The following is a 57671-nucleotide window of genomic DNA, read 5'->3' on the forward strand; positions in this document are numbered from 1 at the left end:
CGCGGCCGACATGGCCGCCACCGATATCACCATGAAGCAGAGCTTCCTGCTGACCAACATGACACCCCAGCTGCCAGCCCTCAACCAGAAGGCGTGGCGCATTCTGGAAGAGAAGGCACGCCAATGGGCTATCAGCCGCAAGGATGTGCAGGTCATCACCGGCCCCATCTTTACCGGCTCTGAAGAGTCCATCGGTCAGGGTGTGACGATCCCGAGCGCCTACTACAAGATCGTGATGGATCCGGCCAAACTGCAGGCCATCGCCTTTATCATGCCGCAACAGGATATTCCCGTTAGCAAGATCGCCGACTACCGGGTGTCGGTGCGTGAAGTGGAGGAGCAGACTCACCTCAACTTCTTCAGCGATATGCCCGAAGAGCAGCAGGAGACACTGGAAGCCCGTGTCTCCCCGATGTGGAACTAACTCAAAATTCGATAGATTGAGAACCAACCTATCCAAATAACAGATAGGTTGGGGAACCAATGCTGCCGATGGCAGGGGGGAAAACCGCTCCCCCTGCCCTTCTGGAAGAGCAGCCGGGAACGCGGCTCATCCCCCACGACTCGCTCCGACTCACAGTTTGACGCCCCGATAACTGCTATATTGCCCGCCTGTTTTGGTACTAACCGACTGAATTGACGCGACTTTGCTTGGCGCCGCCAACTGGCGACGCGCAGTGGCAATCAGCCCGACCGAGGAATCTTCGATGAAACAGACCCTTCTCGCCCTGACGCTGAGCGGCCTGCTGGCTCTCTCCCCCCTCGCCCTGCAGGCGACCGAAAGCTCGATGCAGATAGAGAGCGACCTCAATACCCTGGTGAGCAAGCGCCAGGTGGTGGACATGCTGCTGGCCGAAGCGCAGCAGATCTACAAATCGCCGGCCAAGATCTCCCACGCCGGCTTTACCGCCAAGATGCCGAGCAACATGGAGCTGGTCACCAACCGGCTGCTGGCGGCCTACAAACTCGAACCCTATCGCACCGACCTGCTCATCTCGGCGGCCAACGCCCAGATCTACAACGGCAATATCGACCGCGCCATCTCGCTGCTGGAGCAGGCGCAGGCTGTCGCCCCCGATGACCTCGACATCAACAGCTACCTCGCCATCTGGCAGCTGGTGAAAGGGAACAAGGAGGCGTCACGCACCGCCCTGGCCAAAGTGGCAGATCGCAACGGCGGGCGTGCCGCCGATCTGGACAAGATCATCGCAAGGGTACAGCGGGTCACCACCATGGCGCTGCAGACCGAGCTGACCGAGGATCAGCTCAAGGCAAGCAAAGAGGGTAAACGCGCCATCGTCACCCTGGGTTATGCCCTCAACCCCGATGGCACCATGGATCGGATCCTGCTGGGCAGGCTGCAAGCCACTCTCAAGCTCGCCAAGGCGGATCCCGATTCGCTCATCATCCTGACCGGCGGGGTGCCGCAAAATCACCAGACCGAGGGCAAGCTGATGGCCGACTGGCTGGCCAATCACGGCATCGACCGCAGCCGCCTCATCGAGGAGAACTACGCCACCAGTACGGTGGAAAATGGTCTCTACAGCGCCTATGCCCTCGCCCGCCACCAGATCAACTACGCGGTGCTGGTGAGCTCCGCCAGCCATGTCCGCCGCGGTCAGGCGGTGCTTGAAACCGCCTGCGACCAGACCGGCCCTGCCGGATTGCAGGTGGTGAGCGTCAGTTTCCCCGACAAACCACTCGAGGATCTGGCGAGCGTGAGCCAGAGCGAGCTGCTCGGCATCTACCGCGACGTGCTGCGTACCTACGGTATGTGGAGCTACCGCTCGGCCCCGCTGATTGAACGCTAACGAACCTGCAATCAGCCCAAGTCACAGAAACAGAGAGGGAGGCATCTTGCCTCCCTCTTTCGTTTGTACGTTTAGCCGCACCTGTCAGCTGGCGATAAAGCCCTGCGAGGGGCTCGCTTTGGGATCGTCACCGAAGCGGTTTGGCCCCTGCTGGCCGTTGCAGACCATAAAGTAGATAAGCACCAGGGTACCGATAACGGGGATAAGGCCGATCAGAAGCCACCAGCCGCTGCGGTCGGTGTCGTGCAGACGGCGTACCGCCACGGCGAGGGACGGGAGCAATACTGCCAGCGAGTAGATGGCGCTCAGGATCTCCTTGTCGCTGCCAATCAAGCGATCCACCATCCCCACCAGCAGCATGAATACGACGTTGCAGAGCACGAACATCCAGTATTCGGTGCGACGGGCCCGCCCGCTGAATACCGCATATTGCTTGAGTACCGAGATATACCAGTTCATTTCGCCTCCAGACTGTTTTCAAAAACAAGTAGTTGCAGATCCGAACCGAGCTTAGCGCGATCAGTGCCAGCCGTCGATGACCAGCAGCTCCAGATCCCGGCGGCTGATGCGCTTGCTGTCCACCTTGACATAGACAGAGCGCTCGGAAGCGGCCAGCAGCACGTCGCTCACCCCGTCGCAGGAGCGGATCTTCTGCTCCAGAGCCATATTGGCCTCCACCCCTTCCGGCAGCACGATGCGCAGACTGCTCACGTAAGGGGGCTCCTGCATGGTGAGGCTGACCCCGAGCCAGAGCAGCGCCAGTGCGGTGCAGCCGCCAAACACCAGCGAGGCGCCACCTAGGCTGTAGAGCAAACCACCGAGGCTGCCGCCGATGGCCACCCCGATAAACTGGCTGGTGGAGTAGATCCCCATGGCGGTGCCCTTGTAGCCGGGGGGCGACTCCTTGCTGATGAGGGATGGCAACAGCGCCTCCATCACGTTGAAACCGATGAAGAAGATCTGCAACCCGGCGAGCAGGCCCCACAGCTGCAGCCCGCTCTGCCAGAGCACCAGCTCGGCGACGAGCATCACCAGCACGCAGATCTGGAACACAAGCTTCATCTTTCTGTGCTTCTCGGCATAGATGATGAAGGGCACCACGCTGACGAAGGCGATCAGCATGGTGACCAGATAGGCTTGCCACTGGCTGTCGCGGGGCAAACCGGCGCGCTCCAGCAGCGGCGGCAACGCCACGAAGCTCGACATCAGCAGGGTATGCACGCAGAGAATGCCGAAGTTGAGCTTGAGCAGGCGCGGGTTGGTCAGCACGGTGCGCATCCCCCCCTTCACCATGCCGGACTCGCGATTGAGCAGGTGGTCGCTCGGGGTCGGCACCAGCCAGAGGGTGACGCCGATGCCCGCCAGCGCCAACAGGGCGATCAACCAGAACAGGCCGGAGAGCCCCAGCGCATGGGTGATGAGGGGGCCGGTCACCATGGCGATGGCGAAGGTGATGCCAAAGCTCACCCCGATAAAAGCCATCGCCTTGGTGCGGTTCTGCTCACGGGTGAGATCAGACAAGAGCGCCATCACGGCGGCGGAGATGGCGCCGCTCCCCTGCAGGGCGCGGCCGAGGATCACGCCCCAGATGGAGTGGGTCAGCGCCGCGATCACGCTGCCGAGGGCAAACATCAGCAGACCGCCGACGATGAGGGGCTTGCGGCCCACCTTGTCGGAGAGCAGGCCAAACGGGATCTGGAACAGCGCCTGGGTCATGCCGTAGATGCCGATGGCCAGGCCAATCAGCGCCTCGGAAGCCCCCGCAAGGGACATGCCGTAGGTGGTCAGCACCGGCAGCACCATAAACATGCCGAGCATGCGCAACGAGAAGACGGAGCCGAGCGCCCAGGTGGCACGGCGCTCGCCCCTCGTCATGGTGAAATCATTCATGATGGCCTCGATAGGTCAGGGAAAAGGAGGAGTAACGGGGTGACCGACAGCTGCCATGCCACACCCGATATACGGGAAAAGTGCCCGACGGGGCGGCCCCATAATAACAGAGCCGGGAAAGTTCCCGGCTCTGGATTTCATGCATTTAGGGGCACAACTCACACTATCAGGGCAGCATGCTCACCAGCACGGGAGCTGCTTCCGGTTGAAAATCCACCGACATCATCACGCTGAGACAAGTGATGGTGACGATGGAGAACATGAACAGCTTGCGGGCCCAGAGCGCATCATCCACCAGCTGCTTGTAGCCAGACAGCGCCATCCCAAGCCACCAGACGCTCACCGCGGTGGCCACCACCAGATACTTGTAGCCGGCATAACCACCGAGGAACAGCATCAGGGTCGGCACCATAAAGGCCAGGATGTAGAGGGTGATGTGGAGCTTGGCCACCGGGATCCCCTTCACCACCGGCAATACCGGGATGTTGGCCGCCTGATAATCCTTGAAGCGGAAGATGGCGATCGCATAGGAGTGCGGCATCTGCCACAGGCTGAAGATCGCCAGCAGGATCAGCGCCCCCGAGTCGAACTGACCGCTCACCGCACAGTAGCCGATGACCGGTGGCGCAGCGCCGGAGAGGCTGCCGACCAGGGTGCCGTAGACCGAGTGACGCTTCATGTAGAGGCTGTAGACCCCCACATAGACAATGAAGCCCAGCACTGCCAGCAAGGCGGCCAACGGATTGGCCGCAAAGTAGAGCAGTGCAATGCCTGCAATGCCGAGCGCCGTGGCGTACCAGAGCGATACGCCGGGGGCGATCAGACCCTTCACCAGAGCACGGTTCTTGGTGCGCTCCATGATGCAGTCGATATCCCGGTCGATGTAGTTGTTAAACACGCAACCGGAGGCGACCACCAGTGATACACCGGCCATGGTCAGAATGAACAGGGGCAAGTCCATGCTCCCCTTGGAGGCCAGCAGGAATCCCCCGATAACCGAGATGAGGTTACCGAAGATGATGCCCGGCTTGGTCACTTGCAGGTATTGCTTCATCATCATTGCCAGCCTGCTCAGTGGACCATCATGTTGATGTTGAGGTTGTACATGATCCACAGGGAGCCCACGATCACGATGGCGATGATGAGCACGGTAAAGACCAGTGCCACCAGATTCCAGCGCTCCTCGGACGAGGTGTTCATGTGCAGGAAGTAGACCAGATGGACGAAGATCTGCACCACCGCCATGCCGACCACGGTAGCCAGCACGGTTCCGTGGGAGGCGGAGCCATCCATCACCATCCAGAACGGGATCGCGGTCAGAATGACTGACAGCACGAAGCCGGTCATATAGCTCTTGGCGCTGCCGTGGCTGGCGCCGTGATTGTCAACGGAATGACTCATTTACATTGCCCCCATCAGATAGACCACGGTAAAGACGCAGATCCACACCACGTCGAGGAAGTGCCAGAACAGGCTCAGGCACATCAGGCGGGAGCGGTTGCGATCGGTCAGCCCCTTCTTGGCCACCAACACCATCATCACGATGATCCAGATAAGGCCGCTGGTCACGTGGATACCGTGGGTACCGACCAGAGTGAAGAAAGCGGAGAGGAAAGCGCTGCGATCCGGGCCGTAGCCCTCGGCGATCAGGTGATGGAATTCGTAGATCTCCATCGCGATAAAGCCGGCACCCAGCACGAAGGTCACCAACAACCAGCCGTTGACGGCGGATAGCTGGTTCTTGTTCATCGCCAGCATGGCAAAACCGAAGGTGATGCTGCTTAAGAGCAGCAACATGGTTTCGCCAAACACGAACGGCAGCTCGAAGATATCCTTGCCGCTCGGGCCGCCGGCGGTGCCGTTGACCAGGACTGCATAGGTTGCAAACAGGCATGCAAACAGGATGCAGTCACTCATCAGGTAGATCCAGAAACCGAATACCTTGTTGGCACCGGCATCGTGGTGCCCATGGTCATGGGCACCGTCGTGAGTGTTATGTAGAACGTCGGTCGCCATTGCTTCACGCCACCTTGTTGATATTTTCAAAATGCTGACGTTCGATCCGCTCGATCTCGTCAACCTGCACGTAGTAATCCACGTCGTCGTTGAAGCTGTGGATGATCCAGCTCGCAATCATGCCGATGAAGCCGGCGATGGCCATCCACCAGATGTGCCAGACCATGGCAAAACCAAACACGGTGGCAAAGCCTGCGATGATGACCCCTGCCCCGGTGTTCTTGGGCATATGGATCGGGTCGTAGTGCTCGGGCTGCTGATAGGCAGAACCGTCCTGCTTGGCATCCCAGAAGGCATCCAGTCCCTTGATCTTCGGCTCGATGGCGAAGTTGTAGAAGGGCGGCGGGGAAGAGGTTGCCCACTCCAGGGTGCGGCCACCCCAGGGGTCACCGGTCAGATCGCGGTTCTGCTCGCGGTCGCGGATGCTGACCACCAGCTGGATCACCTGACACAGCACACCCACGGCAATCAGCGCGGCACCACAGGCAGCCACTACCAGCCAGCCATGGAACTGGGGATCCAGATGCTGGCTGACGCGACGGGTCATGCCCATGAAGCCCAGCACGTAGAGCGGCATGAAGGCAACGAAGAAGCCGACAATCCAGAACCAGAAGGCGCGCTTGCCCCAGACATCGTTGAGCTTGAAGCCGAACGCTTTCGGGAACCAGTAGGTGATACCGGCGAAGCAGCCAAACACCACGCCGCCGATGATGACGTTGTGGAAGTGGGCGATCAGAAACAGGCTGTTGTGCAGTACGAAGTTGGCCGCCGGAACCGAGAGCAGTACCCCGGTCATGCCACCGATGCTGAAGGTGATGATGAAGCCGACGGTCCACAACATGGGCGAGGTGAACTCGATACGACCGCGGTACATGGTGAACAGCCAGTTGAAGATCTTCACCCCGGTCGGGATGGAGATGATCATGGTGGTGATGCCGAAGAAGGCATTCACGTTGGCGCCGGAACCCATGGTGAAGAAGTGGTGCAGCCAGACGATAAAGGAGAGCACGGTAATGGCGACGGTCGCCCACACCAGCGAGGTATAACCGAACAGCTTCTTCTTGCTGAAGGTGGCCACCACTTCGGAGAAGATCCCGAACACCGGCAGCACCAGAATGTACACCTCGGGGTGACCCCAGGCCCAGATCAGGTTGATGTACATCATCATGTTGCCACCCATGTCATTGGTAAAGAAATGGGTGCCGAGGTAACGGTCGGCGGTGAGCAGGGCCACCGTGACGGTCAGGATCGGGAAGGAGGCGATGATCAGGATGTTGGCGCACAGGGCCGTCCAGGTAAACACTGGCAGGCGCATCATGGTCATGCCCGGGGCGCGCATCTTGATGATGGTGGCGAAGAAGTTGACACCGGTCAGCAAAGTGCCCAGACCCGAGATCTGCAGACTCCAGATCCAGTAGTCGACCCCGACCCCCGGGCTGTACTCCAGCCCCGACAGCGGCGGATAGGCCAGCCAGCCGGTCTGGGCAAATTCACCAACCCCGAGGGAGATGTTGATCAGCACCACGGCGGCGGCGGTGAACCAGAAGCTCACGTTGTTGAGGAAGGGGAAGGCGACATCACGGGCGCCGATCTGCAGCGGCACCACAATGTTCATCAGACCGATCACCAGCGGCATCGCCACGAAGAAGATCATGATGACGCCGTGGGCAGTGAAGATCTGGTCGTAGTGATGCGGTGGCAGAATGCCATCGCTGCCGGCCGAAGCCATCACCTGCTGGGTCCGCATCATCACCGCATCGGCGAAGCCGCGCAGCAGCATGACCATGCCGAGGATGAGATACATGATCCCGAGGCGCTTGTGATCCACCGAGGTGAGCCACTCTTTCCACAGATATTGCCACTTGCCGAAATAGGTGATGAGACCGGCGATGGCCAGCCCCCCCAGGATGATTCCGGCCACCGTCACCATGATGATGGGTTCATGGTACGGAATGGCGTCGAGCGTTAATTTTCCAAACATCGTTATTCCTCGGATCCCGCTTTCACAGAGTTGTCATCCATTGCCATCTTCATATGGCCGGCATGATCCATGTGTTCGTCTTGCGCCATGTCGCCATGGTTCATCTGTGAGTGATCCATCCCCTGATGGGTCATGGCCTCCCCCTGCGCCATGGGCATCTCGTGGGTCATCCCCTGATGCTGGCCGTGCTTCATGTCCCCCATGAACTTGTTGATCAGAGTGACAAACAGTTTCGGATCGGCACTGGAGAAGTACTCCACCGGATGGAACTCGCTCGGTTTGGCCAGCGCATTGAACTGATCCATGGTGATCAGCTGTTTTGGCGACGCCTTCACCTTGGCAACCCAGGCATCAAAACCGGCCTGATCCGGAGTAGCGATGGCATTGAACTTCATGCCCGAGAAACCGGCACCGCTGTAGCTGCTGGAGATGCCGTCATATTGGCCCGGCTCGTTGGCGATGAGGTGCAGCTTGGTCTGCATGCCCGCCATCGCATATATCTGGCCGCCCAGACGCGGAATGAAGAAGGAGTTCATCACGGTATCGGAGGTGACCCGGAAATTGACCGGCGTATTGACCGGGAAGGCCAATTCATTAACCGATGCAATACCCAGTTCTGGATAGACAAACAACCACTTCCAGTCGAGGGAAATAACATCGACCTGAATCGGTTTCACCGTGGAATCCAGCGGTTTGTAAGGATCCAGTTCGTGAGATGTTTTCCAGGTAATAGTGGCAAGAATAACGATAATAATGACGGGAACGGTCCAGACAACCGCTTCAATCTTGTTGGAGTGAGACCAGTCAGGGGTATATTTGGCGTCGGTATTAGAAGCTCTGTATTTACGAGAAAATACCACGGCCATAATAATTACAGGGATCACCACGATTAACATCAGGCCAAGGGCCGTCAGTATCAGTGATTTCTGTTCCAGACCAATCTGCCCTTTGGGGCTCATCAGAGCCATGTCACAGCCAGTCAGCATGCCGGCGGCCGCGAGCAACAGCAAAGCACCCAAACCCCTCTTTAATGCAAAAGGTTTCATGCAGCGTCCTTTATCTTCGCAAGGCTAAAGTTGTAAAAAAAACGCATCATTCTGAACAAAACCTGACTATGTGAACAACATGAAAAATTAATCTCGATGTTGTGCCCAGGTTGGCGTTTGCATGTAACAGTTGTTAACCCATGACCAATAACCGGCTGCATAAAACAAGCTGTTCATTAATTCATCGCACCCTGCTTTTATTTCAATCAATCTTGAGTTCAAGAGACAAAACCAGCGGCAATTAACCTTGTACTATTCATGGTCAAATAACGGTTTTTTGGCTATCTGCATAAAATACATGCACTATTTCCGCACGGTTTTTGTGCCCTCTGGAAATATGAAAAACGAAAAGGAACTCAATCAAAACCATAATTAATCAAACTGAATTGAAATTAATTCCATGGATTCGACAAGGTTTTGTCTCATAAATATGCAAAGTGGAGACATCTCCCCCTGTTTTGGCCATTACAAGCTTCATCATTTTGTTTAATAAGTTATTATCAAAGCCATGGACTCTACCGGGATATGACGGTAGGTTGCGTCCCCTTGCTGCTTGCCAGCTACCATTTCAGCTCTGTGCTTTTTTTCAACGCTTCAAACAACAGGGATTGCCATGAGCATCACACGCAGAGATTTTCTCAATGGCGTCGCCATCACCATCGCAGCAGGCATCGCCCCCATCAACCTGCTCAAGGCTGCCGAAGGCGGCAGCGCGCTGGCTGACAAGACGCTGGTCTACCCGCCCGCCCTCACCGGCCTGCGCGGCAACCACCCGGGCTCTTTCGAACCGGCCCACAGCATCGCCCGCGATGGCAAACAGTATGACTTTGCCAATGTTCCCCTTGAGGGAGAGTACGATCTGGTGATCGTCGGCGCCGGCATCAGCGGTCTGGCCGCCGCCTGCTTCTATCAGCAACTGCTCGGCGCGGATAAAAAGATCCTGCTGCTCGACAACCACGATGACTTCGGCGGCCATGCCAAGCGCAACGAGTTCACTACTCCCGATGGCCTGCGTTTGGGTTACGGCGGCAGTGAATCCCTGCAATCACCGCGTTCGGTCTACAGCCCGGTAGCGCTCGGCCTGCTCAAGGCGCTGGAGGTCAACATCGACGAGCTGGCCGCCGGTTTCCAGCAGACTTTCTATCCGGATCTGGGGCTCAGCCGTGGCGTCTATTTCGATGAGAAGCACTTTGGCGTCAACAAGATAGTGAACGGGGATCCGGGCCATAACGTGGCGGATGACATCCCGCGCGATCGCCTGAACGGCCGTCCGCTGGCGGAGTTTATCGGTGACTTCCCGCTCGATGATGCCGACAAGGCCGCCCTGCTGGCCCTGCACGAGGAGAAGACCGACTACCTGAGCGGCATGACCCGCGAGCAGCAGGATGAGTGGATCACCCGCAACAGCTACACCACCTTCCTGCGCGACAAGGTGGGCCTGAGCGAACGTGCCATCACCTACTTCCAGCAACGTACCAACGATTTTCAGGCCGTCGGCATCGATGCCACCGCCTGCGCCGACGCCCGCCTCTGTGCCCTGCCCGGCTTTGGCGGCCTCAACCTGACTCCGCTCGATGCCGAGGAGCAGGCCGAGCTGGACGATCCCTACATCTTCCACTTCCCGGATGGCAACGCCGGCCTCACCCGCCTGATGGTGCGCAAACTCATCCCGCAGGTGGCGCCGGGTCACACCATGCAGGATGTGGTGCTGGCCAAATTTGACTACAGCAAGCTCGACCTGCCGGAGCACAAGGTGCAACTGCGCCTTGGCAGTACCGCTCTGCAGGCGAAAAACGTGCGCCTCGCCGATGGCAAGCTGGCGGTGGACGTCACCTATATCAAAGAAGGGAAACTGCACCGGGTGCGCGCCAAGCAGTCGATCATGGCTGGCTACAACATGATGATCCCCTACATGGTGCCCGAGATGCCGGAGCCCCAGAAGGAGGCGCTGCGCCAGAACGTCAAGGCGCCGCTGGTCTACACCAAGGTGGTGATCAAGAACTGGCAAGCCTTCGTCAAGCTCGGGGTGCACGAGGTCTACTCCCCGGCAGCCCCTTACAGCCGGGTCAAGCTCGACTATCCGGTCAGCATGGGTGGCTATGAGCATCCCAAGAGCCCGGATCAGCCGATGTGCCTGCACATGGTCTATGTGCCGACCCTGCCGGGCAGCGGCCTGTCGGCCCGCGAACAGTCCCGCAAGGGGCGCGCCATGATCCTCGGCATGCCGTTCGAGCAGCATGAACAGATGATCCGCGAACAGCTGCAGGGGATGCTGGGCAGCGCCGGTTTCAACCATGAGCAGGATATCCTCGCCATCACGGTCAACCGCTGGTCCCACGGCTACTCCTATGTCACCAATACCCTGTTTGATGACGAGGAGCAGTGCGAGAAGTGGATCGAGCTTGGTCGCAAGCCGGTCGGCAACATCACTATCGCCAACTCGGATTCGGGCTGGAGCCCCTACGCCCACGCCGCCATCGACGAGGCGTGGCGCGCCGTCAACGAGCTGGTCGCCATGACCAAGGGAGGTGCCCAATGAGCCGCGCCCTGTCACTGACTGCCAGCGCCCTGCTGCTGGCGCTGCCCGCCCTTGCCGCCCACGCGGCTCCCGCCATGTCGGCCGGTGAGTATGTGGCCAAGCTGGGCGATTGCGCCGCTTGTCACACCAGCGAGGCAAGCAAACCGCTGGCTGGCGGCAAAGGGTTCCCGACCCCCATCGGCACCGTGTTTGCCACCAACATAACCCCCGACAAGAGTCACGGCATCGGCAACTACAGCCTGCCTGAGTTCATCAAGGTGATGCGCGAAGGGGTGGCCCGCGATGGGCATCGCCTCTATCCGGCCATGCCCTACACTGCCTACGCCAAGATGAGCGACGAGGATCTCACCGCCCTCTACCACTACCTGATGCAGGATGTGCAGCCGCTGGCGATAGCCAACAAGGAGAGCGACATCCCCTGGCCGCTCAATATGCGCTGGCCGCTGATGGGGTGGAACTGGGTCTATCACGACGACAGTCGCTTCACCCCGGTCGCTGGCAAGAGCGAAGAGTGGAACCGCGGCGCCTATCTGGTACAGGGTGCCGGTCACTGCGGCAGCTGCCACACCCCGCGCGGCCTCGGCATGCAGGAGAAAGCGCTGACCGAGGCGGATCCCGTCTACCTGAGCGGTGCCGCCCTCGACGGCTGGTATGCCCCCGACATTCGCGGCAGCCGCTACGACAAGCAGGCGCTGATCGACCTGCTGAAAACCGGCCGCAGCCAGCATCAGGCGGTCGCAGGCCCGATGGCGGAAGTGATCACTCACAGCAGCCAGTATTTCAGCGACGCCGATCTGGCCAGCATTGCCACCTACCTCACCGACCTGAAAGCGGAGCCGGCGGTAGCGAAAGGTGCCCGCGCCTATGCCAGTGCCGGCGGCAAGGCGGACTACGCCATGTACTGTTCCACCTGCCACGGGGTCGATGGCAAGGGCAACGACCACGTCATCCCCTCGCTGGTGAACAACCGCACCGTGCTGGCGGACGATCCGGCGAGCCTGCTCAACGTGCTGCTGCATGGTGCCGAGACGCCCATCACCCGCGGTCATATCGGCTACCATATGCCGGGTTACGGCTGGACCATGGATGACGAGCGGATCGCCGAGCTGGTCAATACGTTGCGCGCCTCCTGGGGCAACGAGGGGCAAGCCATCAAGGCTGCTGCCGTCAAAGCCCAGCGCGAGCTGCACGGCAAGGAGTAAGGGAAAGCCGCTCTCGCTTGATCAAGCGCCATAAAAAAACGGGCCTCCACTGGAGGCCCGTTTGCTATCTGATGCACTCTGCTTGCATTACCCTTTGCGCGGCTTGGCGCCCGGGGCGGCGACGTGACGATAGTCGCCATAGGGGAAAATATTGCGAAAACGCTGGGCCACCGGCTCGGGGATGGAGCGGGAGAAGACCAGCTTGACCCCGTCACCATCGCGATGTCCCACAATGCGCCCACGCACTGTTTCGTGGCGCAGGATCTGCTTGGCATGCTCAATAAAGGCGGGCGATACCTTGCCCTGCTTGACCACCACCTTGCCGGGTGCAAGGCGGATCTCGAACAGGGCACCACGCCCCAGTTTCATTAACCACCAGATCAGGGCTATCGCCACTATCAAGGAAATCCAGGCCATCCCAATCCCTCCTAACGTCTTGATATCAGGCAGTATAAGCGCCTGTGCGCCGCGATTGTTTGGCGGGGATCACAGCCGCAACGCAACACGCGCCACCACGAATCACCGCCGGTCCGTCGGGGGCGTTTAACGGCGCTTGCCCCAGGCCACCAGCGTCTTGCGATAGAGGGCGAGCAGCGCCTCATCACGCACTGCCACTCCGACCTGCTGCGGGCGAAACTCGGCCCAGCCATCGTGGGAGTGGCGCTTGCCATCGAACTTTTGCAGGGTATGACCGATGGCCGGGCCACTGTTGATCACCCGCACCGGCCCCTCACGCAGGGTAAAGAGAGTCGGGTCAATGACATAGGCGATGGCAGACGGGTCGTGGACATGGCAGCCGGAGAGCCCCAGTTTCTCTGAGTAGAAACGCAGGTAGAAGCGGCTGACATCCCACAGGAATTGGCCCGGCTCGCCCGCCTCGTCGCGCAGCGCATCGAGATAGTCGCCGCTGAAAAAGCTCTGCTGGGTCACATCCAGCCCGATGATCACCACCGGCCAGTCGGCAGTAAAGACCCGGTCGGCAGCATCGGGATCATCGTGGATATTGGCCTCGGCATAGGGGGTGACGTTGCCGCGATGACCATTGATACCAAAAGCGCCCCCCATCACCACCACCTGTTTCACCAGTGAAACAATCTCGGGCGCCTGCTGCAGCGCCAGCGCCAGATTGGTCAGGGGCCCGATGGTGACGAGGGTGATCTCCCCCGGCGCCGCTTTGACCGCCTCGACAATGTACTGCCACGCGGGACGGGGATCGGGCGCAATAGTGACCTCTCCCACCTCCAGGTCACCAAAGCCGCTCGGGCCGTGAACTATGGTGGTGGGGCCGACCGGCTCACGCAGCAGCGGCGCCGCTGCGCCTTTGGCCACATCCGCTTTCATGCCGTACTTCTGCTTGAGCCAGAGGGCGTTGCGGGTGCCATTGGCGATGGTGGCGTTGCCAAAAACGGTGGTGATGGCGAGCAGCTCGATGGCGGGGTGGGCCTCGGCAAAGAGGATGGCCATGGCATCGTCGATGCCCGGATCGGTGTCGAGAATAATCTTGTGAGTCTGGATCTTGTCAGTCATATGACCTCCCTGCAGCGACAAAAGGGGGAGTCTACCGGGCTCGCCGCCCTTTATCCCGGCAGGGGATCACACCCTGAACCTTTGCCCGCCCTTTCTGGCATCACATCCACAATCCCCGATACAAAAAATGGCGCGGCCACTTGGGGCCGCGCCATGACGATTCATTATCTTATTGTGCAGTAACCAGGTTCCCGCCGCTCAGCGTTTACGATGCCAACGCGGCGAGGTGGACTTCTCTCCCCAGGGGGTCACACAGGGGAGCAGAGCCCCTTCAATCACCGCATCGCAGCTGGCCAGCGCCTCGGCAATCTTCTGATGCAGCACCCGCAACACCTTGCCTTCGTGCTCGGCCAGCGAGTGGCCGGCGGCAAAGAACTCCGGCTGATACTGCAGCGCCAGCTTCTGGGCAAATTCGTAGGTGTTGAAGCAATCCGGCATCCGCTCAACCACATCTTCAAGCCGGGTCAACAAGCTGTTCAATTCCCTGGTCATAGTGCTCCCTCCGTGCATGTGAATAGCCAAAAACTACCTCTTATTGGATAAGCAACCAACGAGCAAACCACAAAAGTGTGGGGAGGAACACAGTTCTCTCTTGCGTCCAGCCGCCGGTGACAGGGGCAGATGATGCCAGCTTTACACTTGCGCAACAAACGACTAGATTTAGACCGACCAATCAGTCGGTTATTTTTCAGACGGAGAAGATCATGGGAGTCGCACCGCATCAGCACAGTCCGGAGGATATCCTCGCCATCAAGCTGGCCCTGCCCGAGCAGCTGGAGCGGCTCAAACGGGCGAGTCGGGAACATCCCATGCCGACGCTGGCCGAGCGGCGAACCCAGCTGACCAAACTCAAGCGGGCGCTGCTGGCTCACAAGGAGCAGCTCTGCACGGCGCTGGCACAGGATTATGGCCAGCGCAGCCACTACGACAGCCAGATCGCCGACATTCTCCCCTGCATCATGCAGATCAACTACACCCAGAAGCGGCTCAAGCGCTGGATGCAGCCCCATCGTCGCCATGCCGGTCTGCTGCTCGCCCCCGCCAAAGTGGAGGTACACTTCCAGCCGCTCGGGGTGGTCGGCATCATAGTGCCGTGGAACTTTCCGGTGATGCTGAGCCTCGGCCCCCTCATCACCGCCATCGCGGCAGGGAACCGGGCGATGCTGAAACTCTCCGAGTTCACTCCCCATACCAACGCCGTGCTGCGAGCCCTGCTCACCACCACCTTCAATGAGGACGAGATCGCCGTTATCGAGGGGGATGCCCAGATGGCGGCCGCGTTCAGCTCGCTCCCCTTCGATCACCTGCTGTTCACCGGTTCCACCATGGTTGGCAAGCTGGTGATGGCCGCCGCCGCGCCCCAGCTCACCCCGCTCACCCTTGAGCTGGGTGGCAAGAGCCCTTGCCTCATCGCCCCCGACATGCCGGTTGAGACAGCCATCGAGCGGATGATCTTCGGCAAGAGCCTCAACGCCGGCCAAATCTGCGTTGCCCCCGACTATGTGCTGCTGCCCCGCAGCGAGGTGGAGAACTTTATCGCCGCCTATCGCAACCACTTTGCCAAGCTCTACCCTGCCGGGCTCGCCAGCCCCGACTACGGCGCCATCATCAACGATCGCCAGTATCAGCGGCTGGTCAGCTGGCTCGATGAGGCCAAACAGGCGGGAGCCCAGCTCCACCCCTGCGCCACTCCGGCGCGGGATGATCAGCGCCGCCTTCTGGCCCCGCATCTGCTGACCGGGGTGCCGGGCCACTGTCAGGTGATACAGCAGGAGATCTTCGGCCCGCTGCTGCCGCTTATCCCCTACGACACCCTGGAGGAGGCGCTCACCTATATCGCCGAACGTCCCCGCCCTCTTGCTCTCTACCTGATGAGCTTCGATCCCGAGCTGCAGGCGCGGGTGACCCGGGAAACCCACTCCGGCGGCATGGCCATCAACGAGAGCCTGTTCCAGGTGGCAGCCGATGATGTGCCGTTTGGCGGCATCGGCGCCTCCGGCATGGGCCACTACCACGGGCACGAGGGCTTTCTCACCTTCTCCAAGGCGAAAACCGTGCTGACCCGCGGCAAGTTCACCACCGGCTCCCTGATCCATCCGCCCTACAACAGCTGGATCCAGAAGCTGATGATGGCTTTCTTCCTGCGCTGACGGAGCCCGCCATGACCGACAAGCGCCGCCAAATTCTGGATGCTGCCCTCGCCCTCTGCGCCGAAGATGGTCTGCAGGGGGCAGCTACCGCCCGCATTGCCAAGGCGGCCGGGGTCGCCAACGGCACCCTGTTCCACCACTTTCCGAGCAAGGAGGCACTGATCCTCCAGCTCTATCAGGATGTGAAGACCCGGATGGGCGCTGCCATCTGCGAAGCCGATCCTGAGCTGGCACTGCGCGAGCAGATCCACCACTACTGGCAGCAGGCGATGAGCTGGATGCTGGTCCACCCCAATGAGCTCAAATTTGTGCTGGGTTTCTTTCACTCTCCCCTGCTGGCCCGCCCGGCCCGCAGCCAGATCTTGAATGACACTCTGCGCTTTCTGCCCGCTCTGCTGGTAAAGGGGCAGGCCAGCGGCGAGCTGATGCAGGCCCCCGCGCCGCTGTTGCTGGAGGTGTGTCAGGGGCAGTTCCTCGCCTGCGCATCACTGTTTGTCGATCAACCCGAGCTTGGGCAGGATGCCCACTGGCAAGCCAGTGCCTTTGCCCTCTTCTGGTCAGCCATCTCAGGAGCCAACCCCTATGACAACTCCGACCGTTGAATCTCTGGCCGCACTGGGCCGCCGCCTCTGGATCACCACTCTGCTCTGGGTGGTGGGCCGTACTCTCTGCCGCGCCGCCCGTATCGACGAGGCGGTGCGCCGTGAACTGGCCCCCTTGCCGGATGGCCTGGCCATTCGCCTTGAGGTGGGGGGGCTTGATTACGCCATGAACATGCATAAAGAAGGAGGGCGCTGGTATCCCGGTGCGCCGGCTGCACCCCATGCCACCATCCATCCGCTGCGGGTGCGCTTCAAGCACCCCAATATCGCGTTTCGCGCCTTGAGCTTTCGGCTCGGGGTCAATCAGGCGTTCAGTGAAAACCGGCTGCTGGTGGAGGGGGATCTGACCACCGCCATGCATCTGGTGCGGGGGCTTGAGCAGTTGCAGTCCCTGATCCTGCCCGCCTTTATCGCGCGGCCGCTGCTGCGCCACTATCCGGCCCAGCACAACAAGCTTGGCCGTGCCTGCAATATCTATCTGGGTCTGGTAACCGGCTGAGCGCAAGGAGCCTTGATATGAGCCGCTATTACGATTTTTTCTGTCCGGTCAAACTGCTGGCCGGTGAACAGGCGCTGGAGCAGCTGGCCAGCGAGCTGGCAAGCCTTGGTGCTCGCCGCCCCCTGCTGCTGACCGACAAGGGGGTCAATGCCACCGGTCTTGCCACCCTGCTGGCCAATGTGCTGGCCGAGGGGGAGCTGCCGGTCGCCGCCATCTGGGACGAGATCCCGGCCGACTCCTCCACTGCCGTGGTGGAGCGGATCGCCAAACGCTACGCCGAGCTAGATTGCGACAGTCTGGTGGCACTGGGGGGCGGCTCGGTCATCGACACCGCCAAGGCGGCCAATATCCTGGCATCCATGGGTGGTGAACATCTGCTCGACTACTCGGGCGCGGGCTGCCTGACCCGCCCCCTCAAGCCGCTGGCGGTGGTGCCCACCACGGCGGGTACCGGTTCCGAGGTAACGCTGGTGGCGGTGATCAAGGATGAGACGAGCGGGCGCAAGGTGCCCTTCACCTCCCCCTTCCTGCTGCCGCAACTGGCGGTGCTCGACCCGCGTCTGACTCAGGGACTGCCCCTCAACATCACCGCCGCTACCGCCATGGATGCCATGACCCACGCCATCGAGGCCTTTATCGGCACCGCCAAAAACCCGGTGAGCGATGCGCTGGCCCTGATGGCGGTAGAGAAAATAGCCAATGCCCTACCTCTCATCCTCAATGATCCGCAAAACAAGCAGTTGCGGCTGCAGCTGGCCGAAGGTTCCACACTGGCGGGCATGGCTTTCTCCAACTCCATGGTGGGGTTGGTGCATGCCCTCGGCCACAGTCTGGGCGCACGCTGCCATCTGCCCCACGGCCTGTGCATGAACCTATTTCTGCCTACCGTGCTCGACTACAACCGCCCCGAGGTGGATGGCGAGCTGGCCCGCCTGCTGCTGCCGCTGGTGGGAGCCGAGCGCTTTGCCGCCACCCCTGCCCACCTGCGGGCCGAGGCGACCATCACCGCCATCCGTACCCTGCGCGATACCCTGTGGCAGGCGGTCAAGCTGCCGCGCACCATGAGCGAGGCGGGGGTGAGCGATCGTTCACTACTCGGGGAGATACGGGATCTGGCCGTCAACGACGGTGCCATGCTGTTCAATCGCAAGGATGCCGACCGTGAGCAGTTGCTCACTCTGCTGGAGCGGGCCTGGGCCTGAATCACACCGACAAAAGATACCCGGCAGATCGCCGGGTATCTTTTGAGCAGGATCCCGATATGACGCAGAGAGGAAGCATCAGGGGAGGATATTGACCCCATGCTGCCGTTATCTGTTCTATACCTTGGCTAACAGTTATTGTGCAGACAGCCATCTTCATGCCAGAGGTGCCCACCATGAGCGACATCATTCATCAGGCCAACCAGCAGCAATTCATCTGTATGGTGGAGGGGAAGGAGTCGAGATTGCGCTACCGGCGCCTCGATGCCAAGACCATCGATGCCTACAGCACCTTTGTCCCCCCCGAGCTGCGGGTGCAGGGGATTGCCGATCAGCTGGCCCGCGCCCTCTTCAACTGGACTCAGGCAGAGGGGCTCACTATAGTGCCCAGCTGCAGTTACATTGACGTCTGGTTACGCCGAAATGCCAATAGTTGAGCCATTAGATCCCAAGCAAGAACACGCCTTCCAAGCCAAAACCGAAGCGCTGCTGCGGGCCGATCCGCAGCGGATGGCCTGCCTGCAGGCAGCCGCCGAGCTCAATCTGCCCGACTGGGCGCTGGGGGCCGGCTTTATCCGCAACCTCATCTGGGATCACCTGCATCACAAGGCAACCCCTACCCCGCTCAACGATATCGACCTTATCTACCTCGATAGCAGCGACCCGCAAGGGCTGGCCGAAGCAGAGCACGAAGCCTGGCTCACCAAACGGCTGCCCGGCCAACAGTGGGAGGTGCGCAATCAGGCCCGCATGCACACTCGCCAGCTGGTGGCGCCGTTTGCCAGCAGCCTTGAGGCGCTCAGCCACTGGGTCGAGGTGCCCACCTGCATCGGCGTGCGCCTGACCCAAGATGGCGAGTTCGAGTGGCTTGCCCCCTACGGCTTTGCCATCAACTGGTCGCTGCAAGTGAGTGCCAACCCCAGATGTCGCCAGGACAAACAGATCTTCACCCAGCGCATCAAGGAGAAGCTGTGGCAGACCCTCTGGCCTGACCTTCAGGTAAACTGGCCATAACCTGATTGCAATCTTTCGATAACCTTGGGCACACTAGGGTAAAAGCTGGTTGTAACTCAATGGGTTAAATAATGCGCGACTTCTTCTCTCTCGAACGCTGGCTACCGGGCCTCGCTGCCCTGCTGCAATACCAGCGCGCCTGGTTGATGCCTGACCTTCGCGCTGGACTCTCGGTCGCTGCGGTGGCCCTGCCTGTGGCTATTGCCTATGCCGAGCTCGCCGGGGTCGGCGCCATAGTTGGCCTCTACTCCTGCATTCTGCCCATGCTGGTCTATGCCCTGTTCGGTACCTCCCGCCAGCTGATCGTCGGCCCGGATGCCGCCACCTGCGCGGTCATCGCCGCCGTAGTGACACCGCTGGCCGCTGGCGACCCGACCCGCCACTGGCAGCTGGTGATGACCATGACTGCCATGACCGGTTTCTGGTGTCTGATTGCCAGCCGCTTCAAGCTGGGGGTGCTGGCGGACTTTCTCTCCCGCCCGATCCTGATGGGGCTGCTCAACGGCGTGGCCATCACCATCATGGTGGGCCAGCTCTCCAAGATCTTCGGCTTCACCTTCAGCGAGCGCTATCTCATCGAGCGGATCGCCAACGGCACCACCTACATCACCCAGACCCATCTGCCTACCCTGGCCATGAGTCTGGTGGCACTGGCCACCCTGCTGCTGGCCAAACGCTTCCGGCCAGCCTGGCCCTCCTCCATGGTGGCCATGGTGATCACCGCCGCACTGGTGTGGGCGCTCAACCTCGGTCAGTACCATATCGCCACTTTGGGCAAGGTGGGCTCCGGCCTGCCCGCCTTCCAGATGCCGGAGTTTCCACCGGGACTGATGCGGGAACTGGTGTTGCCGGCCCTCAACCTCGCCATGGTGAGCTTCGTCTCCATGATGCTGACTGCCCGCAGCTTTGCCGCCAAGAACGGCTATGAAATCGATGCGGACAAGGAGTTCCGGGCGCTCGGCATGGCCAACCTCGCCTCCGCCATCTCCCAGGGCTTTGCCATCAGCGGTGCGGATTCGCGTACCGCGGTCAACGACGCCAACGGCGGCAAGAGCCAGCTGGTCTCCATCATCGCCGCCGGAGTGATCGCCCTCATCACCTTCTACCTGACGGCGCCGCTGCAATACATTCCGACCGCAGCCCTCGGGGTGGTGCTGGTGATGGCATCCCTGTCGCTCACCGACTTTCGCGGCCTCTGGGCACTGCGCCACTCCGACCGCGCCGCTTTCTGGCTGGCGCTGGTCACCTTTATCAGCGTGCTCACCATGGGGGTGATCCCGGGGATCACTCTTGCCGTGTTGCTGGGGCTGTTCCAGTTCCTGCGCAATGTGATGCGTCCCACCGACCAGCTGCTCGGTATGGATGACGAAGGGGTGGTGCGCACCCTGGGGGACAACGAGCAGGCCAAGGCGATCCCGGGCATTCTGGTCTATCGCTTCAACTCGCCGCTCACCTACTTCAACGCCCCCTACTTCAAGCGGCGAGTCATGGCCCTGCTGGTGCAGGATCCCCACAATCCCAAATGCCTGGTGATCGATGCCGTCGCCTGCTTTACCCATCAGGACATCAGCGTGATGAGCATGGTGGGAGAGCTGCACAAGGATCTGAAACGACGCGGCATTCATATGGTGATGGCGGGACGCCACGGCCAGATGACCCACTGGCTCAAGCAGGCGGGAGTGCGGGTGGGCGACGAGGGGATCATCCTCTGTCCCGACATGTATCAGGCGCTGCGCATGACCCGCTGCTACCGCGAGCCGGTGTTCAGGGATGACGATGTGGTCGAGAGCACCACGGATGCCATCCTCTCCCGCTGGCCACAGGATGATGCCCTGCCCGACTCGGCGCGTCTTACCCTCCCCTGCGAGCAGGAGGCGGGCACCACGCCGGCCTGATCCGCCGGCCAGCGCCTCTGGCCGGAGAGTCTCCGGCCAAGGATTGCACCCGCTCCGCGCTTGGTGTTAAATGCCCGACCAGATGGCACCAGATCGTGCCGTCCCAGCTGTTGGACATGCCATGCAAACTCAATCCCACGCAGGCCCGGGCACGCTTTTTGCGCTGACCTGGCCGCTCTTTATCGATCTCGCCCTCCACTTTCTGACCGGCGCACTCAACACCTTCATGGTGGGACATGTCTCCTATCAGGGGGTCGCGGCGCTGGCGGTCGGTAATCAGGTGTTCGATCTGGCCATCACATTGTTCAGCTTCGTCAGTATCGGTACCAGCGTGGTGATCACCCAGTATCTGGGGGCAGGTGACAGGGAGCGCAGCCGAGTGGTGATCCACACCGCCATCGGCTTCAACCTGCTGATCGGTCTGGTGGCGGCAGTCGGGGTCATGACCGGTGCCAGCACCATGCTGGCGCTGATGAACCTGCCAGCCAACCTGATGAGCGATGGCACCCTCTACCTGCAGATCATCGGCCTCTGCCTGCTGCCGGAAGCGGCGGCGCTCTGTCTGGCGGCGACGCTGCGCGCCCACGGCCATACCCGTCAGGCGATGTATGTGACTCTCATCGTCAACCTCATCACCTTTGTCGGCAACCTGCTGCTGCTCTACGGCTGGTTCGGCCTGCCCCAGATGGGCGTGGCGGGTGTTGCCATCAGCACAGTGGCCGGGCGTCTGGTGGGCGTGGTGATGCTGGTCTGGCTGGTGGCCCGCAAAACCGGCATTCACCTCAAGATCCGCGACATCGTTCACCCCAGCCGTGAGATGCTGGGCAAGGTGCTCCATATCGGCCTGCCTGCCGCCGGCGAGAACCTCTCCTGGATGCTGCAGTTCATGGTAGTGACCGCCTTTGTCGGTCTGCTGGGGGACAAGGCGCTGGCAACCCAGTCCTACTTCTTCCAGATCTGCCTGTTCATCCTGCTGTTTGGCCTCTCCATCGGTCTTGGCAACGAGATCATCATCGGCCATCTGGCGGGCGCCAGACAGTTTGACCGGGCCTATCAACAGCTGCTCAAGAGCCTCAAGCTCGGGCTCGCGGTCACCTGCGTCATCGCCGTGGCGGCAGCGCTTAATGGCCGCACCATCATCAGCCTCTTTACCGATGACCCCGACATCATCACCCAGGTGGCGCAGCTCTTTCTCATCAGCCTCATCCTCGAGCCAGGCCGCACCTTCAATCTGGTGGTGATCAACGCCCTGCGCGCAACGGGTGATGCCCGCTTCCCCCTCTACATGGCACTGCTCTCCATGTGGGGAATTGCCGTACCCCTTTCCTATTTCCTTGGTATCATGCAGGGCTATGGACTGGTAAGCATCTGGCTGGCGCTCGCCTGCGACGAGTGGGTTCGCGGTCTGGCCATGTTCTGGCGCTGGCGCAGTCGTCGCTGGCAAAACAAAATCCTAGTTGAAACATAAGCGGAATCAGAATGAAGAAAATCGGACTCTTGCTGACTGCCCTGCTGCTCAGCCCTCTGGCCATGGCGCAAACCGCGCCCGCAGCCCCCAAGACTCAAGCCACCATGACCTGGTATGTAGCCCCTATCGTTATCGATGAGAGCAGCGAGGCCCAGAAGGCGCTGACCAAGGATTTCATGGCCCAGATGATCAAGACCATCAAGATCAACGAGTACCAGACCGGCAAGGCGGTGGGCAACACCAAAAATCCCAAGTGGCTGATCCGTACCAAGCTGATCCCCGCCAGCAGCGAACCGCTGGTCGGCAAGAAGCACCCGCAGGGGCTCACCTACGGCAAGGGCAACCCGACTCAGGAGATCATCGGTGAGCTGCTGATGAACGGCACTCTGGTGGCCCACATCGGGCAGGGCTGGCGTGAGCCGATTGTTGCCAATACCCCGGTGGCCGAGCGCCTCTCCGTGGCCAACTACCGTTACGCCGTTGGCGATCAGGCCAAGTCGCCGGATCTCGAAGAGCTGGCCGCCCAGATCGGTTTCGAAGCGGGCAAGGTTATCCATCGCGACGGCAAGCCATTGCCTGAAAAGAAAAAGAAGAAAGATCAGACAGACAAGGATAAGGGGTGATTCCCCTCATCACTGAAAAGGGGCCACAAGGCCCCTTTTTGCTCTCTGCCGCTCACCGGCCTCATGCAAGTTATGTGATCCGAGCAACGTTTTGGCCCATGCCTTGAATTGAAAACTCATTTATTCCCAATCAATTCAATGCCTTAAAAATAGCCTTTCAAGTATATCCAATCATTGCCCCTAAATTCGATCACGATCACGTTTATCACCGTCGCTAAGGGGTAGCTTGGTCTTACAGGCACAATCAAACGAAACCAAGGAGGCTCCATTACATGTTCCCAGAGTACAGAGAACTCATCTCGAGACTGAAGAGCAGTGATGTCCATTTCCAGAAGAAGTTTGACTTGCACAACGACCTGGATGAGGAGATTAGAAAGCTGGAAAAGCATCACGCCAGTGACTACAGCTCCGAGGTGAAGGATCTGAAAAAACAGAAACTTAAACTGAAAGAGGAGATATACGAGATCCTCAAGCAACATCCACAATAGATGCCTCGACGAATATCAGGATAAGCAACTTATCCTTCAGCCCGGCCAGAGAGCCGGGCTTTTCATTACCCCCTCAACCTCACTCCATGCCAAGAAATAGCAATCAAATGGCTCCTGCTGCTGGCGACGGTTTCGCCAACCCCTCTGCACGCTCGCAAAAATGGCTGACAAAACTGGACGGAGCAGAGGTCATGGCTAAGATAGGGGCTCTTGATATCGCGATTTGCTAGGGAGTAGGAAATGGAGTTAGTACTTGGCCCGCTGGAGGCCCGTGTCATCGGGTGCCTGATTGAAAAAGAGATCTGCACCCCGGATCAATATCCCCTCTCCCTCAATGCACTGGTCAATGCCTGCAACCAGAAGAGCAACCGCGAGCCGGTGCTGGAGCTTGCCGAGCTCGACATCCGAGCCGTGGTTGACGAGCTGATCCGCCGGCGACTGGTGGTCAATACCGCCGGGTTCAACGCCCGGGTGCCCCGCTATCAACACAGATTCTGCAACACCGAATTTGGCGAACTCAAATTCAGCGCTCAGGAGCTCGGCATCATTTGCGAACTGCTGCTGCGTGGCCCGCAAACCCCGGGGGAACTGCGCTCGCGCACCAATCGACTGTGCAGCTTTGATGACGTAACCGAAGTGGATGCGGTACTGACCCAGCTCATCGAGCGCGGCCCCTATGTGGTCAAACTGCCCCGTGAACCGGGCAAGCGCGAATCCCGCTACGCCCACCTCTTTAGCGGTGAAGTGGATATTCAGGCGATGATGGAAGCCGCTCCGGCAGCAGCCTACGCCTCTCCTGCGGCGGATCGCCTGAGCGAGCTGGAGCAGGAGGTGAGCGAACTCAAGAGCCGTCTCGCCGCCATGGAAGCCCGGCTGGCGGCGCTGGATGGTCAGGGCTGATACCCTGCCACGCCAACTGTCTATTTATCAGGGAGCCGGGGCCAATCCCCCCGGCTCCCTCTGTTTTTTCATGCTGAGGAAGTGCCCGTGATCACCCTGATTAAAGAGTCTGACCACCAGAAGATGCCCTGGAAAAACAAGCAGGGCACCACAGCCCAGATCCTCATCTCCCCCAAGGGAGCGAGCCTCGACAAGCTCGACTTTGACTACCGGCTCAGCTCCGCCCCCATCAAGGAGGCCGGCCGCTTCTCTACCTTCCCGGGCTATCAGCGCATTCTGCTGCCGGTGAGCGGTGCTGGCTTCGTACTGAACGGCCACCCCTACGCCACCTTTGAAGCGGCACATTTTGGCGGTGACGAGGAGACCCACTGCGAACTGCTGAAAAAAGAGGTGACCGACCTGGGCCTTATCTACCACCCGGACAGGATTGCGGCCAACGTGCGGGTATTGAACCTCCCCTTCCCCCTGACCCTTACCCTCGAGCCAGAGAAAACCTACCTCTGCCATCTGCTGAGCGGCCAGCTCACGGTGCAGGGGCAAGTGGTCGCTATCAACGAGACGCTGGTGGTGAGTGGCGAGGAGAGCATTCACTTCGACTGCCAGAAGAAGAGCACCATTGCCTTCTTTACCCTGCAAGGGAAGTAGCGGCGGGACAGCAAAAGAGCATGAAAAAGCCGGGCAATCCCGGCTTTTTATATTCAGGCGCCCGGCACAATGCCGGTCATAGCCTTAGTTCACCTTGAAGGTGCCCTTCATCATGGCAAAGTGGCCAGGGAAGGAGCAGAAGAAGGTGAGATCCTTGCCGGCCAGACCGTCGGTCTTGAAGGTCACGCTGGTGCTCTCGCCACCGCCAATCAGCTTGGTGTGAGCCAGTACGCGGGGGTCATCCTTGGGCAAATAGTTGTTCTCGGCACCAGCGCTCATCCCGGCGGTCGCCACTGCCTGATAGTCGGCAGTAGTGGCCAGCACCCAGTTGTGGCCCATGCCGGTAACCGGCAGTTTACCGGTGTGGTTCAGGGTGACGGTTACCTCTTTGCAAGTCGCAGGTACGCTCATCTCCTTGAGGTTGTACTGCATGGCATCATTGCCCTCGATGACCAACGCGCACTCATCGGCCAGTACCGGGGCAGCCAGGGTACTCAGAAACAGCAGGGTAATCGCCTTTTTCATTATCTTCTCCTTTGATTGGCAATGAATGGCAACAGGTTTGCGCAACACTTCTTCAAGAATGCCCGCAAAGATGCTGTCAAAATCGACCTTTATTTTACTCGTCTGTATTCAATCGGCTATGAATTTAGCCCGAAGCTGTGGGCCAGCTCACCAGAATAAGCAAAGTCTGTTTAATTTTTTCCGCCATTTTCGCCGGGCGGGGCTCGCCCGTCGCCATCCCCTTGGCTAAGCTAGCGCCCCGACCAGCCCTTCGCCAACAAGAGACCTGCTGATGATGGCCATAACCCCCGCTACCGCCCTGCGCTGCCTGCTGCTGACCCTGCTGCTGGCGCTCACCGGCTGCCAACCCCAGCCACCGGCCCAAACCCGCATTCAGGGCAAAACCATGGGCACCTACTATGTGGTCACCCTGAGCGATCCCTTCCCCGGTGGCGAACCCGCGCTCAAGAGCGAGGTGGAGAACCTGCTGGCCCGGATGAACAGCGAGATCTCCACCTATGACCCCGACTCGCTCATCTCTCGCTTCAATCAGGGGCCGGCCAATACGCCGTTCATCATCCCCGCAGCCATGGCCAAAATCGTCCGGCAGGGGATCGATGCAGGTCACCTGACCAATGGCAAGCTTGATGTCACGGTCGGGCCGCTGGTCAATCTGTGGGGCTTTGGCCCGGACAAGCGCCCCGTCAAACGGCCAGATGAGGCTGCCATCGCCGCCGCCCGCCAGAAAGTCGGTATCGACAAGCTGACCCTGACGCCACAGGGGGATCACTTCCTGCTGAAGAAGTCTATCCCGAACCTCTATCTCGACCTCTCCACCCTCGGTGAAGGGGCTGCCTCGGATGAAATCGCCGCCCTGCTGGAGAGCAAGGGGGTCAACAACTACCTCATCGAGGTGGCGGGTGCGGTGCGCAGCAAGGGCCACAACAGCAAGGGCTCGCCGTGGCGAGTCGCCATCGTCGAGCCCTCCGATCAGCCGGGTGCCTTCTCCGACATCGTCATCCCCAACGGCATGGCGCTCAGCACTGCCGGCAGCTATCGCAACTACTACGAGCTCGATGGCCAGCGCTACTCCCATATCATCGACCCCGCTACCGGCCAGCCCATCACCCATAAGCTGGTCTCGGCAAGCGTCATCACCCCCACTGCGCTGGAGGCCGATGCCCTCGATACCGCCCTGATGGTGATGGGCCCCACTGAGGCGATGGCTTTTGCCAAGGAGCACAAGCTTGCGGTCTATCTCATCGTCAAAACGGACAAGGGATTCGAGGCCATCCACACACCCCAATTTGCCCCCTATCTGGCAGAGAAGAAAAAATAAAAAGAGAGGGCCCACAACCGGGCCCTCTCTGTTTCCCGACGTTTCTCCCGCGACGACAGCAGAGCAAGGTATACAAACGGCAACTTGGCCAATTGCCTCTTCAGCCGCTTTGGTGGCACACTTTCCCCATCAGCCCGTAGCGCCTCGACCAGACAGATGCAGATACCGGATACCGAGCCCGAAAAGAAAAGCCCAGCCAAGCCCCAGCGCATTCTGATGGTCAACGAGCAACGCTCGTTTCAGGTCATGATGAAGGCGATGCTGATCAATATCGGCATCAGCAACATCACCTTCTCCAACAGCGCCGAGGATGCGCGCCGTCGCTGCCAGAAAGGCAGTTTTGACATCTATCTCATCGATTACGATCTGGGGGTCGGCGAAAATGGCCGCCAGCTGCTGGAGAGCCTGCGGGATCAGCACCTGGTTCCTCCCCAAAGCGTGGTGATCATGGTGAGCGGCGACAGCTCCCGCGCCATGGTGCTGAGCGCGCTGGAAGCCGAGCCCGACGAATACCTGATGAAGCCTTTCTCTCAGGAGCAGTTCTCGTTTCGCATCAAACGGGCCCTCGCCCGCCGTCAGGCACTCGCCAGCGTGTTTAGCGCCATGGCGGAGGATGACCTGCCCGCGCTGATTACCGCCTGCGCCGAGCGGGCCGATACGGTTCCGCGCTATGCCAACTACTGCCGCTGCCTGCAGGCCGATACCCACCTCAAACTGGGTCAGGCTCAGGAGGCGCGATCCCTGATGCGCCAGCTGCTGGCCGGGCAGGAGAATAGCTGGGCCCGCCTGACACTGGGCAAGGCGTGCAACACCCTGGGGCTCCATGAAGAGGCGGTCAGCCACCTGCAGGCGACCCTGAAGAATACTCCCCTGATGGTGGAGGCTTACCGCTGGCTGGCAGAGTCCCAGCTCGCCCTTGGCAACGATGAGGTCGCCCAGCAGGAGCTCAAGCGGGCCGTCGACATCTCGCCCCAGTCAGTCCAGCTGGCTCGCCGACTGGCCGAGGTGTGCCTGCTGCGCCACGATTACGCTCAGGCCAAGGATGTACTGCTCTCCCTCATCGATCTGTCGCGCAACTCGATTCACCGCACCCCCCACTATCTGGGGGCCTATATCCAGACCCTGACCCTCTATGCCCTCAACAGCAACGACAGCTATCACATCGCCAACCTGCAAAAGCAGGTCAACTCGGCCCTGTCGCGCATCCGCGATTCGCTGATGATGTCGGAGTTCAACTACCCGGTGTTCGAGCAGATCTGTCAGGCGCGGGTGCAGATTGCGCTGGGGGAGCTGCTCAAGGGCAAGAAGATGCTCTATCGCGCCAACCAGAACTGGCTCGACGAACCGGCCACCATGCCCCCGACCCTGCTCGGGGAGACCATCCTCGCCCTCTATCAACTCGGCGAGTTCGAATATGCCGAGAGTCTGCAGAGCCTGCTGGCCGAGGATGAGGATCACCTGCTCACCACCTGTATTCAGGCGACCCGGGATGACAAGACGGTGCTCGAGCGCCGTCAGCGCTACCAGCAGCTCAACGAACTGGGCATCAAGGCCTATCAGGCGGGCGAGCTGGAACAGGCACTCGGTCACTTTCGCGAGGCACTGCGCCGGGCACCAGCCAACACCGGTGCCGCCCTCAACAAGATCCAGGTGCTGCTGCAACTGATGCAGAAAAACCGCAAGAGCCCGGAGTTTGGTACCGAGTGCAAGGACACTCTGGACATGCTCGACGGCATCCCCCTCAACCCAGCCCAACAGGATCGTTTTCGCAAGCTGCGTCAGGAGTTCAACCAGTTCAGCTGACCCCGCACTCCCCTCGGGGCGCCTATGCTGAAACCAGACTGGCAGCAGAGGGGGAACAAGGATGGCGATATGTCGTTATCTGGTGGCCGATGGTCGCCACTGCAACGAGGAGGCTGGCGAGCACGATCTCTGCCACTGGCACGACCCGCATACCAATAAACAGGATCCCCACACCGCAGAGGCGCTTGAGCAGTATGTCCGCGCTGGCGGCCTCTGCCACGGCTTGCAGCTGGCCCGCGCCAATCTGGCCGGTCTCAATCTGGTCAACAAGGGGTCCAAACAGGGATTTTTGCTGGAGCAGTGCAACCTCTATCGCGCCAACCTGCGGGGTGGCCACCTCTACGGCCTGCGCATGAAAGGGGGTAGCCTGATGAAGGCCGATCTCAGCGATGCCAACCTGCACTGCGCCATCCTCGACGACGTCAACCTGCTCGGTATTCGCTGGCACAATACCCGGCTCGACAACATGCAGACCGGCAAGCGGGTGATGCAGGATCGCAAGGGGCGCCGCGAGCGGGATCCCGAGCAGGCCAGAGTCTGGTTCAAGGAGGCCGAAGAGACCTACCGGGATCTGCGCAAAGCCTCCGAGGCGCAGGGGATCTTCACCATGTCCGGCAACTATATCCAGCAGGAGCTCACCATGCGCCGGCTGCAACTGCCGTTCTGGTCGAGTCAGCGCTTCACCTCCTGGATAGTCGATCTGTTCTGCGGTTACGGTGAAGCCCCGATGCGGGTGGTGCTCTTCTCCCTGCTGCTCATCTTTATCTGCAGCATCTTCTACTTCTTCTTTGGCCTGAGCTTCAACGGCAACCATCTCGCCTATCACCCGGGCGCCCCCTTCGAGCAGAACGCCATCTTTCTGCTGGAGTGCCTCTACTACAGCGTGGTCACCTTCACCACCCTGGGCTACGGCGACTTCACCCCCATCGGCCTCTCGCGCCTCTTTGCCGCCTTCGAGGCCTTCACCGGCAGCTTCACGCTGGCACTGTTTGTGGTGGTGTTTGTCAAGAAGATGACCCGCTGACGTCACGCCCTGCCAAGCGGGCCAGCCACTGGCGCAGGCCCGCGCCCCGAACTTGCATCCACCGCCGATTCCTAGTCCAATAGCGACTTATAAAAATGACATGAGCATCCCGGACATGAAGATCATCTCTTTCAATATCAACGGCCTGCGCGCCCGTCTGCACCAACTGCAAGCCATCATCGACAAGCACCAGCCCGATGTGATCGGCCTGCAGGAGATCAAGGTGCACGATGAAGCCTTCCCGCTGGCCGATGTGGAGGCCATGGGTTATCACGTAGAGTTTCACGGCCAGAAGGCCCACTACGGGGTGGCCATCATGAGCAAGCAGAAGCCGGTCAAGGTGGAGAAAGGCTTCCCCACCGACGACGAAGAGGCCCAGCGCCGGATGATCATGGCCACCTTCGAGCACGAAGACGGCTCCCTCATCAAGGTGATGAACGGCTACTTCCCGCAGGGTGAAAGTCAGGATCACGAGACCAAGTTCCCGGCCAAGCAGAAGTTCTACGAGGATCTGCAGCACTATCTGGAGACCAATCACACCCCGGATGACCAGTTGGTGCTGATCGGGGATATGAATATCTCCCCCACCGATCTCGACATCGGCATCGGCGAAGCGAACCGCAAGCGCTGGCTGCGGGATGGCAAGTGCTCCTTCCTGCCTATCGAGCGGGAGTGGATGGAGCGGCTGAAAGGGTTTGGCCTGACCGACACCTTCCGCGCCGCCAATCCCACCGAGTGCGAGCGTTTCTCCTGGTTTGACTACCGCTCCAAGGGCTTTGACGAGAACCGTGGCCTGCGCATCGACCTCATCATGGCCTCCGATGCTCTCAAGGACAAGGTGACCGAGACCGGCATCGACTACGAGCTGCGCGGTATCGAGAAACCCTCCGACCACGCCCCCATCTGGGCCTGCTTCGCCTGATGTGGCGCCTGATGCCGCAATGATATCGCCAATCTGTGAAGCGGCTCGCGGTTGCCTGCGATAAAAGGGCGTAAACAGCCTATCCAGACAAGGTGCCTCAGGGCACCTTCTTTTTGCAGCAAGGAGTGCCAGCAGTGACCCCAACTCACCTTCCTCTCTCCCCCGCCCGTTTTCTGGCCCTGCGCCTGTTGCCCGGGGAGGATCTTATCGCCGGATTGCGCGCCCATATGGTCCGACACGGTCTGCAAGCGGCCTGGATCGCCGGGGCGGTCGGCAGCCTGACCCACGCCAACCTGCGCTATGCCGCCCAGCCCGATGGCACCCTGCTGGAGGGGGCCTTCGAGGTGATCGCCCTTGGCGGCACCCTGGATCCGGAGTGCGAACACCTGCATCTCTCCATCTCTGACGAACAGGGATTGATGCGCGGCGGCCACGTGCTGCCCGGTTGCCGGGTGCGCACCACCCTCGAGCTGGTAGTCGGAGAGCTGGAGGCGTACCGTTTTGGCCGTGCCCCCTGCCCCCAATCCGGTTATGAAGAGCTGCTCATTACCCCCAGAACCTTGTGAGGATCACTATGTCCGTCAGTAAACTCTCCAGCTACAACTTGGCTTTTATGGTCATCTGCATCGCCATCAACATGGTGGCGGGACAGGCCGTCTCCATGCTCAAGCTGCCCATCTTCCTCGACTCCATCGGGACTGTGCTCTGCGCCATTCTGGCGGGCCCCTGGATGGCGATCGCCACCGGTCTGCTCACCAACCTGCTGTGGGGCCTGCTCACCGGCCCCATCGCCGCGGCCTTTGCCCCGGTCGCCATGATGATTGGCCTCAGTGCCGGTCTGCTGGCGCGGGCCGGCTGGTTCAACAATCTGCCCAAGGTGGTAGTGAGCAGCGTGGTGATCACCCTGGCGCTCACCCTGGTGGCCATTCCCATCCGCTCCTACCTGTTTGGTGGCGCCACCGGCAGCGGTGCTGATTTCGTCGTTGCCTACCTGCACGCCATGGGGAGCGATCTGCAGGAGTCGGTCGCCGTCACCGTGCTGGGTACCAACCTGCTGGATAAACTGCTGACCGTGCTGATCGCCTGGGGGCTGGTACGCCGCCTGCCGCAGCGCACCCTGCGCCACTTCCCGCAGATGGCCGCCGTGCGCTGATGCACCCCTTTACCTCCCTCGCACTCTGGCTCTGGTTTTCGGTCACGGCCAGCGTGCTGCCGCCCCCCTGGCTCTGGGGGTGGAGCCTGCTGCCGCTGCTTGTTCTGGTGCTGCTGCCGGGTTCCCGCGCCCGGCTCAAGCTGGTGCTGGCGGTAATGCTGCCGCTGGGACTGGGGCTCTATCTGGTGCACGGCCCCTGGTTGCGGATCCTGCTCGGCATGCCAGCGGTTCCATCCAGCGAAGCGTTTCCCATTCTGCCCCTCTGGTGCCGGCTGCTCGCCTGTCTGGCCAGCGCCCAACTCTGGCTCTGGGCGGTCTCGACCGAGCGGTTTGTTCATGCGCTCTTTGCCAGCCGACTACCCATCGCCCTCTCCTACCTCTGCTGCGGCCCGCTGCTGCTCAAAGAGCAGCTTGGCCACCAGCTGCGCGCTATCAGGGAGGCCCAGCTAGCCCGCGGCGTGCCCTTTGACGGCAATCCGCTGGCCCGGCTAAAGGCCACGCTCCCGCTGCTCTCGCCGCTGGTCGGGCAGGCATTGAGCGAGCTGGCCACCCGCAGCATGGCGCTGGATCTGCGCGGCTTTCGCAGCCAGCCAACTCGCACCCGCATGACGGAGATCCCGCAGCAACGTTATGAGCCGCTACTGCGCTATCTGCTGCTGTTGCTGGTAGTGCTGGAGATTGTCTGGAGGTGGTGGCCATGATCTCGCTGCAAGGGTTGACCATCGGCCATGCGGCCCACCCAGACCACTTTCAACTGGGCCCACTCGATATCGAGCTCAAAAAGGGCGAATGGCTGGCCATCCTGGGTGGCAACGGCGCGGGCAAATCCCTGCTGGCCCAGCTGCTGGCGGGAGGCTGGTACCAGCTGCACTTCGACACGCTGGCGGGAGAGGGCGTTATTCTCGGGCAGCCCCATGATAGCGGCCAGCTCAATCACCATGCGGCTTTGCGTCAGTGGGTACAGCAATCCCCTTATCTGCAATTTTCCGGCTGCTGCTTTTCGGTCGTCGACGAGGTGGCCTTTGGCCCTGCCAATCTCGGGTTGCTGCCCGATGAGGTCTGCCAGCGGGTATCCGATGCCATGGCGCTCTGTGACTGCGAGGTGCTGGCAGCCCGCCATCCCCTCGACCTGTCGGGAGGCGAAGCCCAGCGCGTGGTGCTGGCCTGCGCCCTGGCGATGGCTCCCAAGCTGTTGATCCTCGATCAGGCTTTCAGCCGTCTGACCCCAGCGGCAACCCAAACCATGCTGCGGCAGATCCGCCGCTACAGCGAGGAAAACGGCTGCAGCGTCATCTTGCTGGAGCAGCGGCTTTTTCCGGCCGCTCACTTCTGCGAGCGATTCCTGCAGCTCGACCATGGCCGCCAGCTGGCCTGCGGTGAGCTGGGCGAGGTGCTACCCCATCTGCCCGGGCGGGTGATCCTGCCGGACTCCCTGCGCGAGACGCTACAGGTGCGCGACCCGCGCCATCACCCCTACCCCTTGGCCATGTTGCGGGAGTTTTATGCTGAGCTTTGACCACCTCTGCTTCTCATGGGCACCGGACAATCCCTGCCTGCACGACATCACATTGCAAATTGCCAGTGGGGAACAGGTCGCCATCGTCGGGGATAACGGCGCAGGCAAGTCAACCCTGCTGCGACTGGCGGCGGGTCTGTTGGCCCCCACCTCGGGCACGGTGAGCTGGCAACAGCAGGCGCTCTGCAAACAGCGGGCACTGGCCCGTGCCAGTCAAATCGGCTTTCTGTTTCAGGAGTCTGAGCGTCAGCTGTTTCACAGCCGGGTCGAGGATGAAATCGCCTTTGGCCTGCGCCTGCAGAAACTGCCGCGCGAGGAGATCCGGCTGCGGGTCGCCACCGCGCTGGAAGAGTGCGAGCTGACAAAGTGGGCGGCCTCCCATCCACTCGATCTCGATGCCGGTCAGCGGCGCATGGTGGCGGTGGCCTGCCTCCATGCCATGCAGCCCGCCTTGCTGCTGCTCGACGAGCCGAGCCGGGATTTCGATCCCCGCTGGCTGGCCATTCTGGAACGCTGGCTGGCCAGCGAGCGGGCGAAGGGCACTACCATAGTGGCCATCAGTCACGACGCCGAATTTGTCAGACGCAACTTCACCACCCTGATCGAGCTGAAAGCAGGGCGTCTGGTTGGCCACGGCCGCACCAGCGAACGACTTGCAGCCCTCAACGGTTACCGCCCCCACCACAGTAGTGCCATGCTGCTGGCCGCGCTCGACCAGCGCAGCTAACGCCCTCTTTTTCCATCAAAACAGCACGAAACCTCGCCATTTGGGGACAAATTGTCCCCTTGAGAAGGTTCGGTTCAAGGTTGCCCGCCTATCATCCCCCTTCCACCCCAAGAGAAGCTGTTTTTTATCATGACGTTAATGATCCAGATGGAGAAAAATACCGGACACCCTCGCCGCTATGGTGCCAGCAAAGAGATTGGCAGGGCTGGTGCAGATGCCCCGCTCAAGCGTGCCCTGCTGACTCTGGCGCTGATCGGCGGACTGAGCGGTTGTGGCGGTGAATCCACCCCGGCGGCCCAGAGTGTTCCGGCCTTCCCTGTCGTGGTCAATGAAGTGACCCTGACCGATGTGCCGCTCACCACCGAGATGGTGGGCGAGACCGCCGGTTTTCGTGAAATTGAAGTGCGTTCGCGGGTGAGCGGCATTCTGCTCAAGCGCACCTATGTCGAGGGCCAGCCGGTCACCGCCGGTCAGCAGCTGTTCCTCATCGACCCCGAGCCCTACAAGGTGGCCCTCGAACAGGCCAAGGGCTCCCTTGCCCAGGAACAGGCCCGTCTCAACAAGGCGCGCGCCGATCGGGATCGCATCATCCCGCTCTTCAAGCGTCAGGTGGTGAGCCGCAAGGATTATGACGACACCCTTGCCAACTACGAGGCGGCCGTCGCCAGTCTGCAGGCCGTTCAGGCCAAGGTCAAAGAGGCCGAACTCAACCTCAGCTACACCGAGGTGACCGCCCCCATCGACGGCATGGCGAGCAAGAGCTCCCAGTCAGAGGGGAGCCTTATCTCCACCAGCGGCGACAGCAGCCTGCTGACCACCATCACCCAGTACAACCCGCTCTACGTCAACTTCTCCTACTCGGAGCAAGATCGCCTCAACTTCGAGAACTCGGTGAAAAAAGGGTTGATCGAATCCAAGGATGCCACCAACTGGCGCACCCACATCCGTCTGGCTGACGGCTCCGTCTATCCCGAGGCGGGCAAGCTCAACTTCTCCGACAACCGGGTCGATCCGCAGACCGGCACCATCCGTGCCCGCGCCATCTTCGACAACAAAAATGGCGTGCTGATGCCGGGCCAGTTCGTCCGCATGACCATCGATCTGGGCACCCGCAAAAACGCCATCGTGGTGCCGCCGCGCGCCATCGTTCAGTCCCAGGCTGACCGCATGGTGATGGTGGTGGATGCCGACAACAAGGTCGTTCCCCGTCCGGTCAAGCTGGGGGCAGTAGTTGCCGATGGAGTGCTGATCGACAGCGGCCTTGAGCCGGGCGAGCACTACATCGTCGAGGGGCTGATGAAGGCCCGCCCCGGCAGCGTGGTCAAGCCGGTCTCTGCCGAAGAGATGCAGGCCATCAGTGCCAAGCTGGTTCGACAGTCCGCGGCCAAGTAAGGAGTTCGCATGTTTTCCAAGTTCTTTATCGAACGCCCCATCTTCGCCAGCGTGATTTCGATCATTATCGTGCTGGGCGGGCTGGCGGCGATGCGATCGCTGCCCATCGAGCAGTACCCGCAGATCACCCCGCCGGTGGTCTCGGTGACCGCCTTCTATCCGGGCGCTACCCCGGAGGTGATCTCCCAGACCGTTGCCGCGCCGCTTGAGCAGCAGATCAACGGCGTGGAGCAGATGATCTACATGCAGTCGGGTTCTGCCTCCAACGGTCAGATGAACCTCAACGTCTACTTCGAGATCGGCACCGACCCGGATCAGGCCACCATCAACGTCAACAACCGGGTCTCGGCCGCCATGGCCCAGCTACCGGAAGAGGTGAAAAAGCAGGGGGTTACGGTCAAGAAGAAGTCCACCGCCATCCTGCAGGTGGTGACTTTGCAATCGCCAAACGGCTCATTTGATACCACCTATCTCTCGAACTACGCCCTGCTCAACATCATCGACGAGCTCAAGCGGATTCCCGGCATCGGTGATACCACCTTGTTTGGCGGTACCGACTACGCCATGCGCATCTGGCTGCGGCCGGATCGACTGGCCCAGCTCGAACTCACCCCGAGCGATGTGATCGGCGCCATTCGTGAACAGAATACCCAGTTTGCGGCAGGCAAAATCGGCGCCCAGCCCACCTCGGCTCCGGTCGATTTCACCTACACGGTGCAGACCAAGGGGCGCCTCGAGGACGTCAAGGAGTTCGAAAACATCATCGTTCGCTCCATGCCTGACGGCTCCAAGATCCGGGTGAAGGATGTGGCGCGGGTCGAGCTCGGCGGCAAGGATTATGACGTCCTGGCCCGGGCCAACGGCAAACCGGCCATCGGTATCGCCACCTACCTGCAACCGGGTGCCAACGCCGTGGCGGTGGCCGGTGCGGTACACGACACCATGGAGCGGCTCAAGGCCCGCTTCCCGCAGGATGTGGAGTACCAGATCCCCTACGACACCACCGAGTTCGTGAAGATCTCCATCGAGGAGGTGGTCTACACCCTGTTCGAGGCGATCGTGCTGGTGTTCGTGGTGGTCTATCTGTTCCTGCAGAACTTCCGCGCCACCCTGATCCCCTGCATCGCGGTGCCGGTATCGCTCATCGGTACCTTCGCCGGCATGCTGGTGCTGGGCTTCTCCATCAACCTGCTGACCCTGTTCGGCATGGTGCTCGCCATCGGTATCGTGGTGGATGACGCCATCGTGGTGCTGGAGAACGTCGAGCGGATCATGCAGGAGAAGAAGTGTTCGCCCAAAGAGGCGGCCATTCTCGCCATGCAGGAGGTCTCCGGCCCGGTGGTCGCCATCGTACTGGTGCTCTGCGCCGTATTCCTGCCGGTCGCCTTTATGGGCGGCATGACGGGGGTGATGTACAAGCAGTTCGCCATCACGGTTGCCGTGTCGGTCGCCATCTCCGGTCTTGTGGCACTGACCCTCTCCCCGGCTCTCTGCGCCGTATTGCTCAAGGAGGGGCACCACAAACCGGCCCGTTTCTTCGTCTGGTTCAACGACAAGTTTGATCAGCTGACCCGTGGCTATGTGCGTGGCGTGGCCTTCCTCAACCGTCGGGTGGCCGTGGCCTTTGGCATCATCGCTGTCCTGCTGCTCTCCATCTACGGCCTCTTCCTCAAGGTGCCGGGCGAGCTGGTCCCGAACGAAGATCAGGGTTACCTCATCTCCGCAGTGATGCTGCCGGATGCCGCCGCCATGACCCGTACCCAGGCGGTCGCCAACCAGTTCGACAAGATCGCCATGGCCAACCCCAACGTGAAGGATGTCATCACCTTCTCGGGCTTTGACATCCTCTCCAGCGCCATCGTCAGCAACAGCGGCCTCACCTTCATTACCCTGAAGGACTGGAGCGAGCGCAAAGAGGCGGGGGCCGACTCCTTCTCGCTGGCCAAAACCCTGCAGGGGATGAGCATGATGGGGCTGGCGGACGGTTTCGTTGCCTCCTTCAACCCGCCTCCCATTCAGGGGATGTCCACCACCGGCGGCCTTGAGGGGTATCTGCAGAACCGCGGCTCGGGCAATGCCCAGGAGTTCTCGGCTGAAGTACAGCGCTTCCTCGAAGCGGCCAAGGAGCGCCCGGAGTTTGCCAGCGTGACCACCACCTACCGCGCCAACGTGCCGCAGGTCTATCTCGACCTGGATCGGGAGAAGGCCAAGGCGCTGGGGCTGCCCATCAACGCGGTGTTCGACACCATGCAGGCCACCTTTGGTCAGGTCTATGTCAACGACTTCAACCAGTTCGGCCGTACCTACCGGGTACAGTTGCAGTCCGAGGCAGACTACCGCGCCAAGAAGAGCGACATCCGCAACGTCTATGTCCGCTCCAACAAGGGGGAGATGATCCCGCTGAGCAGTCTGGTCACGGTGCGTGACGCCACCGGCCCCGAGCTGGTCGAGCGCTTCAACATCTTCCAGGCGGCCAAGATCATGGCGCAGCCAGCGCCGGGCTACAGCTCGGGTCAAGCCATCGCTGCGCTGGAAGAGGTGGCCAACAACACCCTTGGCAACGACGCCAAGCTGGAGTGGACAGGCTCCGCCTATCAGGAGAAAGCGGCGGCCGGCAGTGCAGGCATGGCCTTTGGCTTCGGTATCGTGATGATCTTCCTCATTCTGGCCGCCCAGTATGAGCGCTGGAGCCTGCCCTTTGCGGTGATCACCGCCGTGCCGTTCGCCCTGTTTGGCGCTCTGCTGGCCACCTGGCTGGTGGGTCTGACCAATAACGTCTACTTCCAGATCGGTCTGGTGACGCTGGTCGGGCTGGCGGCCAAGAACGCCATCCTGATCGTGGAGTTCGCAGTGATGAAGCACGAAGAGGGGATGAGCCTCATCGAGTCGGCCCTGGAGGCGGCGCGGCTGCGTTTTCGCCCCATCGTTATGACCTCGCTCGCTTTCATCCTCGGCTGTGTGCCGCTGGTCACCTCCAGCGGCGCAGGGGCGGCGAGCCGTCACGCCCTCGGCTGGCCGGTCATCGGCGGCATGCTGGCCGCGACCTTTATCGCCATCTTCTTTATCCCGCTCTTCTTCCGCCTCATCATGCGAGGCTCGGAAAAAGGAGCTAAGCAGTAAGAGCGAGCCTGTTCACTGATAACCCCTACCCCCGCACCTGCGGGGGTATTTTTTATCTCTTCCCCCCTCATGGTGCCTGTGAGCACACCTTGACCTTATCCCTGTGGCAAGGTTTACAGTCCAACTGTCTGATCCAGAAGGATATCCTGTTTGTCACTCATCCAGCTTGCTGCAAGATTGCCCTGCGTTGCTCTGGCCCGGCTACTGCTGGCGCTGCTGCTCGTGTGCAATCTGACTCTCTGCATCAGCTGGCATGCTTCTCCCCTCTCCCCCGAGACAACCCAAAACAGCCCCCTGCCAATGGTGATGTTCGATTCATCCATGGCGATGGCGGATGGCGAGATCTCTCATGCAATGGCCACCATGGGTCACCCGGGCGATGGCATGTCCCTCTCCTGCCATCAGGGGGACGATGGGTCAGCCATGGGCGATGAGTGCCAGATGCAAACTGGCGTCAATGCCCTCTCCTTCGGGGCGATGGCTCTGCTTGGGGTACTGGTCGCCCTGCTGATCTTCCCCCTGCTGCTTGGCAGCAACGTCGCAGCGTCACTGCTTGATAACTGGTTGCGGGATCCCTTCCTGCGATCCCGTGGTACCCATCCCCCCTCCTGGCCGCGCCGACACCTGATGTTGTCGGTGCTGCGCCACTAGAAAGATCTTCTCTTGCGGCAGCGGCAAGCCTCGGCTTGCCCGTCTCCTGCCGCCTTGCCTGACCCTGTGCCCCGGCCAAACCGGCCCGCTCACAGGGAGCCGTGCGCGCTGATACAGCTGCGCCCCGTTTGCCGCCAATCCCTCGGGTGATGCCTTGTCTATCTCCCGTCCGGCGGCGTGCACAAGAGAAGAGATATGATGTCACTTGCCCCTGTTACCGGCCTTATCGCCGCCAAAAACCTTGCCACCCAGCCACTAAGTGGAGGTGTGCGATGAGCCAGAAACTGCTGGTATCGGCCCTGCTGCTGGCCCTCGGCGCCGGTGGCGGCTACTGGGCCGCCAAACAGACCACCACTGGCACCGCGGCCAAGGAGAAGACGCCGCTCTACTGGGTCAACCCCATGGATCCACGCGACAAGCGCGATGCTCCGGCCAGGGACAACATGGGGATGGACTTTATCCCCGTCTATGAGGAGCAGAAAAACGGCTCGCCGGGCACAGTCACCATCAGCCCCGAGATCCAGCAGAACCTGGGGGTACGGCTCGCCAAGGTGGAGAAGCTCCCCATCCACCAGCAGATCGAGACGGTGGGCTACGTCGGCTATGACGAGGACAGGCTGGAGGCGGTCAACGCCCGCATGGCAGGCTGGATCCGCACCCTCGCTATCAAGAGCGAGGGGCAGCAGGTGAGCAAGGGGAGCCTTATTTACGAGCTCTACGCCCCGGATCTGGTCAACGCCCAGCACGAGTACCTGCTCGCCCTCAACACTGCCAACCCGCTGCTGCTGCGCTCCGCCGAGGGCAAGCTCAAGTCCCTGCAGGTGCCGGCAGATCAGATTGCGGCCCTCAAGCGCACCCGTCAGGTGCAGGAGACGGTGCGCATCTATGCCCCCAGCAGCGGCTATGTCTCCGAGCTGAAGGTGCGCGAAGGCCAGTATGTGGAGCCCGCCGCAGCCCTCTTTAACATCAGCACCCTCAAGCAGGTGTGGGTGAGCGCCGAGGTGTTCGAGCGCCAGGCGGCCCAGCTGAAGGTGGGCGATCCGGTCACCATGACCCTCGACTATGCCCCTGGCCGCAGTTGGCAAGGTAAGGTGGATTACCTCTACCCGACTCTGGATGCTGCCACCCGCACCCTCAAGGTGCGGCTGCGCTTTGCCAACCCGGACGAGTTTCTGAAACCCAATATGTTCGCCAAGGTGACGATTCAGGCGGGCAAGGGAGAGCCGCAATTGGTGGTGCCGAGCGAAGCGGTGATCCGCACCGGCAGTCAGGAGCGGCTGGTGCTGGCACTGGGGGATGGCAGCTTCAAATCGGTAGCCGTCACTCTGGGCCCCCAGTTTGGCGACAAGGTGGCCATTAAGGCGGGGGTAGAGGCTGGGGACAACATAGTCAGCTCGGCCCAGTTCCTGCTCGACTCGGAATCGGCCATCGATTCTGACTTCCAGCGCATGACGGCGGTGCGCCCCGCTCAGGTGTGGACCCAGGGCGAGGTTGAAAGCATCGATCTGGCCAACCGCACCCTGATGGTCTCCCACCAGCCCATCCCCGAGTGGCAGTGGCCCGCCATGGAGATGGAGTTCACCGTGGCCGAAGGGGTCGATATCAGCAAGCTGGCCGAGGGGCAGACCCTGCACCTGCAGGTGATGCAGGAGGGGGATGAGTACCGCATCACCACCATCCATCAGGAGAAGGCACCCGCTACTGACGGCGACGCCACCAAGCCTGCATCGGATGAGATGGGCAAGATGGAAGGCATGGACCATAGCCAGCATCAGATGGCGATGCCCGAGATGGAGAAGAAGTCATGATCCCGTCGATTATTCGCTGGTCCATCGGCAACCGCTTTCTGGTGCTGCTATTGACCCTCATGCTCACCGCCTGGGGGCTCTGGTCGGTCAAACAGACCCCGGTGGACGCCCTGCCGGATCTCTCCGATGTGCAGGTGATCATCAAGACCTCCTACCCGGGCCAAGCGCCCCAGGTGGTGGAGGATCAGGTCACCTACCCGCTCACCACCGCCATGCTGGCGGTACCGGGGGCGACCACGGTGCGCGGCTACTCTTTCTTCGGCGACTCCTTCGTCTATGTGCTGTTTGACGACAACACAGATCTCTACTGGGCCCGCGCCCGGGTGCTGGAGTATTTGAGCCAGGTTGCGCCCAATCTGCCCGCCTCTGCCCGCCCCCAGCTCGGCCCCGATGCCACCGGGGTGGGCTGGGTCTATCAGTACGCGCTGGTAGACAGAACCGGCAAACATGACCTGAGCCAGCTCACCTCGCTGCAGAACTGGTTCCTTAAATACGAGTTGCAGACGGTGGAGGGGGTCTCCGAGGTCGCCACCGTGGGCGGCATGGTGCGTCAGTATCAGGTGCGGGTCGACCCGGACAAGCTGCGCGCCTACGGCATTCCGCTCTCCCTTATCGAGACCGCCATCAAACAGGGCAATCAGGAGACCGGCGCCTCCGTCATCGAGATGGCGGAAGCGGAGTACATGGTGCGCTCGAATGGCTATCTGAAGAGCGTGGAGGATCTGAAGCAGATCCCGCTCGGTACCACTGTGCGCGGCGCCCCGCTGCTGCTGGGTGACGTGGCGGATGTAGTCACCGGTCCCCAGAGCCGGCGCGGTCTGGCCGAGCTCAACGGCGAGGGGGAAGTGGTGGGCGGCATCATCGTCATGCGTTACGGCGAGAATGCCCAGCACACCATAGACGGGGTCAAGGCACGGCTCGCCCAGCTGAAAAGCAGCCTGCCAGATGGGGTGGAGGTGGTCACCGTCTACGATCGCTCCGACCTTATCCAGCGTGCCATCGACAACCTCTCCGGCAAGCTGGTGGAGGAGTTCGCGGTGGTGGTGCTGGTCTGCCTCGCCTTCCTGTTCCACCTGCGCTCGTCGCTGGTGGTGGTCATTACCCTGCCCATCGCCATTCTGGTGGCCTTTATCGTGATGCACCTGCAGGGGATCAACGCCAACATCATGTCGCTGGGGGGCATCGCCATCGCCATCGGCGCCATGGTGGATGGCGCCATCGTGATGATCGAGAACGTCCACAAACATATGGAGCGGGAGGCGCTCACCGACAAGAACCGCTGGCGCATCATCACCGAGGCGAGCATAGAAGTGGGGCCCGCCATCTTCTTCTCCCTGCTCATCATCACCATCAGCTTCCTGCCGGTATTTGCGCTGGAGGCGCAGGAGGGACGGATGTTCCACCCCCTCGCCTACACCAAGACCTACGCCATGGCGGCGGCTGCCGCGCTCGCCATCACCCTGGTGCCGGTGATCATGGGTTACTTCATCCGTGGCAAGGTGCTGGCGGAGCAAGCCAACCCGCTGAACCGTGGCTTAAGCCAGGCATATGTGCCGCTGCTCAAAGCCGTGCTGGCCCGTCCAAAAACCACTCTGGCTGTCGCCGCCGTGGTGACGGTGGCGGGCTTCTGGCCGCTCAAGTACCTGGGCTCCGAGTTTATTCCGCCGCTCGATGAGGGGGACATCATGTACATGCCCACCACCGCAGCCAATATCTCGGTGGGCAAGGCGCGGGAGATTTTGCAGCAAACCGACAAGCTCATTCGCACCGTGCCCGAGGTGCAGAACGTGTTCGGCAAGGCGGGTCGCGCCGAATCGGCCACAGACCCCGCCGATCTGGTGATGATGGAGACCAGCATCCAGCTCAAGCCCCGCGATCAGTGGCGACCCGGCATGACCCCGGAGAAGCTGAAAGAAGAGCTCGACTCCCTTATCCGCTTCCCAGGCCTCACCAACGCCTGGGTGCCCCCCATCAAGACCCGCATCGACATGCTGGCCACCGGCATCAAAACCCCGGTCGGCATCAAGATAGCAGGGCCCGATCTCAAGGTGATCCAGCAGCTCGGCCAGCAGCTGGAACAGATCGTTGGCAAGGTGGAGGGCGCCTCATCGGTCTACGCCGAGCGGGTAGCCGGTGGCCGCTACGTGAAGGTGGATATCGACCGGCTGAAAGCGGCCCGCTACGGCCTCAACATCGCAGACGTGCAGGCGGTGCTCGCCACTGCGGTGGGCGGCATGGAGGTGGGCCAGACCATCGAGGGGCGCGAGCGCTACCCCATCAACCTGCGCTACCCCCAGAGCTATCGCGATTCGGTGGCGAGCCTCGAGCTGCTGCCGGTGGTCACTCCAAGTGGCGCTCGTATCGCCCTGGCGGACGTGGCCCGGGTTTACATCAGCGATGAGGCCCCCATGCTGCGCAGTGAAAATGCGCGCCTCAACGGCTGGGTCTACGTCGATATTCGTGGCCGCGACATCGGCTCGTTCGTCGATGAAGCCAAGGCCGAGGTGGGCAAACAACTTGTACTGCCAGCGGGCTACGCCCTCACATGGTCCGGCCAATACGAGTACATGGAGCGGGCCAAGGCGCGCCTCGCCTACGTGGTGCCATTAACCGTCGCCATTATCGTGCTGCTGCTCTATCTGGCGTTTCGCCGCGCTCAGGAGGTGCTGCTCATTCTCACCACCCTACCGCTGGCGGTGGTGGGCGGGATCTGGACCCTCTGGCTGCTCGACTTCAACCTCTCGGTGGCGGTCGGAGTGGGCTTTATCGCTCTGGCCGGGGTGGCGGTCGAGACCGGCGTCCTGATGCTGGTCTACCTCAACCATGCTTGGGATGACCTGGTGGCCAGCGGCAAGCCGGACAAGGCGGGCCTGCACCGGGCGGTGATCCACGGCGCCGCCCTGCGCCTGCGTCCCAAGATGATGACGGTGGTCACCATTATCGCCGGCCTGTTGCCCATCATGTGGAGCCACGGCACCGGCTCCGAGGTGATGCAGCGCATCGCCGCCCCCATGATCGGCGGCATGGTGAGCGCACTGGTACTGACCCTCTTGGTACTGCCCGCAGCCTACTACCTATGGCGCAGCCGAAGCGTGCAGCAGCTGACCTCCGCGGATCAGCAGGAGTCATCACACTGATGAACAGATCATTTTCAAGCGGACAAACAGCAACCCCGTTGCAACTCCATAAGCCAAACAAGGAAACCAAAATGAACTACAAGACGCTGACACTGACTCTGCTGATGGGCCTCGCTAACCACACCAACCTGCAGGCTGCCGAAATGATGAACCATCAGGGCCATGACATGGGCCAGATGGTGCAAATGGCGGGCATGAACGAGATGGGCGACATGATGATGACCAAGGGGGTCATCACTCGCATCGACGCAGCCAACGGCAAGGTCGGCATCAAGCACGAGACGATCGACAACCTCAAGATGCCCGCCATGACCATGGTGTTTCAGGTAGCCGAACCGGCCCTGCTCAAGGATCTGAAGGTGGGGGATTCGGTGCGTTTTCACGCCGAGAACCCGGGTGGCAAGCTCACCATCACCCAAATCCAGCCGCAGTAAATGCCCGGCTCGCTCCGGGCTGCACGGATAAACAAAGAGGGAGGCATCGGCCTCCCTCTTTGCTTGGTCAACTTTTTAGTCAACCCCAGCGGTGCGATGTCAGCTCAGCTGCGGGTTGCCAGCAACTGCTCCACATCTGCAATTACCTGCAATGCCGCCTGCGGGCCACCGCTGGAGGTCCAGAGCGACCCGTCCACAGCGCCAAAGCGCTTGGCCTTGATCACCGGCAGCAGCTGGAACGCCGGGGTCTGCTCCGCCTGACGCATGGCATCCACCGCATCGCCGGTAGCGCTCAGGGTACCGATCACCAGCCAGTCGGCATCCAGCAGATTGAGGGACTCAAGACTCAAGGGCGGCGAGTGAGGGGCGCCGGTACCCTGCTGCTTGCTTGGGCGTACCAGCCCCATCGACTCCACCACGCTGCTGGCAAAAGTGCCTTGATACATAAAGCTCGGCCCCTTGGGGTTCCAGCGCACTATGCTGATGCTCTCCCCCTGATGGTCTGCCAGCTTGCTGCGCGCCTCTGCCAGCCGCTCTTCATAACGCTGGAGGAAGGCCTCCCCCTCCTTGTCGCGGTTGAGGGTGTGAGCGGTGCGGCGGAACATATCCTGCCACGGTTCGCCCCACTTGCCGGTGACCACGGTCGGCGCGATTTCGCCAAGCAGGGTCAGCAGCTCGGGACGGGTCTGGCCGGTCAGGATAAGGTCGGGCTCCAGCGCAATGAGCGACTCCAGATTGGGGCTGTCGAGATCGCCGATCACCTTGATATCGCTTACCCCTTTCTCCAGCAGGTAACGTGGCATGGTGGGCTGGCCGCGACCATTGACGGCACCGATGGGGGTCAGCCCCAGGGTCAGGGCGCTGTCGAGATCGAACTCGCTCAAGGTCACCACTCGCAGTGGCTTGACCGGCACCTGTACCTTCTGGCCAAACGCGTCGGTCACTTCACGCATCTCCTGCGCCTGAACCAGCGGCGCGGCCAGCATCAGGATGGCTGTTGCCAGGGCGGCAAAACGCTTCATCATTTCACTCCTGTGTTGTGCTGCTTGCATGCAAGTCAGCGGTGGGAAGGTTCGTGAAACAGGCCGATGCCGGTTTCGCTCAATCTCAACTGGCCGACCGCCATTGGCAGGCGTGCTCATGGCGGCGCGGCACGATAATGGGCGCCCCATCGCCGGGGGCATGCAAAATATCGACACTGGTCTGGTAGAGCTGGTCGATCAGGGATTTGGTCACCACCTCCCGGGCCGGGCCCATGGCGGCAATGGTCCCCTCGCCGATGGCGATCAACTCGTCACAGTAGCGGGCCGCCATCGCCAGATCGTGGATCACCAGCAGCACGGTTTTGCCCTCGGCGGTGATGCGATGGATCGCCTCCATCACCTCGGTCTGGTGACCGATATCGAGGGCGCTGGTGGGCTCGTCGAGCAGCACCATGTCGCTGTCCTGGGCCAGGATCATCGCCAGCCACGCCCGCTGCGCCTGCCCGCCGGAGAGAGACGTGGCGCTCTGCTGCCAGATGCTTTCAAGCTGCATCCGCTCGCAGGCACTGCGCACCATACGGGCATCCTCCTCGCCCCACTGATTGAACCAGCCCTGATGGGGGTGGCGGCCATACTGCACCAGCTGCTCCACCAGAATGCCAGCAGGCAGGGTTGGCCGCTGGGGCAGATAGGCGAGCTCCCGCGCCAACCCCTTCATGGGGTAGCTGGCAAGCGGCTTGCCTTTGAGCAGGATCTCGCCGCGTTGGGCTTTCATCTGGCCGGATAGCAGCTTGAGCAGGGTCGATTTGCCGCAGCCGTTGGGGCCGACGATCCCCACCAGCTTGCCCCTCGGCACGCTGAAGGAGATGTCCCGCAGGATGGTGGTCTGCTGATAGGCGAAATGGAGGCGATTTACGGTGAGCGTCATCAGTCAGCCCTCTGGCGATCGTTAACGAGAAGAAACAGCAGCAACAGGCCGCCGAGAATGCGGGTCATGATGCCGGTCGCCACCTCGTGGGGGCTGGCCAGCACCCGGACCAGGGTATCGCTGGCAAGCAGCAGCAGGGCGCCGCTAAGCGCCGCCAGCCAGAGCGGCACCACCCGGTCTTTCACCAGCCAGGAGGCAAGAATGGGGGCCGCCATGGCGATAAAGACCACGGGCCCGCCGATGGCGGTGCCGAGCGCCGCCACCAGAATGGCCTGCGCCAGAATGCCCAGTTGCACCCGATCGCCGTTGACGCCAAGCCCTCTGGCCATCTCGGGACCAAAGCGCAGCACCGCCAGCGAGCGGGAGAGATAGACGATCCAGGGGCAGAGCAGCAGCAACAGGATGGCGATGGGGGTGATGGTGCTGTAACCCACGGCGATAAAGCTGCCCATATTCCACAGATAGAGGGAGCTCAAGTGCAGCAGGGCCTGAGTGGACATCACAAACTGGCCGAGCGCCTCGAACAGTTCGGAGAGACCGATACCGATCACTACGAACAGATAGCCCTGCTCACCCGGTTTGCGGCAGAGGGCATAGAGCACCAGCGCCGCGAAGATGGCGCCGATGGGGGCCGCCCACCAGGGCCAGCTGCCCACGGTCAGGTAGAGGGAGAAGATGATGATGGCCAGAGAGGCGCCGTTGTTGACCCCCACCATGTCGGGTGTGGCCAGCCGGTTGCGAACCAGAGTCTGCACCAGACAGCCGGAGAGCCCCATGGCCGCCCCCGCCACCACGACCCCAAGGATGCGCGGCAGCCGGATCTTGAACAGGGTGAGCTGCTCAAGCCGCGTCCCCTCCCCCAGCAGAGTGCTGACCACCCCGATAAAGCCGAGCTTACCGCCGCCAACACTCAAGGCCAGCAGAGCAAGCGCCAGCAGCGCCATGGCCAGCAGCGCCAGCCAGCGCCAGCTTGGCAGATGGATCAGCAAAGAGCGGTTGCCAGCCCGCAGGCAGAGCATATCGGTAGGTGTGCGCATCAGCCCCTCACTTGACGGTCAGCAGGGTACGAAAGCCCCCGCGATGAACGATGGCGATCAGCACTGGTGCACCGATCAGGGCCAGAATAACCCCGTTGGGCAACTCGAACGGCTGGATCAGCCAGCGCGCCAGAATGTCGGCCAACAGCAGAAACAGCATGCCGAACAGGGCGGAGAAACAGACCTGCACCGACAGCTTCACCGGCTCTACCAGTCGGCCACAGTAGGCGGCCAGAAAGCCGACAAAGCCGATGGGGCCGGCAATAGCGATGGCACTGGCGGTAAACAGGGTGGCGGCCAGCAGCACGCCAATTCGCACCCGGTTAGGGCGGATCCCGAGCGCCTGGGCCTGACTGTCCCCCATCTGCATCAGGGTCAGCTGGCGACAGAGCAGCAAGGTGATGACAAACGCCGCCAGCACGAAGGGCAGCACGGCAATGATGGCATCGAGATTGGCCGCCGACAGGGAGCCGAGGTTCCAGAAGCGGTACTGCTCCAGCACCATCTTGTTGGAGAGCAGCAAAAAGCTGGAGAGACCGCCGAAGGTGGCCGAGAGCGCCACCCCGACCAGAATCAGCTTGAGGGGGTTGGAGCGGCCAATCATCATGCCGAGTCCCAGCACAATCACGTTGCCGAGCAGCGCACCGAGTCCTGCCCAGAGCAGATAGCCATAGGCGGACTCCACCCCGAACCAGGTGAGCCCCACCACCAGCGCAAAGACGGCCCCGGCGTTGACCCCGAGCAGGCCGGGCTCCGCCAGTGGGTTGCGGGTCGCGCTCTGCAACAAGGAGGCGGCCAGAGATAAAGAGGCGCCGACCACCATGGCGCAGAGGGTGCGCGGCAGTCGCAAGGTATTGAGCACCATGGCGAGCTTCTCGTCTCCAGCCCAGCGGGCATCCCCTATCAGGTAGCCGAGCACTTCGCGGGCACCATAGACGCCCGCACCAGTGGCGAACGAGAGGCAAAACAGCGTGCAGAGAAGGAACAATGCCAGCCAGAACAGAGGGGTCTGGTACTTAACCACCCTTTACGACTCCTTGCGTTGGGTCTGACAACATGCAGCCAAACCGACGTGAAAACAGGGCACTCTTGTGTCAACGGAAATAAAAACGCCGCCCGGACGAATACCCAGACGGCGCAATACTAAATGCAAATCATTTTTATTTGCAAGTTTTGATGTGTGACAGACTCTCTTCTGCTCAGCTATCCATCACATCATGGCGGGTCTGATGATAGGCCTCTTCACTCTTGCCTCTGCGCCAGTAAGGAACCGCATAGAGCGACTGGCGATCCACCTCGAGCACGGAACGAAAATGGCGACGCAGTGGCAGCACCAGCGCCTCCTCCCCACCGAGCCAGAAGAAACCGCCATCCCGAGAGAGAGGCAAGGCCTGCACATGCTCCAGAATACCGCTGGTTGCGGGCTCTCCCACAAACCAGTGGCAGTGTACGCCGACCGCCAGTGTCAGCGGCTGGGCATCCGCCTGATCCGGCAACAGGATGGCAATCTCCCCGCAGGCATCGGCAGGCATCACTTCGCACATCGCCACGATGGCGGGCAAGGCGGTGAGATCGCCCACCAGACAGTAGTGCTCTGCCGGTTGCAGCATGGGGTTGGGGCCACCCGGCCCGGAGAGGATCACCTTATCCCCCGGCTTGGCGTGGGTAGCAAAAGCACTGGCTGGCCCGCTATCGCCATGAAGAACAAAGTCGATATCGAGCTCCAGCTCATCGCGGCGAAATGCACGGATGGTGTAGGTGCGGATGACCGGCTTGTCCGCCGGATTGCTCCAGCGCGGGCCGCCCGCCGTCATGGCTGGCATAACGGGTTCGCTCTGGTGAGGCTGGGCCAGCATCACCTTGATATGGGCACCACCGCAGGTAAAGGGATAATCGGCCAGTTCACGGCCGCCAAACGTGATGCGCCGCAGATGAGGGGTAAGTTGTTGCACTCGCTTGACCGTCACCGGACGGGGGCGATTGGGAGGCAGGCTCTGGGTCACGAATAAACTCCTCTTCGAATCAGCCTGCATGCTACCCTTAAATAGGAATTATTATCAAATAAGATCTGTTCTCGCCTTCACCCTCGACCCGAACCGGATTGGCTTTTTCCCTCATGCGGCTCAACCGGGCGAGGGACACAAGGTGGTGCATTAGGACACCTTGATTCACAACAAAAAGCTCGCACCTCATCTGGATTGGCCAAAGGGTTCCATTTGCTTATTTCGACCATAGTTTTGCGAGATCAAATTTTATTTCTCAATAAGTTTCCTATCCTTAGTTGAGCAGTTAATGTAAGCACAGGATGCCAAACAGGATTGTATGATGGATGACGAAATCCTGATTATTGATGACGACGATCTTGCTCTCACCGATGTGCAGCAAGCGGGCTGGAAAGTGATGATCGTTGACGATGAACCCGAGGTTCATCGCATCACCAAGATCACCCTGAACAAGTTCGAGTTTGACAATCGCCCCATCGACTTTCTGCACGCCTATTCCGCAGCACAAGCCAAGGAGCTGCTGGCGACTACGCCGGATGTCGCCCTGCTGCTGCTGGATGTGGTGATGGAGGTCGACCATGCCGGTCTCGACGTCGTCAAATACGTCCGCGAAGATCTGCAAAACAAGATGGTGCGCATCGTGCTCAGAACCGGCCAGCCCGGTCAGGCACCGGAAGATGACGTAGTCACCAACTACGACATCAACGACTATAAGGACAAGACCGAGCTTACCTCCCAGAAGCTGCGAACCCTGCTGCGTGCGAGTCTGCGTTCATATAGAGATATCCGCACTCTGGAAAGCAACCGGCAGGGGCTCGAGAAAGTTATCGAAGCCTCCAAGGGAATTTTCGAGAAGCGGGCTCTGCGCCAATTTGTTGAGGGAGCACAAGAGCAGCTGAGCGCCCTGCTCCATCTGGGTGAAACCCAAATCTACGACGTAAAACAATACACCTACGAGGTAAAGGATCAGCTGCTTGAACCCCTGCTGCCGGGCCATGCCGCGATGCGGCTTACAGACGCTCCCGAGATCCTGCGCCAAGCCATGGCACAAAGCAGCAACGTCTACGGTACCAACCAGATGGTGCTCTACTGCCAGAACCCGCGTCACCACCTGCTGTTCCATATCGAGACAACGCGCCAGCTTAGCCAGATTGATACCAGCCTGCTCACTCTCTTTACCGAAAACATCATAGTGGCGCTGGAGAACATCCGTCTCAACGAAGTGATCGCCGACAACCAGCGCGAGATCATCTACCGTATCGGTGAGCTGGTCGAAACCCGCTCCAAAGAGTCGGGACTACATGTCAAACGGGTCGCGCTCTATACCGAGCAGTTCTGCCATCTGCTCGGGATGAGCGAAGAGCAGAGCGAGCTGATAAAACGCGCCTCGCCACTGCACGACATCGGCAAGGTCGGCATCCCCGATGCCATCTTGCACAAGCCCGGCAAGTTGACACCGGAAGAGTGGGAAATAATGAAAACCCATGCCCAGCTTGGGCAGGACATGCTCTCCGGCAGCGACTTGGCACTGTTCCAGATCGGCGCCACCATAGCGGGCAATCACCATGAAAAGTGGAATGGCAGCGGCTATCCACGTGGTCTGAAAGGGGCGGATATCCCGCTGGAGGGGCGTATCGTGGCGCTGGCCGACGTGTTCGATGCGCTAGGGTCTGATCGCTGCTACAAGAAGGCATGGCCGCTGGAGAAGGTACTGGCTCTTATCGAAGAGGAGAAGGGACAGCACTTCGATCCCCAGCTGGTCGAGCTGATGATGGCCAATCTCGACAAGTTCCTCGAGATCCGCGAGCAGAACAAGGATGTCTATATCGGCGAACACTAGCCCTGATTTACCAACTGACATTCGAAAATGCACAATAAAAAAACCGCCCAAGGGCGGTTTTTTTATTGTTTGAACTTGCCGTTATTGCTCGGGCAAGTTGAGATCCAGCTTGGCGGCGGGTTGTTCTGCTTGCTGGCTTTCCGCTTGAGCTGCTGCCAGGGCGCGTTTCAACGCCTTGCGTTTTTGCAGGATGATAAACCCGACCCCGCCCAGAATAACCAATAGCCCGCCACCACCGGCCAGCGCCCAGATCAACCAGCCCATTCCCCCCTTCTCCTCCGCTTTCTCGGTCGCTTTGGCGCTGGAGGTTGGCTCGGCAGCAGAGACCGGCGGCGGAGGTGGAGGTGCTGGCGGAAAGACATTGAAGGTTTTCACCGGCATAGCGATCTTCACTTCACGGCCAAGGCGGGTGGTGCCGTAGAGCGCAGCCTCCACCTGATATTGTCCAGGCTCCTTGATGACGGAAAAATCGACATCCAGTTTGGGTGCTGTCGCCACTTCGCTAAACGAGTAGTAGCCACCGCTTTTGCTGGTGACTGTGCCCTTGAGCGCCACAGAGGCTGGATCCAGCTCGTCACGGTCGACCAGCAGTGACAACTTGGCACCCAGCTCTTCGGAGGGAGGCGCCAAATTGTAGGTAAAGGGATAAGGATAAAGCAGCACTTCCTGATAGCGGGCCCGGACAAACACCTGATTGCCGGTACTGAACATGGCGCGGTATTTGCCCGCCGGAATATCCTGCAGGATCGCCTCCGCCGTCATGACGCCATCACCCGGCACCTCATCAAGCCCCTTGCCGTCGTCAAGGTAGTGGCCAATCTCCTGATCGAGCACCGTATTCTGCTTGCCTGGGTCGCTGAAGGATTGCAGTTTGACCTTCATCCCCAGATCGGAGAGGTAGTACTTGTCCTTGGGGGGCTGGCCATCGATCGAGAGCCACGCCTTGAGCTTGACCACCTCTCCCTGATAGAGCTGCATCGGCAAGGCGGCGATGTCCATCCGGATATCGGAGAGGATCCGCACCCGGTTGTCGGGATCCACCTCGCCAATCGCCTGCCACGGGCCCGGCATGGGATTGCGCAGGGTAATGAGGTCATGCTCCGGCAGCGCCAGCCAGCCCACATCATCCGGTTTGACCTTGCCCACATAGAGCTTGCTGCCATCGGGGCGCACCAGGATCACCGAGGGGGTACCCGGCTTGCGCTTGATGATAAAGGTGATCTCCTTCACCCCGTAATCGATGCGAAAGCGGTTATCCAACAGAGGAATATCGGAAGGAGCAAATACCTCGGTCGCCGAAGCACCAAGCGACCCCAGCAATAGAAAAGAGGCCAGCCACTTGCTCATTGCCGCCACAGACAGCTCCCTCCCTTCTTCTGCACCAGATCCAGTCTTGCCTCGTGCAGCGCCTGCACCTCTTCGCCCGCTCTGATCACCTTGAGCGCCGGTCGGTTGCTCTCCAGGCGGCGGATGCTGGTGTCCTGACTGCTCTCGTTTTCACTGCTTTCGGTGGCCAGATTGAGTTTGGTCTGGCCGCCGGTCATCAACAGGTAGACATCAGCCAGGATCTCCGCATCGAGCAAAGCCCCGTGCAGGGTACGGTGCGAGTTGTCGATGCCGTAACGATCGCAGAGCACATCCAGGTTGTTGCGCTTGCCCGGGAAGAGATCCCGCGCCATCGCCAGGGTATCTGTGATGGTACAGATATCGGCCGTCTTGAAGTTGAGTCCGAGCTTGCTGAACTCGTAGTCCATAAAGCTCACGTCAAACGGCGCGTTGTGGGCGATCAGCTCGGCGCCGCGGATAAAGTCGAGGAACTCGTCGGCAATCTGGCTAAAAGAGGGTTTGTCGCGCAGGAACTCGTCGGTAATCCCGTGAACCTGAATGGCTTCCGGGTCCACCAACCGATCCGGCTTGATATAGACGTGGTAGTGGTTACCGGTGAGCTTGCGGTTGATCACCTCCACACAGCCGATTTCGATGATGCGGTGGCCAAGGTAAACAGGGCCGCCACCGGTATTCATACCTGTGGTTTCGGTATCCAGGATGATCTGGCGATTCAGTTGGGGTGTGTTCATGATCCAATCTATGTCAAACTTCGGCTTTACTCGCTAGTTTACCCCAAGCCTCATGTTAAAACAGATTGATTTGTATACGGATGGTTCCTGCCTCGGCAACCCGGGCCCGGGCGGTTATGGCGCCGTCATGGTCTATGGCAAGCACCGCAAGGAGATTGCAGCCGGCTTTCGCCTCACCACCAACAACCGGATGGAGCTGATGGCCGCCATCATGGGCCTGCGCACCCTCAACGAACCATGCCAGGTACGCCTCACCACCGACAGCCAGTATGTCCGTCAGGGGATCACCCAGTGGATCATCGGCTGGAAGAAGAAAGGGTGGATGACAGCCAACCGTCAGCCGGTCAAAAACGTCGATCTCTGGAAAGAGCTGGATGCGGAAGTGAGCCGTCACCAGATCGAGTGGCTCTGGGTTAAAGGGCACTCGGGCCATCCGGAGAACGAACGCTGTGATGAACTGGCCCGCGAGGCGGCCTGCGGCAAGGATCTGGCCGAAGATACCGGCTACCAGCCCTGACGGGCCATACCCGGTGTGGCGAGGGACTTTGGCAGCTGCCAACGGCGGCGCACCGGGATCAGCGGAAAGCGCCGTTTACGGGCGGCGATCACATAGACAGAAGCAAACGCCCGGCAGTAGTCCCGTCCCACACTCTCCTGCCACCAGCTGTGCCAACTCTGTTTGCCCATAAACGAGTAACCGAAGCGCTCGTCAAACATCACCTCGCACCCCAGCAGATGGAGCCAGTCGGTGACTCGCACGGGGGTAAACATCCGCGCCGACCAAGGCACCTTGCGCCGCAAAAAAGGGATGCAATGGCCTATGCCCACCAGACTCATGGGGTTGTAGCCACTGATAATCAGCCAGCCATCGTCGGTCAGCACCCTTTCGGCTTCGCGCAACACCTGATGGGGATCGGCCGAGAAATCGAGACAGTGAGCCAGCAGACAGGCATCGACACTGCCAGTACGCACCGGCAATGCCAGCGGATCGCCATACATGTCGAGCAGCCGTCCTTCGGAAGCGACACCTACCTGATGGCGAATGGGTGAGCGCTTGCAGGAGAGTTCGGCGCTCAGGGCGCCAATCTTGAGCAAATGATAGCCAAACAGGTTGGGACACCAGCTGTCGAGCCGCTCCTGGATCTCGGCGGCAACCCAGTCCCCCATAGGCAACGCGGACCAGCTGGTCGGGATCTCGATTTGTTGTTCGGTACGTGCCACCTGCATAATAGGGCTCAACTCGCGGTTTCGAACGCCATCCTGTTATATAAGATACCCTCCCTAAAGAGAAGCAGACTCATGTATCCAGTGATCACAGTTCCTGCCTTTAATGACAACTACATCTGGTTGATTAGACACGAAAATCACTGTCTGGTTGTCGACCCGGGCGAAGCGGCCCCCGTGCTGGAGCGGCTCTCGGCGCTGGGGCTGGTGCTCGATGCCATCCTCCTGACCCACCATCATCACGACCATGTGGGCGGGGTTGGCGAACTGCTCGAACAGTTCCCCCATGCCCGGCTCTATGGCCCCAAACTTGACCCAATGCCAGCCCACCATGGTCAGTGGCTGGAGGATGGCGATCAGATCAACTGGCACGGTCTGGCCCTCGAGGTGATCCATGTGCCCGGCCATACCCGCGGCCATATCGCCTACCATGGCAGCGGCATGCTCTTTTGCGGTGACACCCTCTTCTCGGCCGGTTGTGGTCGCCTCTTTGAAGGGACGCCGGAGCAGATGTATCACTCGCTGCAACGGCTCGCCGCCCTGCCCGATGACACCCTCATCTATTGTGCCCACGAATACACCCTGTCAAACCTGCGCTTCGCCTACGCAGTCGAGCCGGACAACCCGGCGATCCGTGATCAGATCGGGCTGATCAGCAAACTGCGGCAACAGGGGCTGCCAAGCCTGCCCAGCCGACTGGGGGATGAGCGCAGGTTTAATGTTTTTCTGCGCTGCGAGCTCGATTCAGTGAAATTTTCTGCTGAAAAGCAGGGGCTAAAATGCGTGGAAAATCCGGTAGATACCTTCACGATCCTGCGCCAATGGAAGGATGTTTTTTGAACAAACCTTGATCAGGGGGGGATTGCCCCTTATGATGCGAGCTGTTTTTCTTAAAAATGACCGGAACGAGATGAAGGTACGAACGGCCTTATTGGCAGCGCTGTTGCTCAGCGGCTGCCAAAACCTGAGCCATCAGGATGACCGGGCGCTAACGGCAATCGAGCCGATCAAGTCCCCCCAGGTCAACAAAAAAGCGCATAAAAAACACTCTTCACGATTTCTGTTTGGCGATGAACAGCTGGACGAAATGGAAGATACGGACAATCTGTGGGTGCGTATCAGCGATGATATGCAACTGGAAACTCCGGACAATGCGCGCATCCGCCAACAACGTGAGTGGCTGTTGCGCAATGATAAGCATCTGGCGACCATTGCCAGCCGGGCTGAACCCTACCTCTATCTGATGGTAGAGGAGATTGAACGGCGTGAGCTGCCAATGGAGCTTATTACTGTCCCGATGATCGAGAGCATGTTTGATCCTCATGCCCGATCCCGCAGCAATGCCGTCGGTTTGTGGCAGTTTGTGCCCGCCACCGGCAAGAACTTCGGTCTGCGCCACGACAACTGGTATGACGGACGGCGCGATGTGCTGGCCTCCACCAATGCGGCGCTCGACTATCTGGAGTACCTGAACCGCTTCTTTGATGGTGACTGGCTGCAAACGCTGGCCGCCTACAATGCCGGTGAAGGACGGGTTCGCAACGCCATCCAGCGTAACCAGCGTGCCGGCAAGCCGACCGACTACTGGTCGCTCGACCTGCCGCGCGAAACCCAGATGTATGTGCCCAAGATCCTGGCCATGGCTGACATGATCAGCAATGCCGACAAGTACAACGTCCAGCTGCCGGTGCTCGCCAACGAGCCGAAGCTGCGGGTGGTGGAAACCGGCAGCCAGATCGATCTGAACGTGGCGGCCCAGCTGGCCGGTGTGCGCACCTCACAGCTCAAGGAGGTCAATCCTGCCCTGAGCCGTGGTGTGATGTCGCCACGCGGCCCCTACCGCCTGCTGGTACCGGTTGAATATGCCGATACCCTGGAGCTGGCACTGGCCGATCTGCCCAAGAGCGAGCGTATCCGTACCCGCTCCTATCAGGTCACCAGTGGCGACACCCTGTCACGCATCGCCCAAAATCACGGCGTCAGCGTGAGCGAGCTGAAACTGGCCAACAATCTGCGTGGCAACAGCCTGCGTCGCGGTCAACGTCTGGTCATTCCGACCAGCGGCCATGCCGTGAGCAGCAAGGCAAGTGCTGCCCCGCAGCAGCTGGCCAGCCATGGCAACAGCCAGAAAAGCAAGGTGAGCTACAAGGTGCGGGCAGGTGACAACCTGTGGAGCATCAGCCAGGCGCACGGCGTCTCCCACGAGGAGCTCGCCAAGTGGAACGGCCTGAACGCCAAGTCGGCCCTGAAGCCGGGCATGCAGCTGGTGGTCTACCCCAAGGGTGGCAAGCAGAGCGGCAAGTCGATGGTCTATCAGGTTCGCCGTGGTGACTCCATCTCCTCCATCGCCGCGCGCTTCCAGGTCGCCATCAACGATGTGATGCGCTGGAATCAGCTCGACAAAGGGGATTACCTGAAGCCGGGCCAGGAGATCACCCTGTTTGTGAAGAACAACAGCTGATCCCCCGCCAACGCCATTAAAAAACGGAGCCAGTCGATGACTGGCTCCGTTTTTTTATCCCCTTCACTCGCCATGACACAGTTCGCGCT

The 57671-nt window shown here is 60.7% G+C and carries 54 protein-coding genes (1 of these 54 running past the window's edge); 35 read left to right on the top strand and 19 right to left on the bottom strand.

The features are described 5' to 3' along the window. Both NOM67_RS06800 and NOM67_RS06805 read left to right on the top strand, forming a co-directional pair. Positions 1 to 424, top strand: the 3' portion of a protein-coding gene (locus NOM67_RS06800; RefSeq protein ID WP_042031250.1) for a DNA/RNA non-specific endonuclease. 329 nt of this gene lie to the left of the window's left edge; 424 of the gene's 753 nt are visible here — the last part of the coding sequence; its start codon lies off the left edge, out of view; the stop codon is at positions 422 to 424. Positions 425 to 707: 283 nt separating this feature from the next. Next, a complete protein-coding gene (locus NOM67_RS06805; protein ID WP_201908011.1) occupies positions 708 to 1811 on the top strand; it encodes a YdcF family protein in 1104 nt (367 codons plus the stop codon). 84 nt (positions 1812 to 1895) lie between these two features. On the opposite strand, the gene NOM67_RS06810 is transcribed toward NOM67_RS06805, so the two are convergent. From NOM67_RS06810 to cyoA, 7 genes are all read right to left on the bottom strand, one after another. Next, positions 1896 to 2270, bottom strand: coding sequence for a DUF805 domain-containing protein (locus tag NOM67_RS06810; protein ID WP_201908010.1), 375 nt, complete (start codon positions 2268 to 2270; stop codon positions 1896 to 1898). A gap of 60 nt (positions 2271 to 2330) precedes the next feature. Continuing rightward, positions 2331 to 3701: an MFS transporter gene (locus NOM67_RS06815; protein ID WP_255934973.1), complete on the bottom strand. Its 1371-nt coding sequence runs from the start codon at positions 3699 to 3701 to the stop codon at positions 2331 to 2333. 166 nt (positions 3702 to 3867) lie between these two features. Continuing rightward, complete coding sequence (gene cyoE / locus NOM67_RS06820) at positions 3868 to 4761, bottom strand: heme o synthase (protein WP_005347202.1); 894 nt, start codon at positions 4759 to 4761, stop codon at positions 3868 to 3870. An 11-nt stretch (positions 4762 to 4772) separates the two neighbouring features. Beyond that, the gene (locus NOM67_RS06825; RefSeq protein WP_182925771.1) at positions 4773 to 5102 is read right to left on the bottom strand and encodes a cytochrome o ubiquinol oxidase subunit IV; all 330 of its coding nucleotides are present in this window, start codon (positions 5100 to 5102) and stop codon (positions 4773 to 4775) included. Next, positions 5103 to 5717, bottom strand: coding sequence for a cytochrome o ubiquinol oxidase subunit III (locus NOM67_RS06830; protein ID WP_255934977.1), 615 nt, complete (start codon positions 5715 to 5717; stop codon positions 5103 to 5105). A 4-nt stretch (positions 5718 to 5721) separates the two neighbouring features. Beyond that, a complete protein-coding gene (gene cyoB, locus NOM67_RS06835; protein ID WP_033114295.1) occupies positions 5722 to 7698 on the bottom strand; it encodes a cytochrome o ubiquinol oxidase subunit I in 1977 nt (658 codons plus the stop codon). 2 nt (positions 7699 to 7700) lie between these two features. Continuing rightward, on the bottom strand, positions 7701 to 8744 hold the full coding sequence (gene cyoA, locus NOM67_RS06840; protein ID WP_255934982.1) for a cytochrome o ubiquinol oxidase subunit II: 1044 nt from the start codon (positions 8742 to 8744) through the stop codon (positions 7701 to 7703). A 613-nt stretch (positions 8745 to 9357) separates the two neighbouring features. On the opposite strand from cyoA, the gene NOM67_RS06845 reads away from it, so the two are divergent. Then, the gene (locus NOM67_RS06845; RefSeq protein WP_208735952.1) at positions 9358 to 11283 is read left to right on the top strand and encodes an FAD/NAD(P)-binding protein; all 1926 of its coding nucleotides are present in this window, start codon (positions 9358 to 9360) and stop codon (positions 11281 to 11283) included. Further along, positions 11280 to 12485 (top strand): c-type cytochrome, encoded by a 1206-nt coding sequence (locus NOM67_RS06850; protein WP_255934984.1) that lies wholly within the window; start codon positions 11280 to 11282, stop codon positions 12483 to 12485. Before NOM67_RS06845 ends, NOM67_RS06850 begins: the two co-directional genes overlap by 4 nt. Positions 12486 to 12572: 87 nt before the next feature. On the opposite strand, the gene NOM67_RS06855 is transcribed toward NOM67_RS06850, so the two are convergent. The 3 genes from NOM67_RS06855 to NOM67_RS06865 form a co-directional block, all read right to left on the bottom strand. Beyond that, entirely contained in the window at positions 12573 to 12902 is a 330-nt protein-coding gene (locus NOM67_RS06855; protein WP_033114291.1) for a DUF3634 family protein, read from the bottom strand. 126 nt (positions 12903 to 13028) lie between these two features. Next, positions 13029 to 14012, bottom strand: a complete 984-nt coding sequence (locus NOM67_RS06860; protein WP_255934986.1) for a nucleoside hydrolase — start codon at positions 14010 to 14012, stop codon at positions 13029 to 13031. A 198-nt stretch (positions 14013 to 14210) separates the two neighbouring features. Then, positions 14211 to 14504, bottom strand: coding sequence for a hypothetical protein (locus NOM67_RS06865; protein WP_019446630.1), 294 nt, complete (start codon positions 14502 to 14504; stop codon positions 14211 to 14213). 212 nt (positions 14505 to 14716) lie between these two features. Here NOM67_RS06865 and NOM67_RS06870 point away from each other — a divergent pair, with 212 nt between their 5' ends. The 12 genes from NOM67_RS06870 (at position 14717) to NOM67_RS06925 (ending at position 25498) form a co-directional block, all read left to right on the top strand. Continuing rightward, complete coding sequence (locus NOM67_RS06870; protein WP_255934989.1) at positions 14717 to 16162, top strand: coniferyl aldehyde dehydrogenase; 1446 nt, start codon at positions 14717 to 14719, stop codon at positions 16160 to 16162. 11 nt (positions 16163 to 16173) lie between these two features. Further along, complete coding sequence (locus tag NOM67_RS06875; RefSeq protein WP_255934990.1) at positions 16174 to 16764, top strand: TetR/AcrR family transcriptional regulator; 591 nt, start codon at positions 16174 to 16176, stop codon at positions 16762 to 16764. Next, positions 16745 to 17263, top strand: a complete 519-nt coding sequence (locus tag NOM67_RS06880; protein ID WP_124240945.1) for a hypothetical protein — start codon at positions 16745 to 16747, stop codon at positions 17261 to 17263. Before NOM67_RS06875 ends, NOM67_RS06880 begins: the two co-directional genes overlap by 20 nt. A gap of 17 nt (positions 17264 to 17280) precedes the next feature. Beyond that, complete coding sequence (locus tag NOM67_RS06885) at positions 17281 to 18465, top strand: iron-containing alcohol dehydrogenase (protein WP_255934992.1); 1185 nt, start codon at positions 17281 to 17283, stop codon at positions 18463 to 18465. A gap of 176 nt (positions 18466 to 18641) precedes the next feature. After that, positions 18642 to 18902: a GNAT family N-acetyltransferase gene (locus NOM67_RS06890; protein ID WP_033114285.1), complete on the top strand. Its 261-nt coding sequence runs from the start codon at positions 18642 to 18644 to the stop codon at positions 18900 to 18902. Then, entirely contained in the window at positions 18889 to 19479 is a 591-nt protein-coding gene (locus tag NOM67_RS06895) for a nucleotidyltransferase family protein (protein WP_255934994.1), read from the top strand. The genes NOM67_RS06890 and NOM67_RS06895 overlap by 14 nt, the downstream gene beginning before the upstream one ends. 71 nt (positions 19480 to 19550) lie before the next feature. Then, on the top strand, positions 19551 to 21374 hold the full coding sequence (locus NOM67_RS06900) for a SulP family inorganic anion transporter (protein WP_033114283.1): 1824 nt from the start codon (positions 19551 to 19553) through the stop codon (positions 21372 to 21374). 121 nt (positions 21375 to 21495) lie between these two features. Beyond that, entirely contained in the window at positions 21496 to 22842 is a 1347-nt protein-coding gene (locus NOM67_RS06905) for an MATE family efflux transporter (RefSeq protein ID WP_255934997.1), read from the top strand. A gap of 11 nt (positions 22843 to 22853) precedes the next feature. After that, positions 22854 to 23465, top strand: a complete 612-nt coding sequence (locus NOM67_RS06910; protein WP_041208622.1) for a hypothetical protein — start codon at positions 22854 to 22856, stop codon at positions 23463 to 23465. Between the two features lie 272 nt (positions 23466 to 23737). Beyond that, positions 23738 to 23953 carry a YdcH family protein gene (locus tag NOM67_RS06915; RefSeq protein ID WP_041208625.1) on the top strand — a complete coding sequence of 72 codons (216 nt, stop codon included), beginning with the start codon at positions 23738 to 23740 and terminating at the stop codon, positions 23951 to 23953. Between the two features lie 240 nt (positions 23954 to 24193). Then, positions 24194 to 24853, top strand: a complete 660-nt coding sequence (locus NOM67_RS06920; protein ID WP_041208627.1) for a YceH family protein — start codon at positions 24194 to 24196, stop codon at positions 24851 to 24853. 87 nt (positions 24854 to 24940) lie between these two features. Next, positions 24941 to 25498 carry a HutD family protein gene (locus NOM67_RS06925; protein ID WP_071911052.1) on the top strand — a complete coding sequence of 186 codons (558 nt, stop codon included), beginning with the start codon at positions 24941 to 24943 and terminating at the stop codon, positions 25496 to 25498. An 84-nt stretch (positions 25499 to 25582) separates the two neighbouring features. On the opposite strand, the gene azu is transcribed toward NOM67_RS06925, so the two are convergent. Next, on the bottom strand, positions 25583 to 26023 hold the full coding sequence (azu, locus tag NOM67_RS06930) for an azurin (protein WP_041208630.1): 441 nt from the start codon (positions 26021 to 26023) through the stop codon (positions 25583 to 25585). Positions 26024 to 26294: 271 nt separating this feature from the next. On the opposite strand from azu, the gene NOM67_RS06935 reads away from it, so the two are divergent. From NOM67_RS06935 to NOM67_RS07005, 15 genes are all read left to right on the top strand, one after another. Continuing rightward, positions 26295 to 27341: an FAD:protein FMN transferase gene (locus tag NOM67_RS06935; protein ID WP_255935010.1), complete on the top strand. Its 1047-nt coding sequence runs from the start codon at positions 26295 to 26297 to the stop codon at positions 27339 to 27341. 156 nt (positions 27342 to 27497) lie between these two features. Continuing rightward, on the top strand, positions 27498 to 29144 hold the full coding sequence (locus NOM67_RS06940) for a response regulator (protein WP_042031275.1): 1647 nt from the start codon (positions 27498 to 27500) through the stop codon (positions 29142 to 29144). A 61-nt stretch (positions 29145 to 29205) separates the two neighbouring features. After that, positions 29206 to 30168 carry an ion channel gene (locus NOM67_RS06945; RefSeq protein WP_042031276.1) on the top strand — a complete coding sequence of 321 codons (963 nt, stop codon included), beginning with the start codon at positions 29206 to 29208 and terminating at the stop codon, positions 30166 to 30168. Between the two features lie 115 nt (positions 30169 to 30283). Continuing rightward, positions 30284 to 31090 carry an exodeoxyribonuclease III gene (gene xthA, locus NOM67_RS06950; protein ID WP_199427247.1) on the top strand — a complete coding sequence of 269 codons (807 nt, stop codon included), beginning with the start codon at positions 30284 to 30286 and terminating at the stop codon, positions 31088 to 31090. Positions 31091 to 31224: 134 nt separating this feature from the next. Beyond that, positions 31225 to 31656, top strand: coding sequence for a PPC domain-containing DNA-binding protein (locus NOM67_RS06955; protein WP_075114411.1), 432 nt, complete (start codon positions 31225 to 31227; stop codon positions 31654 to 31656). Positions 31657 to 31664: 8 nt separating this feature from the next. Further along, positions 31665 to 32243 carry an ECF transporter S component gene (locus NOM67_RS06960; RefSeq protein WP_041208635.1) on the top strand — a complete coding sequence of 193 codons (579 nt, stop codon included), beginning with the start codon at positions 31665 to 31667 and terminating at the stop codon, positions 32241 to 32243. After that, positions 32243 to 32944 (top strand): energy-coupling factor transporter transmembrane component T, encoded by a 702-nt coding sequence (locus tag NOM67_RS06965; RefSeq protein WP_156853375.1) that lies wholly within the window; start codon positions 32243 to 32245, stop codon positions 32942 to 32944. Before NOM67_RS06960 ends, NOM67_RS06965 begins: the two co-directional genes overlap by 1 nt. Continuing rightward, positions 32941 to 33759: an energy-coupling factor ABC transporter ATP-binding protein gene (locus NOM67_RS06970; protein ID WP_156853374.1), complete on the top strand. Its 819-nt coding sequence runs from the start codon at positions 32941 to 32943 to the stop codon at positions 33757 to 33759. Before NOM67_RS06965 ends, NOM67_RS06970 begins: the two co-directional genes overlap by 4 nt. Next, the gene (locus NOM67_RS06975; protein WP_255935024.1) at positions 33746 to 34486 is read left to right on the top strand and encodes an energy-coupling factor ABC transporter ATP-binding protein; all 741 of its coding nucleotides are present in this window, start codon (positions 33746 to 33748) and stop codon (positions 34484 to 34486) included. The genes NOM67_RS06970 and NOM67_RS06975 overlap by 14 nt, the downstream gene beginning before the upstream one ends. A 129-nt stretch (positions 34487 to 34615) precedes the next feature. Then, the gene (locus NOM67_RS06980; protein ID WP_236662290.1) at positions 34616 to 35878 is read left to right on the top strand and encodes an efflux RND transporter periplasmic adaptor subunit; all 1263 of its coding nucleotides are present in this window, start codon (positions 34616 to 34618) and stop codon (positions 35876 to 35878) included. A 9-nt stretch (positions 35879 to 35887) separates the two neighbouring features. Next, positions 35888 to 38998, top strand: coding sequence for an efflux RND transporter permease subunit (locus NOM67_RS06985; RefSeq protein ID WP_043849532.1), 3111 nt, complete (start codon positions 35888 to 35890; stop codon positions 38996 to 38998). A 150-nt stretch (positions 38999 to 39148) separates the two neighbouring features. Beyond that, positions 39149 to 39649: a hypothetical protein gene (locus NOM67_RS06990; RefSeq protein ID WP_255935028.1), complete on the top strand. Its 501-nt coding sequence runs from the start codon at positions 39149 to 39151 to the stop codon at positions 39647 to 39649. A gap of 272 nt (positions 39650 to 39921) precedes the next feature. Beyond that, entirely contained in the window at positions 39922 to 41457 is a 1536-nt protein-coding gene (locus NOM67_RS06995; protein ID WP_255935030.1) for an efflux RND transporter periplasmic adaptor subunit, read from the top strand. Then, entirely contained in the window at positions 41454 to 44594 is a 3141-nt protein-coding gene (locus tag NOM67_RS07000) for an efflux RND transporter permease subunit (protein WP_156853369.1), read from the top strand. The genes NOM67_RS06995 and NOM67_RS07000 overlap by 4 nt, the downstream gene beginning before the upstream one ends. Before the next feature lie 71 nt (positions 44595 to 44665). Then, positions 44666 to 45028, top strand: coding sequence for a copper-binding protein (locus NOM67_RS07005; protein ID WP_156853368.1), 363 nt, complete (start codon positions 44666 to 44668; stop codon positions 45026 to 45028). 104 nt (positions 45029 to 45132) lie between these two features. Here the strand turns inward: NOM67_RS07005 and NOM67_RS07010 are convergent, their stop codons facing one another. From NOM67_RS07010 to NOM67_RS07030, 5 genes are all read right to left on the bottom strand, one after another. After that, positions 45133 to 46050: an iron-siderophore ABC transporter substrate-binding protein gene (locus NOM67_RS07010; RefSeq protein WP_255935035.1), complete on the bottom strand. Its 918-nt coding sequence runs from the start codon at positions 46048 to 46050 to the stop codon at positions 45133 to 45135. 85 nt (positions 46051 to 46135) lie between these two features. Beyond that, positions 46136 to 46939, bottom strand: a complete 804-nt coding sequence (locus tag NOM67_RS07015) for an ABC transporter ATP-binding protein (RefSeq protein ID WP_255935037.1) — start codon at positions 46937 to 46939, stop codon at positions 46136 to 46138. After that, positions 46939 to 47976 carry an iron chelate uptake ABC transporter family permease subunit gene (locus NOM67_RS07020; RefSeq protein WP_156853366.1) on the bottom strand — a complete coding sequence of 346 codons (1038 nt, stop codon included), beginning with the start codon at positions 47974 to 47976 and terminating at the stop codon, positions 46939 to 46941. Before NOM67_RS07020 ends, NOM67_RS07015 begins: the two co-directional genes overlap by 1 nt. Before the next feature lie 7 nt (positions 47977 to 47983). Continuing rightward, entirely contained in the window at positions 47984 to 49000 is a 1017-nt protein-coding gene (locus tag NOM67_RS07025; RefSeq protein ID WP_255935040.1) for an iron ABC transporter permease, read from the bottom strand. A 175-nt stretch (positions 49001 to 49175) separates the two neighbouring features. After that, positions 49176 to 49979 carry a siderophore-interacting protein gene (locus NOM67_RS07030; RefSeq protein ID WP_255935043.1) on the bottom strand — a complete coding sequence of 268 codons (804 nt, stop codon included), beginning with the start codon at positions 49977 to 49979 and terminating at the stop codon, positions 49176 to 49178. 322 nt (positions 49980 to 50301) lie between these two features. Here NOM67_RS07030 and NOM67_RS07035 point away from each other — a divergent pair, with 322 nt between their 5' ends. Beyond that, positions 50302 to 51819 carry an HD domain-containing phosphohydrolase gene (locus NOM67_RS07035; RefSeq protein ID WP_071911019.1) on the top strand — a complete coding sequence of 506 codons (1518 nt, stop codon included), beginning with the start codon at positions 50302 to 50304 and terminating at the stop codon, positions 51817 to 51819. 81 nt (positions 51820 to 51900) lie between these two features. Here the strand turns inward: NOM67_RS07035 and NOM67_RS07040 are convergent, their stop codons facing one another. Continuing rightward, on the bottom strand, positions 51901 to 53166 hold the full coding sequence (locus NOM67_RS07040; RefSeq protein ID WP_156853504.1) for a TIGR03503 family protein: 1266 nt from the start codon (positions 53164 to 53166) through the stop codon (positions 51901 to 51903). Continuing rightward, the gene (gene dnaQ, locus NOM67_RS07045) at positions 53163 to 53897 is read right to left on the bottom strand and encodes a DNA polymerase III subunit epsilon (protein WP_043849544.1); all 735 of its coding nucleotides are present in this window, start codon (positions 53895 to 53897) and stop codon (positions 53163 to 53165) included. The genes NOM67_RS07040 and dnaQ overlap by 4 nt, the downstream gene beginning before the upstream one ends. Positions 53898 to 53949: 52 nt before the next feature. Here dnaQ and rnhA point away from each other — a divergent pair, with 52 nt between their 5' ends. Further along, the gene (gene rnhA, locus NOM67_RS07050; protein ID WP_104014370.1) at positions 53950 to 54414 is read left to right on the top strand and encodes a ribonuclease HI; all 465 of its coding nucleotides are present in this window, start codon (positions 53950 to 53952) and stop codon (positions 54412 to 54414) included. On the opposite strand, the gene NOM67_RS07055 is transcribed toward rnhA, so the two are convergent. Continuing rightward, a complete protein-coding gene (locus tag NOM67_RS07055; RefSeq protein WP_182925797.1) occupies positions 54402 to 55124 on the bottom strand; it encodes a methyltransferase domain-containing protein in 723 nt (240 codons plus the stop codon). The two genes, rnhA and NOM67_RS07055, sit on opposite strands and share 13 nt — an antisense overlap. A gap of 72 nt (positions 55125 to 55196) precedes the next feature. Here NOM67_RS07055 and gloB point away from each other — a divergent pair, with 72 nt between their 5' ends. Together gloB and NOM67_RS07065 are read left to right on the top strand one after the other, a co-directional pair. Further along, positions 55197 to 55961: a hydroxyacylglutathione hydrolase gene (gene gloB, locus NOM67_RS07060; RefSeq protein ID WP_156853363.1), complete on the top strand. Its 765-nt coding sequence runs from the start codon at positions 55197 to 55199 to the stop codon at positions 55959 to 55961. A gap of 70 nt (positions 55962 to 56031) precedes the next feature. After that, positions 56032 to 57582 carry a LysM peptidoglycan-binding domain-containing protein gene (locus NOM67_RS07065; RefSeq protein ID WP_255935053.1) on the top strand — a complete coding sequence of 517 codons (1551 nt, stop codon included), beginning with the start codon at positions 56032 to 56034 and terminating at the stop codon, positions 57580 to 57582. The last annotated feature ends 89 nt before the right edge of the window (positions 57583 to 57671 follow it).

The organism is Aeromonas sp. SG16, assembly GCF_024436135.1.
Classification (GTDB): Bacteria; Pseudomonadota; Gammaproteobacteria; order Enterobacterales; family Aeromonadaceae; genus Aeromonas; species Aeromonas jandaei.

Bases quoted from the DNA above. Each gene is read 5' to 3' on its own strand.
- NOM67_RS06900 (WP_033114283.1), top strand. From the start codon at position 19,551: ATGCGCGACTTCTTCTCTCTCGAACGCTGGCTACCGGGCCTCGCTGCC.
- gloB (WP_156853363.1), top strand. From the start codon at position 55,197: ATGTATCCAGTGATCACAGTTCCTGCCTTTAATGACAACTACATCTGG.
- NOM67_RS06915 (WP_041208625.1), top strand. From the start codon at position 23,738: ATGTTCCCAGAGTACAGAGAACTCATCTCGAGACTGAAGAGCAGTGAT.
- dnaQ (WP_043849544.1), bottom strand. From the start codon at position 53,897: ATGAACACACCCCAACTGAATCGCCAGATCATCCTGGATACCGAAACC.
- NOM67_RS06870 (WP_255934989.1), top strand. From the start codon at position 14,717: ATGGGAGTCGCACCGCATCAGCACAGTCCGGAGGATATCCTCGCCATC.
- NOM67_RS06910 (WP_041208622.1), top strand. From the start codon at position 22,854: ATGAAGAAAATCGGACTCTTGCTGACTGCCCTGCTGCTCAGCCCTCTG.
- NOM67_RS06985 (WP_043849532.1), top strand. From the start codon at position 35,888: ATGTTTTCCAAGTTCTTTATCGAACGCCCCATCTTCGCCAGCGTGATT.
- NOM67_RS06905 (WP_255934997.1), top strand. From the start codon at position 21,496: ATGCAAACTCAATCCCACGCAGGCCCGGGCACGCTTTTTGCGCTGACC.
- NOM67_RS06920 (WP_041208627.1), top strand. From the start codon at position 24,194: ATGGAGTTAGTACTTGGCCCGCTGGAGGCCCGTGTCATCGGGTGCCTG.
- NOM67_RS06890 (WP_033114285.1), top strand. From the start codon at position 18,642: ATGAGCGACATCATTCATCAGGCCAACCAGCAGCAATTCATCTGTATG.
- cyoE (WP_005347202.1), bottom strand. From the start codon at position 4,761: ATGATGATGAAGCAATACCTGCAAGTGACCAAGCCGGGCATCATCTTC.
- NOM67_RS06965 (WP_156853375.1), top strand. From the start codon at position 32,243: ATGCACCCCTTTACCTCCCTCGCACTCTGGCTCTGGTTTTCGGTCACG.
- NOM67_RS06940 (WP_042031275.1), top strand. From the start codon at position 27,498: ATGCAGATACCGGATACCGAGCCCGAAAAGAAAAGCCCAGCCAAGCCC.
- NOM67_RS06995 (WP_255935030.1), top strand. From the start codon at position 39,922: ATGAGCCAGAAACTGCTGGTATCGGCCCTGCTGCTGGCCCTCGGCGCC.
- NOM67_RS06830 (WP_255934977.1), bottom strand. From the start codon at position 5,717: ATGGCGACCGACGTTCTACATAACACTCACGACGGTGCCCATGACCAT.
- NOM67_RS06810 (WP_201908010.1), bottom strand. From the start codon at position 2,270: ATGAACTGGTATATCTCGGTACTCAAGCAATATGCGGTATTCAGCGGG.
- NOM67_RS07055 (WP_182925797.1), bottom strand. From the start codon at position 55,124: ATGCAGGTGGCACGTACCGAACAACAAATCGAGATCCCGACCAGCTGG.
- NOM67_RS06865 (WP_019446630.1), bottom strand. From the start codon at position 14,504: ATGACCAGGGAATTGAACAGCTTGTTGACCCGGCTTGAAGATGTGGTT.
- azu (WP_041208630.1), bottom strand. From the start codon at position 26,023: ATGAAAAAGGCGATTACCCTGCTGTTTCTGAGTACCCTGGCTGCCCCG.
- NOM67_RS07005 (WP_156853368.1), top strand. From the start codon at position 44,666: ATGAACTACAAGACGCTGACACTGACTCTGCTGATGGGCCTCGCTAAC.
- NOM67_RS06880 (WP_124240945.1), top strand. From the start codon at position 16,745: ATGACAACTCCGACCGTTGAATCTCTGGCCGCACTGGGCCGCCGCCTC.
- NOM67_RS06980 (WP_236662290.1), top strand. From the start codon at position 34,616: ATGACGTTAATGATCCAGATGGAGAAAAATACCGGACACCCTCGCCGC.
- NOM67_RS06825 (WP_182925771.1), bottom strand. From the start codon at position 5,102: ATGAGTCATTCCGTTGACAATCACGGCGCCAGCCACGGCAGCGCCAAG.
- NOM67_RS06805 (WP_201908011.1), top strand. From the start codon at position 708: ATGAAACAGACCCTTCTCGCCCTGACGCTGAGCGGCCTGCTGGCTCTC.
- NOM67_RS07000 (WP_156853369.1), top strand. From the start codon at position 41,454: ATGATCCCGTCGATTATTCGCTGGTCCATCGGCAACCGCTTTCTGGTG.
- NOM67_RS06860 (WP_255934986.1), bottom strand. From the start codon at position 14,012: ATGACTGACAAGATCCAGACTCACAAGATTATTCTCGACACCGATCCG.
- NOM67_RS06975 (WP_255935024.1), top strand. From the start codon at position 33,746: ATGCTGAGCTTTGACCACCTCTGCTTCTCATGGGCACCGGACAATCCC.
- cyoB (WP_033114295.1), bottom strand. From the start codon at position 7,698: ATGTTTGGAAAATTAACGCTCGACGCCATTCCGTACCATGAACCCATC.
- NOM67_RS06815 (WP_255934973.1), bottom strand. From the start codon at position 3,701: ATGAATGATTTCACCATGACGAGGGGCGAGCGCCGTGCCACCTGGGCG.
- NOM67_RS06970 (WP_156853374.1), top strand. From the start codon at position 32,941: ATGATCTCGCTGCAAGGGTTGACCATCGGCCATGCGGCCCACCCAGAC.
- NOM67_RS06855 (WP_033114291.1), bottom strand. From the start codon at position 12,902: ATGGCCTGGATTTCCTTGATAGTGGCGATAGCCCTGATCTGGTGGTTA.
- NOM67_RS06895 (WP_255934994.1), top strand. From the start codon at position 18,889: ATGCCAATAGTTGAGCCATTAGATCCCAAGCAAGAACACGCCTTCCAA.
- NOM67_RS06875 (WP_255934990.1), top strand. From the start codon at position 16,174: ATGACCGACAAGCGCCGCCAAATTCTGGATGCTGCCCTCGCCCTCTGC.
- NOM67_RS06960 (WP_041208635.1), top strand. From the start codon at position 31,665: ATGTCCGTCAGTAAACTCTCCAGCTACAACTTGGCTTTTATGGTCATC.
- NOM67_RS07040 (WP_156853504.1), bottom strand. From the start codon at position 53,166: ATGAGCAAGTGGCTGGCCTCTTTTCTATTGCTGGGGTCGCTTGGTGCT.
- NOM67_RS07015 (WP_255935037.1), bottom strand. From the start codon at position 46,939: ATGACGCTCACCGTAAATCGCCTCCATTTCGCCTATCAGCAGACCACC.
- rnhA (WP_104014370.1), top strand. From the start codon at position 53,950: ATGTTAAAACAGATTGATTTGTATACGGATGGTTCCTGCCTCGGCAAC.
- cyoA (WP_255934982.1), bottom strand. From the start codon at position 8,744: ATGAAACCTTTTGCATTAAAGAGGGGTTTGGGTGCTTTGCTGTTGCTC.
- xthA (WP_199427247.1), top strand. From the start codon at position 30,284: ATGAAGATCATCTCTTTCAATATCAACGGCCTGCGCGCCCGTCTGCAC.
- NOM67_RS07065 (WP_255935053.1), top strand. From the start codon at position 56,032: ATGAAGGTACGAACGGCCTTATTGGCAGCGCTGTTGCTCAGCGGCTGC.
- NOM67_RS06935 (WP_255935010.1), top strand. From the start codon at position 26,295: ATGATGGCCATAACCCCCGCTACCGCCCTGCGCTGCCTGCTGCTGACC.
- NOM67_RS07035 (WP_071911019.1), top strand. From the start codon at position 50,302: ATGGATGACGAAATCCTGATTATTGATGACGACGATCTTGCTCTCACC.
- NOM67_RS06850 (WP_255934984.1), top strand. From the start codon at position 11,280: ATGAGCCGCGCCCTGTCACTGACTGCCAGCGCCCTGCTGCTGGCGCTG.
- NOM67_RS06945 (WP_042031276.1), top strand. From the start codon at position 29,206: ATGGCGATATGTCGTTATCTGGTGGCCGATGGTCGCCACTGCAACGAG.
- NOM67_RS06845 (WP_208735952.1), top strand. From the start codon at position 9,358: ATGAGCATCACACGCAGAGATTTTCTCAATGGCGTCGCCATCACCATC.
- NOM67_RS06885 (WP_255934992.1), top strand. From the start codon at position 17,281: ATGAGCCGCTATTACGATTTTTTCTGTCCGGTCAAACTGCTGGCCGGT.
- NOM67_RS07020 (WP_156853366.1), bottom strand. From the start codon at position 47,976: ATGCGCACACCTACCGATATGCTCTGCCTGCGGGCTGGCAACCGCTCT.
- NOM67_RS07010 (WP_255935035.1), bottom strand. From the start codon at position 46,050: ATGAAGCGTTTTGCCGCCCTGGCAACAGCCATCCTGATGCTGGCCGCG.